The 43,010-nt window shown below is 37.7% G+C and carries 31 protein-coding genes and 1 pseudogene; 20 read left to right on the top strand and 12 right to left on the bottom strand.

From position 1 onward, the window contains the following. Window positions 1–156 precede the first annotated feature (156 nt). Window positions 157–1,809: an iron uptake porin gene (locus tag ACP6PL_RS12540; RefSeq protein WP_426545596.1), complete on the bottom strand. Its 1,653-nt coding sequence runs from the start codon at window positions 1,807–1,809 to the stop codon at window positions 157–159. Window positions 1,810–3,366: 1,557 nt separating this feature from the next. Between ACP6PL_RS12540 and ACP6PL_RS12535 the strand changes: the two genes are divergently transcribed. From ACP6PL_RS12535 to ACP6PL_RS12520, 4 genes are all read left to right on the top strand, one after another. Next, a complete protein-coding gene (locus ACP6PL_RS12535; protein ID WP_426545595.1) occupies window positions 3,367–3,978 on the top strand; it encodes a FeoA family protein in 612 nt (203 codons plus the stop codon). Window positions 3,979–4,358: 380 nt separating this feature from the next. Continuing rightward, on the top strand, window positions 4,359–6,689 hold the full coding sequence (gene feoB / locus ACP6PL_RS12530) for a Fe(2+) transporter permease subunit FeoB (protein ID WP_426545594.1): 2,331 nt from the start codon (window positions 4,359–4,361) through the stop codon (window positions 6,687–6,689). Between the two features lie 289 nt (window positions 6,690–6,978). Then, a complete protein-coding gene (locus ACP6PL_RS12525; protein ID WP_426545593.1) occupies window positions 6,979–7,212 on the top strand; it encodes a FeoC-like transcriptional regulator in 234 nt (77 codons plus the stop codon). A 151-nt stretch (window positions 7,213–7,363) separates the two neighbouring features. Then, window positions 7,364–8,194: a TrkA C-terminal domain-containing protein gene (locus ACP6PL_RS12520; protein ID WP_426545592.1), complete on the top strand. Its 831-nt coding sequence runs from the start codon at window positions 7,364–7,366 to the stop codon at window positions 8,192–8,194. A 123-nt stretch (window positions 8,195–8,317) separates the two neighbouring features. Here ACP6PL_RS12520 and ACP6PL_RS12515 read toward each other — a convergent pair whose 3' ends face one another. After that, window positions 8,318–9,715 (bottom strand): trypsin-like serine protease, encoded by a 1,398-nt coding sequence (locus tag ACP6PL_RS12515; RefSeq protein ID WP_426545591.1) that lies wholly within the window; start codon window positions 9,713–9,715, stop codon window positions 8,318–8,320. 339 nt (window positions 9,716–10,054) lie between these two features. On the opposite strand from ACP6PL_RS12515, the gene rbsK reads away from it, so the two are divergent. The 5 genes from rbsK (at window position 10,055) to ACP6PL_RS12490 (ending at window position 17,387) form a co-directional block, all read left to right on the top strand. Further along, a complete protein-coding gene (rbsK, locus tag ACP6PL_RS12510; protein ID WP_426545590.1) occupies window positions 10,055–10,972 on the top strand; it encodes a ribokinase in 918 nt (305 codons plus the stop codon). A 234-nt stretch (window positions 10,973–11,206) separates the two neighbouring features. After that, window positions 11,207–14,011 carry a phospholipid carrier-dependent glycosyltransferase gene (locus ACP6PL_RS12505; protein WP_426545589.1) on the top strand — a complete coding sequence of 935 codons (2,805 nt, stop codon included), beginning with the start codon at window positions 11,207–11,209 and terminating at the stop codon, window positions 14,009–14,011. A 506-nt stretch (window positions 14,012–14,517) separates the two neighbouring features. After that, entirely contained in the window at window positions 14,518–14,745 is a 228-nt protein-coding gene (locus tag ACP6PL_RS12500) for a photosystem II protein, Psb35-related (RefSeq protein ID WP_426545588.1), read from the top strand. A gap of 404 nt (window positions 14,746–15,149) precedes the next feature. After that, a complete protein-coding gene (locus ACP6PL_RS12495) occupies window positions 15,150–15,821 on the top strand; it encodes a response regulator transcription factor (protein ID WP_426545587.1) in 672 nt (223 codons plus the stop codon). A gap of 162 nt (window positions 15,822–15,983) precedes the next feature. Continuing rightward, complete coding sequence (locus tag ACP6PL_RS12490; RefSeq protein ID WP_426545586.1) at window positions 15,984–17,387, top strand: pentapeptide repeat-containing protein; 1,404 nt, start codon at window positions 15,984–15,986, stop codon at window positions 17,385–17,387. Between the two features lie 554 nt (window positions 17,388–17,941). Here the strand turns inward: ACP6PL_RS12490 and ACP6PL_RS12485 are convergent. Further along, window positions 17,942–18,664 carry a pentapeptide repeat-containing protein gene (locus ACP6PL_RS12485; RefSeq protein WP_426545585.1) on the bottom strand — a complete coding sequence of 241 codons (723 nt, stop codon included), beginning with the start codon at window positions 18,662–18,664 and terminating at the stop codon, window positions 17,942–17,944. Window positions 18,665–18,789: 125 nt separating this feature from the next. On the opposite strand from ACP6PL_RS12485, the gene ACP6PL_RS12480 reads away from it, so the two are divergent. The 4 genes from ACP6PL_RS12480 to ACP6PL_RS12465 all read left to right on the top strand — a co-directional run bounded on the left by ACP6PL_RS12480 (window position 18,790) and on the right by ACP6PL_RS12465 (window position 24,036). After that, window positions 18,790–19,728, top strand: coding sequence for a cobalamin-binding protein (locus ACP6PL_RS12480; protein WP_426545584.1), 939 nt, complete (start codon window positions 18,790–18,792; stop codon window positions 19,726–19,728). Between the two features lie 547 nt (window positions 19,729–20,275). Then, window positions 20,276–21,337, top strand: coding sequence for a glycoside hydrolase family 24 protein (locus ACP6PL_RS12475; RefSeq protein WP_426545583.1), 1,062 nt, complete (start codon window positions 20,276–20,278; stop codon window positions 21,335–21,337). A 450-nt stretch (window positions 21,338–21,787) separates the two neighbouring features. Beyond that, window positions 21,788–22,699, top strand: a complete 912-nt coding sequence (locus ACP6PL_RS12470; protein WP_426545582.1) for a GUN4 domain-containing protein — start codon at window positions 21,788–21,790, stop codon at window positions 22,697–22,699. A gap of 374 nt (window positions 22,700–23,073) precedes the next feature. Beyond that, window positions 23,074–24,036, top strand: a complete 963-nt coding sequence (locus ACP6PL_RS12465) for an RNA-guided endonuclease InsQ/TnpB family protein (protein WP_426545581.1) — start codon at window positions 23,074–23,076, stop codon at window positions 24,034–24,036. Window positions 24,037–24,683: 647 nt separating this feature from the next. Here the strand turns inward: ACP6PL_RS12465 and ACP6PL_RS12460 are convergent. The 4 genes and pseudogenes from ACP6PL_RS12460 to ACP6PL_RS12445 all read right to left on the bottom strand — a co-directional run bounded on the left by ACP6PL_RS12460 (window position 24,684) and on the right by ACP6PL_RS12445 (window position 26,377). After that, the gene (locus ACP6PL_RS12460; protein WP_426545580.1) at window positions 24,684–25,172 is read right to left on the bottom strand and encodes a DUF2141 domain-containing protein; all 489 of its coding nucleotides are present in this window, start codon (window positions 25,170–25,172) and stop codon (window positions 24,684–24,686) included. A 172-nt stretch (window positions 25,173–25,344) separates the two neighbouring features. Then, complete coding sequence (locus ACP6PL_RS12455; RefSeq protein WP_426545579.1) at window positions 25,345–25,473, bottom strand: hypothetical protein; 129 nt, start codon at window positions 25,471–25,473, stop codon at window positions 25,345–25,347. Between the two features lie 112 nt (window positions 25,474–25,585). After that, window positions 25,586–25,849, bottom strand: coding sequence for a Rossmann-fold NAD(P)-binding domain-containing protein (locus tag ACP6PL_RS12450; RefSeq protein WP_426545578.1), 264 nt, complete (start codon window positions 25,847–25,849; stop codon window positions 25,586–25,588). A 36-nt stretch (window positions 25,850–25,885) separates the two neighbouring features. Continuing rightward, window positions 25,886–26,377: pseudogene (locus ACP6PL_RS12445) on the bottom strand (NAD-dependent epimerase/dehydratase family protein). A 128-nt stretch (window positions 26,378–26,505) separates the two neighbouring features. Here ACP6PL_RS12445 and ACP6PL_RS12440 point away from each other — a divergent pair. The 3 genes from ACP6PL_RS12440 (at window position 26,506) to ACP6PL_RS12430 (ending at window position 31,555) form a co-directional block, all read left to right on the top strand. After that, complete coding sequence (locus ACP6PL_RS12440) at window positions 26,506–26,985, top strand: MarR family winged helix-turn-helix transcriptional regulator (RefSeq protein WP_426545577.1); 480 nt, start codon at window positions 26,506–26,508, stop codon at window positions 26,983–26,985. Between the two features lie 1,037 nt (window positions 26,986–28,022). Next, a complete protein-coding gene (locus ACP6PL_RS12435; protein WP_426545576.1) occupies window positions 28,023–30,485 on the top strand; it encodes a hypothetical protein in 2,463 nt (820 codons plus the stop codon). Window positions 30,486–30,856: 371 nt separating this feature from the next. Next, entirely contained in the window at window positions 30,857–31,555 is a 699-nt protein-coding gene (locus ACP6PL_RS12430) for a GNAT family N-acetyltransferase (RefSeq protein WP_426545575.1), read from the top strand. Window positions 31,556–31,606: 51 nt separating this feature from the next. Here ACP6PL_RS12430 and ACP6PL_RS12425 read toward each other — a convergent pair whose 3' ends face one another. Together ACP6PL_RS12425 and ACP6PL_RS12420 are read right to left on the bottom strand one after the other, a co-directional pair. After that, on the bottom strand, window positions 31,607–32,431 hold the full coding sequence (locus ACP6PL_RS12425; protein WP_426545574.1) for a sulfotransferase family protein: 825 nt from the start codon (window positions 32,429–32,431) through the stop codon (window positions 31,607–31,609). A gap of 338 nt (window positions 32,432–32,769) precedes the next feature. Then, the gene (locus ACP6PL_RS12420) at window positions 32,770–33,447 is read right to left on the bottom strand and encodes a glycoside hydrolase family 108 protein (protein ID WP_426545573.1); all 678 of its coding nucleotides are present in this window, start codon (window positions 33,445–33,447) and stop codon (window positions 32,770–32,772) included. Between the two features lie 240 nt (window positions 33,448–33,687). Here ACP6PL_RS12420 and ACP6PL_RS12415 point away from each other — a divergent pair, with 240 nt between their 5' ends. After that, entirely contained in the window at window positions 33,688–35,871 is a 2,184-nt protein-coding gene (locus ACP6PL_RS12415) for an O-linked N-acetylglucosamine transferase, SPINDLY family protein (protein WP_426545572.1), read from the top strand. An 819-nt stretch (window positions 35,872–36,690) separates the two neighbouring features. Next, a complete protein-coding gene (locus ACP6PL_RS12410; protein ID WP_426545571.1) occupies window positions 36,691–38,052 on the top strand; it encodes an ion transporter in 1,362 nt (453 codons plus the stop codon). 1,269 nt (window positions 38,053–39,321) lie between these two features. Here the strand turns inward: ACP6PL_RS12410 and ACP6PL_RS12405 are convergent. Further along, window positions 39,322–39,465 carry a chlorophyll a/b-binding protein gene (locus tag ACP6PL_RS12405; protein ID WP_426545570.1) on the bottom strand — a complete coding sequence of 48 codons (144 nt, stop codon included), beginning with the start codon at window positions 39,463–39,465 and terminating at the stop codon, window positions 39,322–39,324. Between the two features lie 158 nt (window positions 39,466–39,623). Between ACP6PL_RS12405 and ACP6PL_RS12400 the strand changes: the two genes are divergently transcribed. Next, window positions 39,624–40,388, top strand: coding sequence for an SDR family NAD(P)-dependent oxidoreductase (locus ACP6PL_RS12400; RefSeq protein WP_426545569.1), 765 nt, complete (start codon window positions 39,624–39,626; stop codon window positions 40,386–40,388). 410 nt (window positions 40,389–40,798) lie between these two features. On the opposite strand, the gene ACP6PL_RS12395 is transcribed toward ACP6PL_RS12400, so the two are convergent. Then, window positions 40,799–41,455 carry a HEAT repeat domain-containing protein gene (locus ACP6PL_RS12395; protein ID WP_426545568.1) on the bottom strand — a complete coding sequence of 219 codons (657 nt, stop codon included), beginning with the start codon at window positions 41,453–41,455 and terminating at the stop codon, window positions 40,799–40,801. Between the two features lie 556 nt (window positions 41,456–42,011). Here ACP6PL_RS12395 and ACP6PL_RS12390 point away from each other — a divergent pair. After that, window positions 42,012–42,611: a MiaE family protein gene (locus ACP6PL_RS12390; protein ID WP_426545567.1), complete on the top strand. Its 600-nt coding sequence runs from the start codon at window positions 42,012–42,014 to the stop codon at window positions 42,609–42,611. 147 nt (window positions 42,612–42,758) lie between these two features. On the opposite strand, the gene ACP6PL_RS12385 is transcribed toward ACP6PL_RS12390, so the two are convergent. Then, a complete protein-coding gene (locus ACP6PL_RS12385) occupies window positions 42,759–42,908 on the bottom strand; it encodes a hypothetical protein (protein WP_426545566.1) in 150 nt (49 codons plus the stop codon). Between the last annotated feature and the right edge of the window lie 102 nt (window positions 42,909–43,010).

The following is a 43,010-nucleotide window of genomic DNA, read 5'->3' as shown; positions in this document are numbered from 1 at the left end:
TAACCAGAGGTAATTATCAATTATCCATTATCAATTATCAATTAATGAACTATCTGTTTGATTTTAAATATCTTAAAGTAATCCTTTTTTTGAGATGATTATAATATCACAATTATCGGCGATCACACTAATTATGTGAGCGATCGCCGATTTTAGTTAAAACTTAAACTGAGTCCGGAATGTACTAACCCAAATAGTATCATTAACATCATCGTGATTAGGATTAGTAATCACAAACAAACCAGGAGTCAAAGAGATATTATCATTAACTTGAATACGATAAATTGCCTCTATATGTATAGATGTATCATCATCCTTCAATGAATCATCATCACCCCCATCAGTCACAATAGGAGGTACACCTACCATCAAACCACCAAGATTTCCTTCTCTCAATAAGTCTGGGAAAGCAAAATAGAACATTCCATTAATGATAGTAATATCATCATCATCACTATTCTCAGTTTCTGGTCGCGCCCAGGTGGAACCAAACCAACCTCCCACTTCCAACTTTTCATTCACTCTCCAATGAGCTTGCAACCCAACGTTATCAGCAGTCGTGGCAATACCATCAAAAGGATCTTGAGCTTTGAAACTACCAGTACCATTAGTAATATCTACCCCATCGTCACCCCAATACTTACGCACATAACCTAGAGTAAATGCCAAGCTATCGTTAGGTTCAATCACAAGCTGACCTAATGCACTGTAAGCACCATTGAATGCACCAGCACCTTCTTGAGGATTTGCCGGATCGTCTGCTAAATAAGCTACATTTACCTGAAACTTATCATTAAATGCGTAGCTAAAACCAACACCTGCATTAGCTGGACCGCGGAACATGGTAGGGTCGCGTCGTCCGAATCGAGAGATAGTGCCATCCCCTTCATCTGCAAAGGGTGTTAGAACTACAGAAACGTCATCTAGGTCAACTCCAATAGGACCGATGAGAGCTTGGGCACGTTCTCCAATGGGAAACTGATAGAACATTAGGTCAATACCAAAATCATCACTACCATCACCTTCATCAATAGAGGCAAGAGTCATTAAGGTATTGGTGAGTTCTGGTTCGCTCAACTCATTAAGATTATTAGCTTGTAGACGAGTAAAGAGCAAATCTTCTCCAGTAAAGCTAGACTCAAACTCTAGCCTGACACGATAAGAAAGAGAGGTCTCGGTTTTGTCATTGCCAGAAGATTCTCCACGGGCTGATGCTCTTTCTCCAAAGGTATCATTTAACCAAAACAGAACTTCTCCGTTAAGTTTAGTAGTAGTTGAAAATTGATTGCTTTCTAGTTCAGCGGTGCGTGCTTCCAAAGAATCTACACGACCGCGCAATGCAGCTAGTTCGGCTGCAAATTCTTCTTGTAGTCGTTGCAATACAGCTAAGTCTTCTCTAGTAACTAGGTTAGTGGTTGCTGCGGCGATTAATTCTGTAATTCTGTCTAGGCAAGCATTTAATCCGGCAGCAAATTCAAAGCGAGTCATGGCGCGGTTGCCTTTGTAGGTGCCGTCGGGATAACCTGCGATACAACCATAACGTTCTACTAATGATTGTAATGCTTGGAATGCCCAATCTGTGGGCTGTACGTCTGATAATTGGGAGACAGATGTCACCTGATCTATTGTCTCTTCTGCTTCTAGCTCAGATACGGTAGGCATTGCTAATGAGGGGTCATCCATAGGTAGGGGACGAAATGCCTGGGCAATTTGTATTGGGGGAGTGGCCTGAGCAGGATTGGCGATCAATAATGTGGTACTAAGAATACAGGGGCTATATTTTCTGACTTTATTAAAAATAATTTTCATTAATTTTTGCCTCACACCTATTAATTGTTCATGGTATCCCGTACTTAGTAAAGGATAAAAACCAAATAAAATCCTAACTGACTGCTTGGCAAGGCTTGTCAGAAGATAATGAATTATTGAGTTTTCATATTATTAACTCTTTATTTGGAAGTGTCAAGTCTAAAAAATTAATAGCCTCTTTCTTAGAAAAAATCTTTTTAACAGGACTTATACAAAAACACTATATAATATAGCGCATACTAATTTAGGCAATTGCTGACGCAAAGCTCTGCTCCTAAGGTCATGCTCCGCAAACATATTGCGTAGCGAAACGCTATAATTTTTTTTAGGTATCGCCCAGCATTAGTGATCCTATTATTTGAGTTGATTTATCATTTCAACAGCTTCTAAATGGATGGTATCAGCAACAGGTATTAAGCCAATAATTTATTGTAATTGTGTGATAAAAATAACTGTTTTTTCCTGTTTTTGGAGGCGGTTACTTTCATCTAAAAAGTAGGAAATAAAGTGATTTACTTCTGAGTTAATTAAATTTTCTTTGCCGACTATATCTCCAATTGCATAAGCTGTTACTAGAATTAATAGTGCTAAACCAACCCAATTAATTTGTAAATAAAACCAATTAAAACAAATAATTACAGCACAGGTTCTTGCAGCAAATATTTCTGGATAATATTGAGCAACTTGTAGGTATTAAGGCAGAGAAAAGTTTTTGTGATTCATAGGAGTTGAAGATGGTTTTTACGCAATTTTTTTCAACATAGTTCTGATGAACGGCACTTTAGTAAAAAAAACTGGTAGTCCTGCTCCCATAATGGTCAGAATATACATTTTATTCCTACACTCCCCACACTTCCTATACCATTACTATGCAACACCATCCTATTTTTTACTTCTGTTTTGTGTAAGTCCCATTAGCGAGATACGTTCATCTTCTCAAGCCTACTTCTTAATCATTTCTTAACTTAATCGGCAAAAATTTTCAATGGATTATGATAGTATGATTTATAGCTATTAATTAGAAAAAAAATCAATTAATTATTAAGAATTATTTTTAATTAATTCAAGTTCAAGTTAAATTAATTACCACAATTGCCCCTAGTTAATTGCTAATATACTTATCACTTTATACAGTGATAAAAATTGCTAAAACTTTTACCTTGTAAAGCTTGTAGCCATCAAAAAATAAAAAATACTATCAACCATTGCTATATCTAAAGTTATAGCAATTTTTCTATCCCACATTCTGCACCACTATGGGTAGTATTTATATTTAGCCTTTGACAGCTACTGCTAAGTTCAAAAATTAATAATTAATAATTACCTTTTCTGTAATAGAAGGATTGCCTAAAAAAAATTTTCTTTTTTCTCCATGAATGGAGAGGCTTTATACCTTAATTTTTCGGTAATTATAAAATACGAAACCTCTAAAATGTTGCTTCTATCTAAACTGATAACTTTTTTAATATATCAAATTTTTTAGTTAAATTTTGATTAAAAAATAAATCAAAATTAAGTTATTAGTTATTGCAAAATTTAGTATTTAAGGAGCTTGAGATGGATTGGAAAGTGAATCACACTGATGACAAAATTGTCTCTCCTAGTCGCATAGATTGGAAATTTGACTTTTTTAATGAGTTGAGTAATGCTCAAATTGATATGGATGAAGCTAGGCCAACAGTTAAGGATAATAACTCCTATCCCCTATCACAAACAACAGTTGGACAAAAGGTTTGGTTAGTTGGTTTTCAGGGACAAGGAGGAATTAATCGCCTCTTAGGAATGGGATTAACTCCAGGGGCTCAATTGCAAATTATCAGCGCTCAACCTAGTGGTTCGGTTCTAGTTGCCATAGAAGATAACCGGATTGGTGTGGGTTCGGGAATGGCCAACAAAATTTTAGTGAGTGACCAAGAAAACATGAAAAATCAAACAAAGACAATATTGTTGCGAGAAATGGCAGAAGGAACTGAAGGCAGAGTTGTCCGTTATAACGAAGTCAAACGAGGCTATAAGAAAAAACTGTTGTCGATGGGGATGACTCCTGGGGTAACATTTAAGGTAATTCGGGTAGCACCTTTCGGAGATCCAGTAGAGATTCTCGTCAGAGATTTTCATCTAAGCTTACGCAAAGAAGAGGCAGATGCTTTAGTAGTTGAGGCTGTCTAGGTAGATAGCTAAATTTTGGGATGGCGGAAGTAATACCGTTGCAGGGAAATTATGTACTCGATGCGTAATTCTGAAGTTTCCATTTCCTACGGAAACGCTTCACAAAGAGAATGTAAGACACACATCTGACAGTCAAAATCATATTTTATCGGCTCAACACTTTTTGCTGTACGACATGAAAGATGGGCAAAGTGAATTGGTATAAGGTATGAAATTTCTGAGTTAGTCAGATGAAAATCCAAGTTTGATGAGCTAAGTGGTATACGCCTTACTGCTCTGGTGAAACGAAAAAAACTACTGACTACTTAAATCATCAAGTCATTCAACAAAACCTAAATTTTTCTCTAAGAACAAGTTCTCAATTCTAATCTTCAAAACTAATGTTAAAACCCATTATTGCCCTCATTGGTAATCCCAATTGTGGGAAAACAACCCTTTTTAATGCCCTAACAGGAGCCAACCAACGTACAGGTAACTGGCCTGGCGTAACTGTAGATCGCAAAGAAGGTCAGTTTCGGCATCAAGGACGAGAAATTACCCTAGTAGACTTACCTGGAGTTTACTCTCTTGACGTAGAAGAAGAGGGAACAGGGATGGATGAACTGGTGGCGCGGGATTACCTCCTGTCTGGGGAAGCTGATTTAATCATTAATATCGTTGATAGCTCGAATTTGGAGCGTAATCTCTATTTAACAACACAAATCATGGAGATGAGGCTACCAATGATTGTTGCCCTCAATATGATGGATGTAGCCCAAGACCGAGGTATTTCTATCAATGCCGATCTTTTACGAGAACGGTTAGGATGTCCAGTTATCCCGATGAATGCTGCTAGAGAAGAAGGTATCAAACCCTTATTGGATACGGTGGGAGAACTGGTGAAAAATATCAGTCGTTCGCCGAGCTATGTTGCTTATCCAGCAGTGATTGAAGATGCCTTAGCAGAATTGGTTCCCTACATCATTGAACACAGTAGCAAACGCATTGTCGAACCTCGCTGGACAGCTTTAAATTTACTGCAATATGAAGACCAAGTTGCTCCAGAATTAGGGGGGAAAGACTTGGAAAAAATTGTCGTCACACATCGTCGTCAAATCCATCAGGTATTGGGGGAAGATATTGATATTATTATTGCTGACAGCCGTTATGGTTTTATTCGCCAATTAACCCAAGGAGCTACGGAACGCATTGGTGAAGCCAGTAGTACAATGTCCGATCGCTTAGATCGGATTGTCCTCGATCGTTGGCTAGGAGTTCCCATTTTCTTTTTAGTCATGTATCTCATGTTTCTGTTTACCATCAACGTCAGTGCTGCCTTTATTGATTTCTTTGATATTGCTGCAGGCACGATTTTTGTTGATGGTTTAGCTAATCTTCTGGAAGGAATGGGTATACCAGGGTGGTTAATTGCTCTCTTAGCTGATGGAGTTGGGGGAGGCATTCAAACTGTTGCCACTTTTATTCCTGTAATTGGGTTTATGTTCCTGTTCTTGTCAATTCTGGAAGATTCAGGCTACATGGCACGAGCTGCTTTTGTGATGGATAGGTTAATGCGGTTAGTAGGATTACCAGGAAAATCCTTTGTACCGATGTTAGTGGGATTTGGCTGTAATGTTCCAGCAATTATGGCTACACGGACTTTAGAAAATTCCCGCGATCGCCTAATGACTATTATGATGAATCCCTTCATGTCTTGTGGGGCGAGACTTCCCGTATATGCTCTGTTTGCTGCAGCTTTTTTTCCTATCGGTGGACAAAATATTGTGTTTGGACTCTATCTTTTAGGCATTGTTGCAGCAATTTTTACAGGGGTAGTGATGAAAAATACCCTTCTCAAAGGAGAAGTAAGTCATTTCGTCATGGAATTACCACCCTACCATCTACCCCGAATGAAAGGGGTATTAATCCGAACCTGGGAACGGTTAAAGGCATTTTTGTGGAAAGCTGGCAAAGTTATTGTCTTGATGGTGATAGTTTTGGGATTGTTAAACTCTATTGGCATGGACGGATCTTTTGGAAACCAAGACAGCGAAAAATCTGTTCTCAGTAGCACCAGTCGAGCTGTCACCCCCATTTTTAGTCCAATGGGAGTTACAGAGGAAAATTGGCCAGCAACAGTAGGAATTTTCACTGGAGTCTTTGCTAAAGAAGCTATGGTGGGAACCCTAGATTCGATTTACGGACAATTAGCCAAAGAAGATAATCCCGATGCAGAAACTGAGTCAGAAGGTTTTAGCTTCTGGGGAGGTATTGGGGAAGCATTTGCTAGCATTCCCGCTAATTTAGCCGATTTACCCAATCAACTACTAGATCCCCTGGGGTTAAATATTGGAGATACTCAAGACGTAGAAACGGCGGCTGAGGAACAGGAAGTACAGTTAGGAACATTTGGAGCTATGGTGAAGCGGTTTGATGGCAAAGTAGGGGCATTTTCTTATTTGTTATTTGTGCTGCTCTACTTCCCCTGCGTTTCAGCAACGGCGGCTGTTTATCGAGAAACTAATCTTGGATGGATGCTGTTTGTAGCCTTGTGGACAACTGGATTAGCATATATTGTAGCTACTGTTTTCTATCAAGTTTGTACCTTTGGACAACATCCGGCCTTTTCCTTGATGTGGATTGTAGGTTCATTGGTATTTACGGGTTGTACCTTGGTTATGATGAAATTAGCTCAACCCGTTCGGTTAAGAAGTCAGCAACAAATTACTTGAAGAAAGGAGCCAGGAGTCAGAATACAGGAGTCAGAATCAATTGGTTGTGGATTCCCAATAGAACTCTCCAAAAATCCCAAATCAAATCAATTTTTATCCATAAACTATCAATTACTTTCCCCCTATTCCCAGGGCAAACGCATCTTATTTTGAAGTTCTGAGAGGGCAAGGATGTTAAGGTTCTGAGTATTTATATTGCTCGCTCCTCTAAACCTTAATAGTATAATCCAGAATTTAGATGCGTTTGCCCTGCCTCTATTCCCTATTACCTCTTTTCTGGAGATGTCTGATGATTTTAACTGATATTCAAGGTTATTTAGAAAAATGTGGCAAGATATCCTTAGCTGAATTAGCTTTGCATTTTCATATGGATTCTGATGCTATGCGTCCTTTACTCAAACGACTAATTCACAAAGGAAGAATTCGTCTGATGGAAGGAGAAAAATGTGCTAGTTGCTCCCACTGTTCGTCAGAAATGATTGAATTTTATGAATGGGTTGGGTTAAGCCAGTCTCAGGTTTAAAATCTAACTATTAATTTTTAATTGCTCAAAGAAAGATTTATAGGGACATTTTATACAACGTCGCTATAATCTTTTTTTTTATTTAATCAGAAATAAAAAAGATTAGCGATAACATAGTTATGGTTTAGTTAAACTAATTAGAAGAGGTAAAATGGGAGCATTAATTTCTCTGTTCATTGCTGTTAGTATGTCTCTATTAATTACTCACATTGCTGCTACTGCTCTGACATTAACAGGTTTATCCCAAGCTTCGGCAAAGTTTCAAGCGCGTTCGGCATTTACGGGATCGGGTTTCACTACGAAGGAGTCAGAAAAAGTTGTTAACCACCCAGTGCGACGCCGGATTATTATGTTGTTGATGTTTACGGGCAATGCAGGAGTAATTACAGTAATTTCTTCTTTAGTTTTGACTTTCATTTCTGATGCGGGGCCTAATGATTGGTTGTGGCGGTCGCTAATTTTAATATTAGGGGTAGCATTATTATGGGCGATCGCGACGAATCGCACTTTTAATCGTTTTCTCACTCGTATAGTGAAATGGTCACTCCGTCGCTGGACAAAATTAGAAATTCGCGACTATGCAAGTTTGTTGCATTTGAGGGGAGAGTATCAAGTCATGGAACTATTAGTGTCTCCTGAAGACTGGTTGGCAAATAAGCGTCTTGATGAGGTACGTCTCCGGGATGAGGGGATAACGATATTAGGTATTGAGCGATCTGATGGCACTTTTGTTGGTATCCCCAAGGGTTCCACCTGTATTTTTGCTGAAGATATATTGATTTTGTATGGTCGCAGACCTGTACTGTCAGATTTAGATTCACGTTTGGCAGATATTTATGGGGAAGAAGCACACCAAAAAGCGGTCGCTGATCGGCAAAAAATTCAACACGAGCAAGATATTCAAGATGAGGTTTCTCAGGAGCAAAACCGCGAGAAGTTGACATATTATCTGCAGCATAAAGGTCAAATATTCTCAAAATAATAGGATTTCTGGTTCACCTTAGTCTAATATCTGCGTTTTCCTCCCAATTATTTCGGTTGACAATTAGATAAATCACAAAGAGTTTTAATCATCCACTAGAAAGACTAACATCTAGGTATTCAACTACACAAAACTATTACTTAGTTGCTCTGGTGAAATGTTATTGACAAAACCCAAGATAGTTTCAGATCCACTGATGCCGACAAATGTACCTGTAACACCTAGCAATGTCGAGCTTTCAAAGCTGAGGCTTGTCTGTGTTAGCCCCTCTGTCAATTCAATTAGATCGATCCCGACAGTAAAGTCTGTGATGATATCAGCTAAAATTCGATCTGTGGTAGCTGTTTGAGTTGAGAGGATAAATATATCATTACCAGGACTTCCAGTCAACTCATCAGGTCCTAAATCACCAGTAAGTGTATCGTTGCCATCCCCACCATCAAGAACATCTAAATTTTTACCTCCAGCTAGAAAATCATCACCGTCTCCACCAAATAGGAAATCATTACCAATATTCCCACTCATAAAATCGTTACCATCACCACCATTTATGGTGTCATCATCTTTTCCTCCAAACAAGAAGTCATCTCCTCCAAGACCACTGATAAAATCATTCCCACGATTACCAAAAAGGCTATCATCACTAAAATCAGAGCCAAAAATATCGTCATTTCCACTATTGTTGGGTTGTGCAATTGTTTGCGCTATCCAATCAGCGTAAGTTGAAACCCGAGTATCAAAAGAGAACTCACCGAAGCTATTATCCAGGAAACCAGTCACATTAACACCAGGGGTTAAGGGGCTTTTTCCATAGGAGGTAATGCCAGCAATCTTACCATCAATAAAAGATGGACCACCTGAATCTCTATCGCTAGCAATGACTTCAAAACTGCCTAACCCCAAATCATTGATTCCGAAATCTTGTCCGAAAGCATCGTTAGTTGTCAAACCACTATCGAAGTCGTAGACTAACTGTGTTCCTGGATCAATAAATAAATCGTAAGGAGAGTTATTGAAAATATCCCCCAAAGCATCATAGTGGTTAAAGCCAGTTCGTTTAGTTGGAATATCAATGAAATCTTGCCCTGCACTTCCAGTTCCTCCGATACCATATCCAACTACCTGAATTAGTTGACCCAGTTCATCTGAATCGGTATAAATATCGTATCTATCAGCAGTTTCTGGTGCTGTTTCTGATAGTTCCAAAATAGCAATATCGTTATTGTTATCAAAATCAGACGTCCAGTCGGGATGAATAAATACGTCTTTGACTGCTATCGGGATTTCACCGGAGGGTAGGTCAAAGTAGACGGTAAATTCTGAAGGGTCGAAAAAATCAGGAAATCCAAAGTCATCAGTGACACAGTGGGCAGCGGTGAGGATGTGTCGGCCTGTGTTTAATAGAGATCCTGTACAATCACTAGAACCAAAAAGTCCATATCTAACAACCCCATCAAAACCTGTACCGGGTTCAACAATATAGTTCGGATCGTTTGAGTTATTGGTAGGCACTGTAACCATATTTTGAATATTTCCTATTTTTAACGAATGCTCGATCTTTTACTATTTATAGCTTAGGTTTGGTTATGCAACTTTAGGCCAGTTTCAAAAAAACATTTCTACATACAGAGTTTTGTTGCACAAAAGATGAAAATAGGGTAAAAATACCTTAAGTATAGCAAAAAAAAACTGCACCAAGTAGATTATGAGTAAATCGAAGTCTAAGTCTAATTACCGGAGAATGACTCTTCTCTCCTTGCAGGAGAGGGGTTGGGGGAGAGGACTTCATTGACTCGCTCTTTACCCACATTTTTAAGCTAGACGCGCTAGTAGTTTATTTATTTTAAAATTGCTGTAAATATGAGTATCATTATTTTTGGTAGTATCAATATTGATCTAATCGCAACTACTCCCCGTTTACCAACTCCAGGAGAAACTATTAATGGCAACAACTTTTTGACAGCAGGTGGCGGTAAAGGAGCAAACCAAGCTGTTGCTGCTGCTCGCCTTGGCATTCCGACAAAAATAGTGGGACGAGTGGGAAATGATAGTTTTGGGCAACAACTTCTGACAAGTTTGCAAACTGCTAATGTTGAAACAACAGGTGTGATAGTTGATGAGAATGTTCATACTGGGGTGGCGGTTATTGCTGTGGATGCTAGCGGGGAAAATAGTATTATTGTAGTTCCGGGTGCTAACCATAATATTAATAATATAGATGTGGAACGCCTGCGAAATATCCTATCGGATGTTACAGTTTTACTTTTACAATTAGAAATTCCTGTGGAAGTTGCTATGAGTGCAGCAAAAGTAGCTCAAGAAATGGGAGTGAAAGTTATTCTCGATCCAGCACCAATGCCAGTAAATTTTCCCAATGATTTTTATAGTTTGATTGATATTATTACTCCTAATGAAATTGAAGCAAGTCAAATGCTTGGGTTTCCAGTAAATAATCAAGAAACTGCTACTCAGGCAGCTATTGAATTATGTCGGCGCGGTGTGAAAAATGCTGTGGTAAAAATAGGAGATCGGGGAGTTGTTTGTGCAACTGAAGAGGAAACATTTTTTCAACCTGCTTTTGCAGTAGAAGCGATCGATACCGTTGCTGCGGGTGATGCTTTTAATGGTGGTTTAGCAGCAGCATTAGATACAGGTTTGTCATTAAAAGAAGCTGTGAAATGGGGTGCTGCTAATGGTGCTTTATGTGTTACGAAATCAGGTGCTCAACCTGCAATGCCAGATATAAAAACATTTGAAAAGTTTCTTTTGGGAAGATAGTAGTGACATGGTACTAAAATAGTGGACTGGTATTAGCTGAGAGTATATTAAAGTTGACTGATATAGAATCCGGTTATATAGTATATGTTCATAATTCTATCTAGACTTCAATATTCAATCTCCCCATCTCCCCATATCCCCATCTCCCTATCCCCCCATCCCTCATCTCCCCTAAATATATAATAAGTATTCAACCGGATTTTATATGATGTCTCATGCAATAGTTGTAAAATTATGATTGCTCAAGAAAAAAAACAACACAAACTTAATCATATCCTGATCTTAACTATCTTATGGTTATTAGGAGCGGTGAGCGATCGCTTCTGGCTTACTTTTGATAAATCTGTTCCGGCTTGGGATCAGGCAGACTATCTTACGGGTTCTCTAACTTATTGGCGTGCTTTACAAAATGTACAATTATTTTCTGGAGAATGGTGGAGACATTTTTGGGAGCTTTCGCCGAAGGTACCGCCCTTAACTTATATTCTTACTGTTCCGTTTCAAAATATTTTTGGTAGGGGTGCTGACGAAGCTACATTAGTACATCTATTATTTAGTGCTATTTTACTTACTTCAGTTTACAGTTTAGGCAGCAAATTATTTAATCAAAAAGTTGGTTTTTGGGCAGCAGTATTATGTATATTATTTCCGGGATTATATAGATATCGTTTACAGTTTTTACTCGACTATCCCCTCACCGCAATGGTAACTTTAAGTTTTTGTTGTTTGACATTTTGGTATAGGAAGAAGGAAGAAGGAAGAAGGAAGAAGGAAGAAGGAAGAAAGAAAGTTTTATTGTTTTTAGATAGGGAAGAGGGAACAGGGAAGAGGGAACAGGGAGGAAAGAAAGTTCTATTGTTTTGGGAAAATTTTATAGGATTAATATCTGCTAAAATAGATAAATTATTTCCAGATCAATCTCTCAAAGATTGGCTTTGGGCAACTGCTTTTGGTTTAACTTTTGGCTTGGCAATTTTAGTTAAGCAAACTACAATATTTTTTCTGTTTGTGCCGTTGCTTTGGGTAGGGTTAAATATTCTCAAAAAACGGCAATGGTACAAACTAATTCAACTAATTTATTCTCTGTGCTTATCTGTCGCAATTTTTTATCCTTGGGCAAGAACAAATTGGCTGCTAATGTTAACTGCTGGTAAACGGGCAACAGTAGATTCTGCTATTGCTGAAGGAGACCCCAACCTCTTAAGTTTAGATGCTTGGATTTATTATGGAAAATTACTCCCTTATCATATTTCTTTACCTCTATTAATTATTCCCATTGGTGGATTAATTTTTTACTTTATCCGACTCAACAAAAAACAACAAAATTTTTCGACTCAACTTCATTCTTTTCAATGGCTAGCTATATTTTTAATCGGCGGATATCTAATTTGCTCTCTCAATATTAACAAAGATTTTCGTTACACTTTGCCATTATTGCCAATTTTATCAATTTTATTAGCCTTTGGTTTAATGCAGTTTCCTAGAAAACTAGGAAAACAAATTCGCTATTTTACTATTGGTTTAGCAATTCTTTTAATGCTCTTGAATCTGTGGCCTGTAGGTGGAATTTTCCTCAGACAAATTACTGCTTGGTTAAGTCCTGGTGCTGTTTATTATGCTCATTTAGGCAAAGAATGGCCTCATAGGAAAGTAATTGCTGAAATTATCAACACAGATCCCTATTTACGCTCAACTTTAGGAGTTTTACCTTCCACTCCAGAAATCAATCAACATAACTTAAATTATTACGGCGCTTTAAAAAATTTACAGGTTTATGGTCGTCAAGTCGGAACTAATTTAAAACAAGTAGAACAAGATGCCAGATCGCTTTCTTGGTTTGTGACAAAAACTGATGAACAAGGTTCTGTCAAAAGAATTAAAAAAGCTCAAGCTGCTATTGTTAATATCATCGAACAACATCCAAATTTTCAATTACAAAAAAGTTGGCAGTTGCCAGATAATAGCAACTTAAATCTCTATCATAATCAGTTTTTACCTGTAGAGGTTAATCCTCTGACTAAACCAAAGGAAAAAGTTCAACTAGACTATATAATTTTATCGCCAAAAATTCGACCAGGAACGACCATACCAATTACCTATAAATGGTCTGGTTCCTGGCAAGAATTACAGTCAGGTTTAGTCTTATTAACTTATCGCCGAGAAAATATAGCAATTCCCACAGTTACGAAGTACATTGACAATTCCCCTAAATCCCCCTTTGTAAGGGGGACTTTGAACGCTCCCCCGGGGGCTAGGGGGGGATCTAAAACTGACAATAATGTATCAGAAAAACCTATTACCAAATTCATTCACGACCACGGTATAGGGATGGGAAGTTTACACCCTGGTATGTTTCAAGCAAATCAGTCTGAGGTGGGGTTTGAAGTTATTGAACGAATAGGAATGTTACCCCCATCTAATATCGTACCCGGAACTTATATATTAGAGGCGACTTATCTTAACCGAGAAACTGGAGAAAGTTATCCTATTACTGTACAACCTCCCGTGCGAGTAGAGGTTGACCCCGAGGCACAAATATTACCAGCACCAGAATTAGATTTAGTCACCCAGTTGCGGATGTGGGGTCAAAAGTTACCCCTGGGAATAAAGGGGTTGGAAACTGTATTTGCGGAGGTGGGGCGAGTTAACCAATACGATCCAGTTCAAGATTATACTGAGCAAGCAGAACAAGCTTTAACCTATCGTTTGCAACAGGAACCAGATAATTTAGAGTTGCTCTATGGCTTGGCTTTATCCCAAGTTTTACAAAAAGATGCAGAAGGGGCGATCGCTACTTTAACTAGGGTAACTGAGTTAGATTCTCAAAACCCCTTTGCTTATGCTTATTTGGCTTTTGTCTATTTATACGATCTTAATCCTGGGGCCGCTGAAATGGCTTTAAAGTCTGCTTTGGAAATTGACCCTCATCAACCAGAGATTAGGTCATTAAATGGTATTGCTGCTTTAATGCAAGGAAATTTAGTCCAAGCATGGCAGGACTTTAGAAGTCAGAAGTCAGAAGTCAGAAGTCAGAAGTAATTTTACAACTGCGAAACTTGTAGTGGTGTGACACAGCTAAAATACTGCAATGGTAGGGGCGGGTTCCGCGTTAAGTTAATGCTGTTATAAATTATTCAGATGAACCCGCCCCCACCCCGATAATCTAATGCACTATTTTAGGTGAAACGGTCCAGTAGTAGCGTGACACGTCTAAAACTGTGCAATAGATTTTTGTTTCTAGGTGTATTTATCTCCCCATCTCCGCGTCTCCGAATCTCCGAATCTCCGAATCTCCGAATCTCCCCATCCCCGCGTCCCCGCGTCTCCCCATCTAACGCACCATTAAATATGTGTCAGTCCACTACTAAGTTTATGTTCAGACTTTTATACATATCATAGTTTGCAATTTATGTCCATTCCAAACAGGTGTGGATTTCCATGGCTTTTTATTCAGCTTGCCGAATTTACATTAACTTGACACTTCCAGCAATAAATTGTTACATTTATTTACAGTAAGGTTAAAAAATGTAAAGGAAAAACAAATTATGGTTATCTTAATTTCACTATTCGTAATCGCTTGGGTAGCTGCTGCAGTAATCGGAAGTCAAGCTTACTTCTTGGGCGAGCAAAGTAAGCCTATCCACGACCGTAACTGGAATTCTAAGTCTTTTGAAAATTTATCTGAATCTTTGACTGGCAATAGATTGGACTACAACAAGCGAGTTCCGTCGTATAGTATGGATGCCTATGCTAGTCAGTCTATTAATGGTTGAAATGCTTAAGTAATAGTCAAAGGTAGTATCTCGTATTGCGAAAAAATGTAGTAGAAGGAAGAAATCTTATTAGCTCCAAGCTACTAGAAAAAAATCAACCTATAAGAATAAGTCTTAGTTGAATTTTTTTCTTCCTCTTGATTTCTGAAAGCTTGAATTATTTTGTTTTAGCTCTAACAGATATATTTTGTTAGGGCGATTTTTTTGGATTCAATTTGCCTAGGATAAATATAATTTTGGGTAGCGATCGTTTGAGTTATTAAACCAATTCCCATGCATTAATGCTATACTTACAGGAAACTTCAACTATTCATGGGGGTTGGGTAGAATTAGAAAGCCAACTTGGTGTAGGATCTACTTTTACTATTGTAATTCCCCTATAATTTGTTGGAGGCGACCTGAGAGTGAAACGAATTATCATTGCTGAAGATGAACCCGCCATCGCTGCATTTCTGGATAAAAAACTGCGGGAGAATGGCTTGAAAACCTCAATAGCAAAGGACGGCTACCAAGCCTTACATCTGGCTTTTAGTCACCAATATGACCTCCTAATTCTCGATCTTGGTCTCCCTGGTATAGACGGAACAGAAGTTATGGAAGAGTTACGCGGTCAGGGGGAACAAATACCGATTATTATTCTGACAGCGCGGGATGAGGTAAAGGATAAAGTAAGTGGGTTAGAAGGGGGAGCAAACGACTATGTAACCAAACCCTTTAGCTTTGAAGAATTGCTGGCACGCATACGTTTGCAACTACGACAACTTACTAAAAATGAACATAAGTCTCCAAGACCTCTGAGAGTGGGTAATATTATCCTTGACGTGCGATCGCGTACTGTAAAAGTGGGCGATCGCTCGATTGAGTTATCCAACCAAGAATTTATTCTCCTGGATACCTTGATGCGGCATCCCAATCAAGCTCTGAGTCGAGACCAACTTCTCAATTATGTCTGGGGGTACGACTATGAGTCCAGCTCTAATATTGTGGATGTTTATATTGGATATCTCCGCAAAAAGCTTGGCAGGGATTTGATTGAGACTGTTAGAGGTGTGGGTTATAAGCTACGAAAATTATGAGAAAATTCTTAGAAAACTCTTACTTTTCTCTCATGCAGATTAAAACAATAAGTAATTATACTTAATTAGTATTAATTTCGGTATAATAAAAGCTTTTTTTTAAAAAAAAGTATATTGAACCGGATTTAGTATGAAATTTTTTAATAATTGGAGCTTTCTATAATGGCAGTTCAAAATTTTAACGAACAGAATTTAGTTGGAAATGTTTTTGATGGTCAGAATCTAAATGGTTCTACCTTTTTTAAGGCTAGTTTGAACGACATCTCATTTGTTGGCACAAAGCTCAGAGAAACTGACTTTCGGGAATCTAATTGGCTGAATGTTGATGCCTCCAATGCTATCTTTGCCCCAAATAGCAACTTTGGTCCATCTGATTTATCTCTGGCAACCTTAGAAAATGTCGATTTCAGTGGAGCTAACCTCAAACAGACTAATCTATTTAAGATCAGCACCAGTGGCATTAACTTTTCCAACGCCAACTTAACTGATGCTGATTTAAGAGAAGCTAATCTAAGTGGCGAACAGTCGGAACGCCCCAACTTTCAGGGAGCAAATTTAACCCGCGCTGACCTTTCTCTTGCTAACCTAAAAGCTGCTGACTTCAGTGGAGTCACGCTAACAGATGCTCAGTTAAATGGAGCCACCTTAGAAGCAGTCATTCTACAAGATGTAAATGCCAAAGGAGCAGACTTCAGAGGTACAAACTTTACGGATATATTCGTATTTGATGTTAATTTTAATCTGGCTAATCTTGAAGGTGTCTCCATAAGCGATGTCAATACATTTGTTCCTGAAGGCTTAGTGCTTCCTGCTGGTACACCTGTAGATGAGAATGGCATCCCCACAGATTTTAACCTCAGATTTCGTGGTGCAGACTTGAGTAACTTCATTGCAGATGATACTAATTTTACTGCTGCAGATTTTCGTTCATTTGTTGATGCTAATGGTGTTGAAACTGCTACACAATTAGATGGTGCTAGTTTTGCAGGTGCTAATCTCAGTGAGTCTAATTTTAAAGATGTATTCGCGGAGAATATCTTCCTTGAAGGAGCTAATTTAAGTGGCGCTGACTTAAGAGGTGCTGATTTGAGTGGATCTCAACTCAAAGGAGCAGACCTCACTGGAGCAGACCTCACTGGAGCAGAATTAGATGGTGCAGACTTAACAGGAGCTATCTTAGATGGAGCACAATTTGATAACGCCATCCTAACAGGAGCTATCCTTAAGGAATCAAGTGGAGATATCCTGACTGATTTTCAAGGAGCAGACCTGAGTGGAGCTAGTCTGGAGGTAGCAAGCTTTATTGGTACTAACTTTACAGGTGCTGATTTCTTTACAGCAGGTACACCTACTGCAAATCTAGATAAAGCAGACCTCTCAAATGCGATATTGACTGGTGTTGATGCACAAAGCATTTCATTTGTAGACGGTATAGCAATTGGAGCAACTGTAACTAATGCAGACTTTAGTAACTCTACATTGATTAAGTCTAACTTCACTAATGCTGTAGATTTAAACACAGCTATCTTCGCGGGAGCTGATACTACAGACGCGATTGGTATTTAGTGTGTAAAGCGGGGGCTACTAAACCACGGGATGAATCTTTGCAGAAAAGGTAAATCCCGTCTTTTACTTCTTCTTTCTCTAACACTACAATTCATCCCCCAGGCGTTGCTGATTCTGGGTATGAGATCAAATCCGGATAATTACTATATCCAAGTCTGCAGCGACGGTCACTCCGTGGAAGGAAGCAATCTCAAGGGCGCAGGTCGATTGCTTCCGCTTCGTCGCTGCGGACGACTTTTCATCGGAATTATACATGATTTGATAATTTTGTATTTGGCATTTTGGATTGTTTGAACTACTTGTTAATATTAACTTTTCCCTGTTCCCTGTTCCCTGTTCCCTGTTCCCTGTTCCCTGTTCCCTATAAACCTACTTTCATACCTTAATTCAGCAATGCCTTCATCCCCCAAATATCCAACGCTGCAAAGCGTTTAGAGTGGCAGAGGCATAGTATAAGTTATCCTATTTAATGGAATGCACCCTGTATTCAAAAATATAATAGAGAGCAAAATAATCTTTGCCCTTAAACAGCATTTATAAAGCGGGATAATTTTTTAACTTTTACAAAGTGTTTGGTAATTAATACCATCAGGTAGAATCGCATCAACTAACTTAGCACTACTCAAATCAACCAGACTTAAATTAGCATCAACTAACTTAGCACTACTCAAATCAGCACCATCAAAATTTGCTTTAGTCAGGTTAGCACCAGAAAGATTAGAACTATTGAGATCGACCAGACTCAAATTGGCATGAGAAAGATTAGCACTACTCAAATCAGTCACAATTAAATACGAACCAGTTAAGTCAGCATGACTCAAATCAGCACCAACCAGATTAGCACCAATCAAACTCACATACTTCATACTCGCCTGCATCAAACAAGCATAGCTGAGACTAGCACTAAAAAGAAAAGCCTGATTTAGATTAGCTTGGGAAAGATTAGCTCCAAAAATAAAAGCCCGATTTGCATCAATTTGAGAGAGATTAGCACCACTTAAATTAGCATTACTCAGGTTAGCTTCACACAGTTTAGCACCTGTTAAGTTAGCTTCACTTAAATTCGCCCCTACCAAATTTGCCCCACTCAAGTTAGCATTACTCAGATTAACACCACAGAGATTAGTATTCATCAGATCAGCATCACTAAAATCGGAATTACTAAAGTCAGCACCACTGAGATTAATACCTTTAAGCCTAACTTCTTGCAGTTTTGTTGCAATAAAATTTCTGTTACCATTAGTATAATCTTCTAGTAATTGCTTGGTATTATTCATTGTGGGTATGTATACTATATTTTTTACTCTAGTTACTATTTTCCTAAAATACTAATACTAATACATACTCATAAAGCTTAAATTTTTATTAAGAAAAACATGGGCTATATACTTAGGAAAAGATAATGATAAATTACTCACTAAAAATTGTTTCTCTCATTCCCAGTGCTACAGAAATTATTGCAGCATTGGGGTTAACGAAAGCTATTGTGGGCAGAAGTCACGAATGCGACTATCCTCCAGAAATTCAAAATTTGCCTGTTTGTACTCAACCTAAATTTAATCCTGATGGTAGTAGTCGGGAAATTCACGACCGCGCGACGGAGTTATTAGAGTCTGCTTTGAGTGTCTATCGTGTGGAATTAGAAACATTAGAAAAATTACAGCCTACTCATATTATTACTCAAGCTCAATGTGATGTTTGTGCTGTTAGTTTGGCAGATGTAGAAACAGCAGTCAAAAGTTTAACAAAAAGTCATCCTCAAGTTATATCTTTAGAGCCTAATTTATTGACAGAAGTTTGGGCAGATATGGAACGAGTAGCAAATAGTTTAGGAGTAGATGGGAATGAGGTGATTTCTGAGTTAAAAAAAAGGGTTGCAGCTTGTGCGGAAAAAACGCAAAATTTAGCAATTAATAACATTCCTAAAGTAGCTTGTATTGAGTGGAGTAATCCACTAATGGCTGCTGGAAATTGGATACCAGAATTAGTTAAACTTGCTGGTGGAAATTCATTATTTGGAGAGATAGGAAAGCATTCTCCTTGGTTAAAATGGGATGAGTTATTAAATGCTAATCCAGATGTAATAATTTTTATGCCTTGTGGTTTTGATTTAGAACGTACTCGCCAAGATACTTTGGAGTTAATTAAAAGCTCAGAATGGCAAGATTTACCTGTAGTTAAATCGGGAAAAGTTTATATTACTGATGGTAACTCTTATTTCAATCGTCCGGGACCAAGATTAGTAGATTCATTGGAAATTTTAGCGGAAATTTTACATCCTGAATTATTTAATTTTGGTTATCAAGGAATAGGTTGGGTGCAGTTACTAATTAACAATTAATAATTACCGAAAAAGAAAGGTATAAAGCCTCTCCATTAATGGAGAAAAAGCGGTTATTTTCGGCTGTCGCTGACATGAACCGCTGCGCGACATGAAAAGTGTTTCGGCTAAGAGCCGACATGAATGTGGAGCATGACCTAGGATGGGATGTCGTTTAGCGCTCCGCACAACGCGCGTTTTGCTAGCGCAAAGCTCCGCTTTTTCCTGACGGAATGCTCCGCAAACAGCATTTAGCTGGAGCGCTAAAAATTCAAGGGTAACGGTCTCCCACTATAGAGCGAAAAAATTAGTGGTGGGCTTTTTATGGGAGTTTGTAGACGCGGAGTGGCTTCTATTGAGTATGCCTGATTATACACGTGACTGCTGAATGCTACTTCAATTATGACTGTTGACTGAAAAACTGAAGCTAAGTAGCAAAAAAAAACTTGCTAAAAACAAAGAGATATATTAAGTTAAATCTCAAATAATACTGTTTATAGTAGAAATAACCTATACTCCCTATAATTTACTCTGATGTTCTTAATCTAAAACATTTAGGTGGTGTGTTATGTATAACCAAGAAGCACAACAAAGAAGTCAACCAAACAAAAATTCAGATATTGAGTTAATAAATATCTGGTTACAACAAATTCCTCCTATACAGCAATCTTCTCATTTATATATAGCTCAAATGTTTCTGAAATTTATCAGAAAACCACTAAAAAAAGTAACTTCAGCAGATGTTATAAAATTTGCAAATGTGCGGAGTGTTAATTCTCAAAATCGGGAATCTCATCAACACAAACGAGTAGAAACTATTAATTCTCTACTAAAATTTGGTCAGCAAACTGGCAGACTCTCTACCACTCAAAAAAAACCTACTATTCAAAAAAATATATTGTCTCCTAATACTTCAAACTTCAAAAAAGTAGCTTCCTCTGAAGAAAAAATTAAAAATTATCGCACTACTCGGAAAGTGCAGAAAAAAACCTTAAACTGGTCTAAATTATTTAACCTACAATTAGCTTCCTCCCTATTAATCATTGTAGGATTATTCATTGCAATCTCACAACTATTTCGGGCAGTGGGTGGGGGTGCAAATGCTGATAAAAAAGGGTCAGCAATATCAGTAGTTATGCCTAAGATTGATCCAACTCAAAATTGGGCTTATCCAGTAAATGTTCCCAGAATCAGAGCTTTTCTAGATACAATCTCTGTTACAGAAGGTACAACAGGGCCTCAAGGTTATTATCGTCAATATACTGGTAGTCATTTCTCTAGCTTTAAAGACCATCCGAGAGAACTGAAATGTGCCCCCAGTAATGGCAAGGAACTTTGTTCTGATGCTGCTGGTAGATATCAGTTTTTGAGTACATCCTGGGATAGGTTTGCTCCTATGGTTAAGGCTAACAATTTTAGTCCTACTTATCAAGACCGTGTAGCTATAGAGTTAATTCGAGAAAAAAATGCTCTGGAAGATATTGAACAGGGGAGAATTGAAGAAGCTTTTAGAAAGTTATATATGGTGTGGCCATCATTTGGGGAAACTGCAGCAGATGTAGAACGACTTATGCCTAAACTTGTAGGAACTTATGAACAGAAATTGGCTCTCTATCAACCTCAGCAATAGGAGTAGGATAGGGCTGTTTCATTCTCTTGAAAGACAGATGGGGAGATGGGGAGATGGGGAGATAGGGAGATTTTCGTTCCTAGTTCGTCTCAAAATTATCAAATTTATCCCACAATCATTTGATTCCTACTTATGAGAATAATTAGTTAGGTTTTAGTCAGCTAATTCCTTCAAGAAGCGAGTTATTGAGTTGTATTTGGCAATTTTTCTAGCTCTAAATCTCTCCTGCACCGAAAAAAGCTAACTTCTGGCTTTTTGAAACAGCCCTAGGGGAGTTGGTGAGTGTGGGGAGTGTAGATGAAATAAGACTCCTCCAAAAATTAAAAATCAAATCAATTATTTATCGTGCAGAAATCATCAACTTTTTCCCCCTACTCCCTGACTCCCTCTTTTCTGGAAAAGCCTAATATAATATTAGTTTTCACTGATTTTAATTAAGAAAAAAAATATATGTTATGTCCTATTTGTGGTGCAGAATATGTTGAAACAGTACCAGAGTATTGCTCTATTTGTGACTGGAATTTAAAATCAGATACTGCTTTCTTTGCTACAGCAGAAATTTACCAACAGAAAGAACAGGCAAAGTTGAACTGGGCTAGAAACATGTGGCAAATTGTAAAAGCTACGGAAAATCCTAGTCATCATAATAGCAATTCTGGTTTACCAACTGCACTAGCAGATGGAGTAAATGACAACCAAAATTATAGGGATATAAAAAAGCAATTAGATCAAATACAAGCTCAGTTAAATCAGGCTGCTATAGAACGCTTTCAACTTAATTCTCAGTTAGAGTGGGTGCTTTATCATCTCGAACAACTTAACTCAGAGACTTTGGTAGAAACCCTATATAGTATTGATGAAAAGTTGAATGCCATGCCAACTCCAGAACCACCAATGTCTGAAGTGGGGATAGACTATAACCCACTAATAAATCTTTTGGCTACTGGAAAATGGCGAAAAGCAGATGAACTTACCTGGGAATTGTTGCTGCAAGTCACTTTGAGGGAAGAAGAAGGTTGGCTACGGTTGGGAGATATTGAGAATTTTCCTTGTACAGACCTTTGCACTATTGACTGGCTTTGGGAATATTATAGTAACGGGTTGTTTGGATTAAATGTACAACAACGTATATGGGAAACTGTGAGTGGCCAATATGGAGATTTTTGCGATCGCTTGGGATGGCGAGATGGAGAAAATTGGAAATATTATGATGAACTCTCGTTTAACCAGCAAGCTCCAGAAGGTCACTTACCTATAATTATATGGCGCCGACGTGCTTGTTATGGAGTTGGCCAAATGATGGCTCCTGAAACTTTTGTTGCTTTAATATCGCGACTAATAAGTTGTGGTGGTAGTAGATAATTGAAACTTTTACTGTTAAGTCAAAGATTATAATGGAACATTCTTGTTTTAAACAGGGTTGTGCCATTCCCAAATTCTATCTATGACAAAGGCTGCAACTTATAAAAATATCCTCTAAGAGACTGTTTATAAAGTTTTGTGATGTAGAATAATAGCCCTTTGAACTGTAACAACTTGGTTATTTATGCTAGACTTTATAGGCTAAAATACCCAATTTGCGGGCGGTAAAAACACTTCATAAGTCTTTACAAACAACCTCTAAGTAAGGTGTTTGAGAAATGCTGCATGGACTAATGAATCAAAGCCTAACCTATTCACCCCCTTTCGCTAGAAAGTAATGGAAAGAAAGTCTGTATCGGTTTGAACAAATACGAATGCCTAGATACCTCAAAAAAGAGGGATACTTTCCTTTAATCATACCTCGAATTAGGGTAAAAGACGGATATTTTAATATTCCAATGTCTCAGAAATTCAAGGCTGAATATGGTGCAGTAAAAATCCCTTTCCCGGAAAGATTGGCAGATAAGAATCTCAAGGAAGTTAGAATAATTCCTAGATTTGATGCCCAGTTTTTTGAAGTAGAATTTATTACGGAGGAAGAACCACAACCAGCAGTCAAAACAGATAATTCAGTAGCAATCGACCTTGGTTTAGAGAATCTAGCCACTTGTGTATCAAATACTGGGTCATCGTTTATTCTAGACGGTAGAAAATTTAAATCAATTAACCAGTGGTACAACAAAGAAAATTCTAGATTGCAATCTATAAAAGATAAACAGGGTATTAAAGGTTTGACAAAAAAACAAATTAGTATCACTGTAAATCGGAATAATAAAGTTAGAGATCACCTAAATAAAGTAGCTAGGTATTTAATCAACTGGTGTAGTAAAAATCAAATATTTACTATTGTTGTAGGAGTAAATTCTGGCATGAAACAAAATATTAATTTAGGCAAGAAAACCAACCAAAAGTTTGTACAAATACCACACCATAACTTTAGAATGAAACTAAAATCTATGTGTTATAGATACGGGTTGACTTACAAAGAACAGGAAGAATCTTATACTTCTAAAGCTAGCTTTTTAGACGGTGATTTAATACCTGTTTATAATTCTGATAACCCTACTGAATATAATTTTAGTGGTAAACGAATCAAACGCGGTTTGTACAAAACTAGGGAAGGAAAATTGATAAATGCTGACTGTAATGGTGCAGTAAATATTGGAGTTAAAAGCAACCTGAATGGGTTCACCCCGGACAGATTAGAGGCATCTTTGGCTATGCCATTAAGGGTAAAATTTGATGTGACTTCAGTCCATCAAATTTGTTCCGCTTAAGAATCCACGGGACTTTCAGTCCGTGGAGTGTCAAATGGAACTTCTCTAGCATGAGAACAGATTTTTGCTACCTCTCCTGATTACATTAGACTAATGCACCGAGAGAAATATTTGTTAAATATGAAACCTGAGTCTTGAAATCAGCCTGAGCCCTGAGCGAGAGAAATTTAACCTATATGTTAAGGAGAAAACCCAAGCTGTAGGATTATAACTGATTATCCAAACTTGATATAATTTCCTACTTTTTAATTAGTCATATTTAACCATGCTCCCACAGTATGTAAACTTATTTCCTATATAGTTGTTAATTTTATAAGCAAAACAAATATTTTTGAAGGGATAATTTTAAAATTTCCATGTTAAGCAAATTATGAACAAACGTAAATATAGGAGTTTATTGACACTATTCTCAATTATTTTACGAATTTACTTAATTTGGAGTTTATGATATGATTTTTAAAGTCACAGGCTTGTTCTAATTAATTTATATAAAAAACCCTATAAACTATATTTAATTCGTATAATATTAAGTAATTTTAAATTTAATCTCTTGATGGAAAAAACAAATTTTCTGGAGACAACTTAACAATAAAAGCACAAAAATTGACAAAAATGTATATTTGTGCATATATAAAATTCCTGATTTCCTAAAGATATTGCAATTCAATCCGAATATTGTTTGTTGAACCTACAATAATCACAACTACATCCCTAAATTTGGGAGGACCTGTGAAAATCTTTGGGTTTTTGGAAAAGCCAAAGCCTTCTTTTGGAATGCCAATACCATTCAGATTGAAGATACCATCGTCATTAAAATCATGGAAAGCAGCAACAGCATAACTTCCTGGTTTCAAATTCTCAAATGTAATTGCAGGAGTTCCTTCCTCTAAATCAACACACCTGGCTTGTAAAGCCCGATCGCCGTCACTAGGAAATCCTTGACTACCGGAAAAAAGACTTAGGCAAACTTGTCCAGTTTGATTTTTTAGACCATCGATATTAACTGTTAAGCTACTGTTTACTATCAAACTATTTTTTACTGTTAAGTTACTGTTTAAGGCGGCTCTAGCCTTCTCTGAAACAACTAGATTTCCTAGAAAAGTTAGCACTAGAAAACTAACAAAAAATCGTTGCATTATTACTTCTCCTAAATAATGGGGTTCATTAATGGATAATGGATAATGAATAATGGATAATTACCTCTGGTTGAAACCGAGACTATTAAACCAAGTGCAGAAATCTTATTTCTTTTTCTCCTTGAAAGGAGAGGCTTTAAACCTCTAGGGATTAATTATCAATTGTCAATTATCAATTATCCATTGGTAAAACTAAGGTTGTGTGAAGAATTCGAGGGGAATCTGATATAGCTGATTGGAGCCATTTAGCTTCCTGATCGAATTCTGATTTGTCGGAGTCCTTCGCTAATGCTAATAGCATTGCGGTACTCCAGTTCAGTCCGAGCCTTTGTATCATTGACTGAAAACTCAGTACCCATCAGATATACCGTCACAGGTGCTATGGGTGGTCGTTTCTTTAACCCCAAAAGCTTTCATAGGAATTCCACAATGTAAGCAATTAAAAGTGCTAGACCTCTTGGCATATGACGATTACCTACTTCAATTCCTTCTGCCCTAAGAATTTCTGTAAAAAAGGTTTTGAGTGGGCGTTGTTCACCATGAGTCAAATAGTATATCTGTCCACCCCTAAAATTCTGAATTGCTGCTATAACTGCTGCTGCTAAATTGTCTACATGAATGGTAGATAGGGTATGCTTTCCACCACCAATCCACACCCACTTACCTTCTTTAGACATTTTCAGAAGATCATCGTAGTGAGGATTATTAGGTCCTCAAATTGCAGGTGGTCTCAGAGCGATCGCTTTAAAGTTAGGTTCATTAGCTTCTAAGACCAGTTTTTCTGCTAAGGCTTTGATTTTTGAGCAATAATCTTGTGCCACTCGTTTTGGTTGATATAGTTCATCTAAATTTTTAATAGGTCTTCCATTAATGACAGAAGCAGCACCTATATAGATGAATTTCTTCACCCCAGCAGTTTTTGCCACAGCTACTAAGTGCTTGGTTCCTTCAACGTTAATTTTGTAGAATTTTTCATAGTCGTAGGTAAAATCCATCTAGGCTGCACAATGGACTACAATCTGACATTTCTCTAGAGCTTGTTGAGCATTCTGTAAATCTGAAAGGTTGCCTAAAACACCTATAGCTCCTGCCGTTTCTACTTTCTCTAGAGAATTACCTGACCGAGCTAGTGCATAAACCTTATAGCCAGTATTCAAAAGTTTGGGAACCATGTTCTGACCAACAAAGCCAGAACCCCTTGTCATAAATACACTATTTGTCATTACGAGTAATTTTTTCTCAATAATTTAATTGACATATCATATAATGTCATGTCAAGTATTTTCTTATGATACTATTAACGAAAGTTCTATGCTGTGTCAAGTATTTTTCCTTGGAATCCTTTGAAGAAATTTCCCTGTTAATCAAAGCCGTGTACCGAGAATCTGAACGACAACTCACGGAGGCTTTTCATTCTCTTGGTATTAGTCCAGCTCAGGCCGAAGTTTTGCTAATCCTCCAACAAGCTGAACCTTTGTCTGTAGGAGAGCTAGGTGATTTGCTAATTGCCGAAGGAGGACATCCTTCACGATTAGTAGATCGTTTGTTTCAAGCTGGCTATGTGCTACGTCAGTCAGATTTAGAAGATCGTAGACGGGTGGAAATTTCTCTGACAGAGAAAGGGAGAGTTATAGCACAGCAAGTGAATGAAGTTAAGCAAAGGATGTTAACTGCTGCTCGACCTCTAATGGAACAATATGACATTGAGCCAATCAAGAATTTGTTGAAAGCTTATTTGGAAGGAAGTCGATGGGCGAAAACCGTTGAAATGAGGCGTCAGTTGGCACAGCAATTATCTCAGGAAATTGAGTAATTTATTATACCAATTCCCCAAAATAATGCAAGACCTTGCTCAAGACTTCAGTTATGAAGTAATAAGTAACTAAGAGAATCTTGATTCAAGGAATATTAAACCCTGTTGTAGGGTGGGTTTTGCTGGCGCAAAACTTTCCTAGGTCATGCTCCGCATTCATGTCGCGCAGAGTTTTATGAGTCGCGAACCAAACTCTTAACTGTCCGGCATAACCCACTGAACATACCGAAGATTCAGTACTCTAGTTACCTTAATCTTTAGTAAGATTTGAATGGCTTAAAATTGTAATTATACAGTAATTTTGGCTTATTATTTTACATTATCAGTTGCTAATTATTTGTGACATTTTTAAAGTCAATTGGTATAACACTACCACCTGCTGCTTCATAGCTTTTCAGCTTTATTTAAAAAGTTTAGTGAAGATAAAGCCTATATAGCTGAACCTGCAATCACAACTCAAAAAAAAAGCATTATTCAACAGCTAAATCTAGTTAACTAAAGATGCTATTGTTGATATAGTTTTTGAGAGAAAATATTTAAATTTCTGATTTATAGAGGTTTCCACTACAGTAGACTACAGCAAGAAGAGAAGTAGGTTTTAACTTTGATAATTTACAGACCTGATATAGCAATCATACTTCAGTTCCTGATAATTAGTTATTGTAGGTTAGGTTTAATTACACCTACTAAGCAGGTAGATGTTTGACTATTTTCGGACAGCTTTAGTAATTTTAAATTTAATCTTCAGAGAAAATAAATTTTTCCAAAGATAATTTAACAGAGGCTTGATACCTTATTTATTTGGTTAATAAACAGTATTTATAAATATAAAATTCAACTATCGCATAGTATTGGAGGATTAGTATAATTGTGTATTTTTTTGCACGTTGAGAACAGCAACAGAATTGTTTGTGACAACTTATGCACAAATCAGCTATTCATCCAAAAATTTACTGATAATCAAAATATCTTGAGTAGATAAAAATTAAATACTCAACAAACGAATTTCAACATTTACTTTTTGAGGAGAAATCAAAATGACTCTGATAGTGGAAGACCCTGGTAATAATCTCACCCCCGAAAAGTTAAATTATATCAGTGTTTCCACGGAGGCAGAGCTGATCGATGCCCTAAATGAGGTAAATGATGCCTCCTCATCTGATACTTTCAACATCTTGCTGGAAAATAACATTACCCTGACCTCTGACTCGACGCGGACTTGGACACTTCCCCTGATTGAGACCAGTGCCAATGTCACCATTGCAGGGGACACCAATGGGAATGGGGAGCTGGATGATGACGATGCCAATGGTGTCCCTCTTACCCTCAGTGGAAATGGGACTAATGGCATCTTTTTCCAGAAGTCCGGCACCCTAAACCTGAAGAACCTAACCCTAGCGAATGGTCTGGCTCAGGGAGAAGATGGTGGGGGTGGGGGTGCCGGTATGGGGGGTGCCCTGTTTATGTATGACGGAACCACCACCGTAGATAATGTCATCTTTCAGAACAACCGGGCAATAGGTGGAACAGGCACCTACCCGGGCAACGATGGGCGTGTTGGCGGTGGCATCGGACTGAATATTGATGGTGCAGATGGTGCTGAGGGTTTAGCTGCAGAAGGTTCTGCTTCCGCTAGCCCTGGAGAGGACGGCAACTTCGGCGGGGATGGCGGCCAGGGAGGTGATGGTGGAAGCAAGAATGATGGTGGGTATGGCGGCGATGGGGGTTTCGGTGGGGGTGGTGGCTCCGGAGGTACCTCAAAGGATTTTAGCCACGGCGGTGATGGCGGTTTTGGTGGGGGTGGTGGTAACGACAGGTCAAAGAAAGTTGGGTATGGTGGCGACGGTGGCTTTGGCGGTGGCTCTGGTGGGTCCTTCAGCTATGCCGGTTTTGGTGGTGGAATGCCCTCAAATAGTGCACAAGATATTGCTGGTGGTGGTGCAGGGATGGGGGGGGCTATTTTTGTCCGCAGCGGTAATCTAACCATTGACAACAGCACCTTTAGTAACAACATGGCCCAGAACGGTCAAGGGTCGAATTCCGGTGCGGACTCGGATGACGGTGATAGCTTTGGTGCGGCTATCTTCGCCATGACTCAAGAAGCCCTTGATCAGCATGAAGGCAGTGACCAGGGGTTACCGACCGACTTGCCGAGTGTCGAAATTTCTAACACTGAGTTTTCTGGCAACTTTGTCAGGGTAATCAAGGGGGAGCTTGGGTTAGATATTGACAATGATATTTTTGGCAACCCGACCCTAACCAATACCACAAATAATGCTGAATCCCTTACAGTTACTCAAGAGAAAATTGCGGATGCTCCTACAACAAGGTTGATAGACCAGTCAGTCATAAATGAGATTGCTCGGCCTCAAGTGATAGCTCAAGGGGAAATAGCTGAGGAATTGGGCATAGTTGGCGAGCAATCCGTAGAACAGGACAACACAGACACCAACCTGATAGAGCAGATTCCAGATGGTGTGCTACCTGTTGAAGGCTCAACGAATTTGCCAGATAGTGGGATTCTAGTCGAGGACATTACCGTGAATGACCTGGCCTCTGTCACCCTCTCTGAGGAACAGCAGGATGTCATCAAAGCGGCTTTTGGCCTACCGACAAACCTTGACCTCAACAACTTTGATCCTATAGCAGAGGCTAATGAGGGGAACCAGGTTGGAATTGAGCTCCTAGCGGACTTGACTACTGCCCAAACGGTTGTTTCTCAATTGGGTGCTGCTTTGAGTGGAGCTATTCCCGATGAGGAACCCAGTGCCCTGGAAACCGTCGCAGCAGGAGAATTGATTGATTTTGTCGGGAACCGGGTAGATAATGGTATGACGGTCGATCTGGGTAACCCAAACCAGTTGGAAACTTTGCTGACAAATGTGGTTGATGCCGTTCCTACCTTTGATGATAACTTAGATGCTCAGGTTGTCTTGGATAATCAAGCTGCGGTGCTTGAGGTGATAAGTACAAGCGCTCAAAGCATTCAGGAAATCCCTGAGGCTGGTGCAACTGCGGAAAGTATCAGAAATCTATTGACCCTTCAAGATTTTACCCAGCTTGAGGTGACTAACGAGTTACAAGCTGCTGTAGCTGGGGAGATACCGATAGATGAGGTGGTTGCTAATACAATAGAAACAAGTTTAGACCCTTTGACTGGTGAAATATTTAATCCTAGAGAAAACATATTACTAGGAGAGACTCAAGGTCAACTTCTACCAGAAATTCCAGGTCAACTTCTACCAGAAATTCCAGGTCAAGGTCTAACAGAAATTCCAGGTCAACTTCTACCAGAAATTCCAGGTCAAGGTCTAACAGAAATTCCAGGTCTACCTCTAGGTCAAGAAATTAATTTTGATAACCAAGGAATTAATTCAGGAACACTAATTTTGGATAGTCCTATCTATCCCTCTGTCATTCCTACTAGCTTACCTGGAGAATTGTTCAGTAATTCGATCAACAATCTTGGTATTGATTCTTCTTTTGCTAGTCTCGATTGACATCCTGCCGACTTTACTCTGCAAGACAAGGCGGGATTCCCATCTATTCAAACAACCGAAGTTGATCAAACTCAAGGTGGGTAGACGACTCATTGCCGTTTGCATCCTTTTTAGGGGATGGCTGACGACGGCTCCTCCTCTGGTTTAATGTCTCGGACTGCCCGCCCGCGACTGCACCAAAAAGTGCTAATTGTAATAGCAGTTGAAGCAAAGGTTAGGACGCATCAAAAGTCTAAAACCCAGACAAAGCAAGATTTTTTTTTCTGCCTGTCAGATGTGCGTCTTACATTCTAAGGAGACCTCAGAATTACGCACTCGCTTCTGCCCTCAGCATAAATGCTTTTTGCTATAACTGATAACTGATAACTGAAATGACTGCTTCTACTCCACTGGTTTTGCATCAAGGCCGTTCCCTCATCCTGCGGCGGACTCTGCCGGAGGATGCCCCATTGTTATTTGAACAAATGTATAACAATCCAGAGTTTATGCGACTGTTCCGACTCAATGATCGAGTCGAGACTCAAGCACAGCTAACCGAAAGACTAACCAGAGATCTCAAGATAGACCCGGCCAAGAGTCGCTATTTGGAGCTATTAATGATTCATCAAACCCAAGGCCCAATCGGTATGGTATCCCTAGTGGCTTATTCATCGTTGCACCGTAGAGCCGAGTTATTGCTAGGACTATTTAACGATGTTCATCGCGGTCATATTTATGGCCCGGAGGGGTCTCTCCTCGTTACCGATCTAGCCTTCAACCAATATAATCTGCATCGCCTGTATGCCTATGTCTATCAATATAATCAGGCTCCGCAGAAGATCCTACCTGCTGTTGGGTTTACCTTAGAAGGGGTCTTGCGGGAACATATCTTCGATCTGACCAGCCAAACCTTTGTGGATTTGCATCTTTATGGTATGACCCTCACCGAGTTTCGAGAGAATAAACTAATTGCGAGATTGTCTAAGCGTTTTGTCGGGCGGGATATTACTCAGCCCCCGCCCATTGCAACTCAAGCAAAATCTGAGAAACCTGTATTTGTCCAATCTGGACAAATTAAATTAAGGAATTAGAATCTTAACTCTGAAACTTTTGTACCTTATTTTATTCTCATTTCTCATCCTTTATTTTTTACCAGGGTAGAAGGTTTCATAGAACCAGGGAAAGGTCTGTCGCAGCATAGCTTCAAAACGTTGGGGAATAACATAAGGTTGTGGTAACCGGATCTCCGAATAGGTTTGGTGAGGATACTTAAACCGATAGTAGCTATCGCTTTCACGAGGCATAATGTGAATATCTTTCGGATCGAAGGAGATCGGTGTTAAGCCTAACCATTGCCAGATGCCTTGCATGACTTCAAGAGGATCGCTGACAAGATGCTCAAAGACTACATAGTACAAATGTTGTTGCAAGGAATCATCCAAGTCCTGTACCGCCTCAATTGCCCGCAGGGAACTGCCAACCACTCCCTTCTCAGCAAATAGCTGTTTGGCTCGATCAGCTTTGGATAAGGCAGCAAGATGATCGGGAAAATCCAGAAGGAGAGTTTTCTGGTGCTGGGCTTCGATCGAGCCATAGATTTGCCCCAACTCCCGCACACACACCAGCATACGACATTGGGGATCGAGGAGATGTAGCGTGTCCAACTGGCCGATCCAGCCTTGGTTTTTGTCCACCACCCAACTCTTCTCGGTTTCGATAAACCACCCCGCCATCAACCCCCGAAATGCCTGGAGTAGACGTTGATAGGTGCGGTCAAAATCTGTGTCTAATTGGGCTAGTAAAAGGTTACTGTCGCTAAGATTTTGTCGCAACCCGACAAGGATTTGACAAAGTGGAGAACTGTAGCCCGTACTATAAATTTCGGGATGGTGTCCCAGAAGTTGACAGAGTAGGGTGGAGCCTGCTCGTGGTAACCCTGTTACATAAATAACTTGTTTATCTAGCATGGAAAATCAATAAGTCCTGTTACTGCATTTAACCAATAGATGATATGTCAAGTATTTTCTTCTGGTATTATGCAAATCCTAAAAATTTCTCTTTTTTATCAAATATATTTAAGTATTTAGTTAGCTTGTAGTCAACTTTTAGCATTAAGGGAATAGATATAATTTTTTAGATAGGGATTTATATTTTCATAATTCTTGCTCATTACAACTCTAAAAACAATTAGTTAATTGCTGATCACCCAGTTCCTCTCTAAAAACAATTAGCTAATTGCCGATCACCCAGTTCCTCTGTAAGAGTCTGGCTGACTGCTGTTTGCGTAGAATTTCCCAGGAAATACTTACTTATCTTTTAGCTTTTCCACATAACCCCACAAACTATAATCACGAGCTAACCAACCATGAAAAAAAGCCATCTGACTTGCATCTTCTTGTACCCTTTTATAACGATAAATAATCCTTTCATTAATCATTTGCAGTGCAGTATTTCGATTATTACCTTCTGCTAATGCTTCTTTGGTTTTAGTATCAAATATACCTGTTTGTGGTAGTCCTAAAGCTTGTTGCAGAAAAGTTACCGAGTTATTAATACCAAAATTAACAGCAGTATCAAACATAACTACGGCAAGAGCGGGGTGCATAGTAGCTGACCTACTATTATCCCAATAACCTTGATAGATTTCCATCAATTCAGCATCAGACATTTGCGTAACATCTAATGGTGGTAAACCCCTTCGCCGTCGATAAGCATTATATACACTTTGTAAAATTCCTTTATAAGTTCTACCACCTTTATCTGCTGGATGATTACTAAATCCACCTTCAAAATATAGAGTAAAAGATAGAGCAGTTTCAAATAATTTTTCTTCGTAGTTTTTTTCAGTTCTTGCTTGGGCAGGAATTTTATTACTAATACTAATAGATATCCCCATTGCCAAAATTAATGAAATAATTGTCAGAATTATTTGGGGTTTAAATTTTGTTTTTGGTTGGAGTAGATTCAATTTTTGCCAAATCATTGAAATATTCGTTATTTGTAAGCATTTAGCCGTTAACTATCAGCTAATAAATGATAAAAAAGTTTTGGTTTATAGTATTGCTCTAGCAACATGAAATATCTATCTTAGGACTAGAGCAAAACTACGCAGCTCTAATTATAACTATTCAAATGGACATCATATAACATATATCCTGTAAATTCTACTGAGCTACCAAATATGATAAATTTTAAACTTTAATTACCACAAAAAGTCGTTCAAATGAATACTCACTCAAGTTTTTCCAGCTCACAAACTCCAAATTTTGAGGCTTTGACACAACAGGCTGAACTTTACTATGCTCAAGGACAATTATCAGAAGCGATCGCTTGTTGTCGTCAGGCTTTAAGTTTACAACCTAATTGGGCTCCTACTTACGTCACCCTGGCAAATATTCTTCAGGCCCAGGGTCAAATCTCTGAAGCAATTAGTCTATATTATCAAGCCATAGAGTTTAATCCTGATTTATCCCAGGCTCATGTTAATTTGGGCAGTATGTTTTATCGCCAGGGAAAACTAGAAGAGGCGATCGGTTGTTACCGGAAGGCTATTCAATTACAACCAGAGATGGCCGCTGCTTATTGGAATTTGGCCAAAGTTTGGCAGCGGTTGGGCAAGTCAGATGAAGCAATCGCCTCCCAGCAAAAAGCATTAGAATTAAATCCTAGTTTGGGTGGAGTAGAGTTTAATTTAAGCCAAGGATATAGATTAGCTGAAGAGGGTAAATTAGAGGAAGCTATTGTTTTTTGGCAAGCAGCTATTAAACTTAAGCCTGATTTAGCAGAAGCCTATGGTCAAATTGGAATTAGTTTGAGAAATAAAGGTAAGTTTTCTGAAGCTATTCAAAATCTGAAAAAAGCCATTGAAATTAAACCTGAATATGCCACAGCTCATCAACATTTATGTGGCATTCTTAGAGATGGTAATAATTATAAAGTTGCTAGAGAAGCAGTCAATAAATATAGTCAAGAATGTAGGGAAGCAGATCCGATTATGACTGCCATATATATGATTAGTACATATCAAGTATCTGGCTTAAATGAAATTGCTAAAGATAGATTTTTTGAGCTGGAGACTAAACTTAGAGAAGATATAAATATTGTCAAAAAATTAGTGGAACTAAAATCTTTATATGGTAATTTTTTATTCAGCGTTCCTTACTTAAGAGATAATATTGAAGCTAACTCTTATCTCTATAAATTAGTATCTGAAACTTATACTCAACTTGCTCTCAAACCTAAGTCTAATCATCATCAAAAATTGGGAAATTTTGAGTTTAGTCAAAGTCGAAAATTAAAAGTTGGATTTATATCCAGTCACTTTTGCAGACATTCTGTAGGTTGGTGCAGTCTTGATCTAATTCGGGAGTTAGGAAATCTCAACACAGAAACATATTTATATTCAACTGAACGTTTAAAAGTAGACGACCAAACTCATAAATTTAGTCAAGCTACTACTAAACTATATTCACCAAAAAAATATCCTCAAGGAATAGCGGATGTCAGAGAAATTATTAGTGAAATTCAGCAAGACAAAATAGATATATTAATAGATTTAGATTCTCTAAGTTTACCAATTAATACAGATATTCTCTATCATCAACCAGCACCTATTTCTATATCTTGGTTAGGGTTTGATGCTCCTTACATATCTTCAGATAATTATTTTCTCTGTGACTCCCACACTCACCCCCAAGATAGAGATAAATACTATGTAGAAAAATTGGTGAGAATGCCAGATTCATTTGTGGCAATTTCTGGTTTTCAAAGAATAGAAAAAAGTCAAGCTAATTTAAGAAGATCCCAGAGAATAGATTTAGATCAAATAGTTTATCTGTGTTTAGCACCAGGTAGGAAATTTAACCGAGATTTAGTTAATGCGCAAGTTGCTATTTTGAAACAAGTACCTAATAGTATCTTAGTTCATAAAGGATTAGGAGATGTAGCAGTATTTCAAGCTGCTTATCATCAAGCTTGTAAAGCTGAGGATGTGAGTATTCATCGGATTAAATTTATAAATAGGTTTTCTACAGAAGAAGAACATAGAACTATTTACTCTTTAGCAGATATTTTACTTGATTCTTATCCTTATAATGGTGGTACTCATACTTTAGAAGCTTTATGGTTTAACTTGCCAGTTGTTACCCATACTGGAGAACAATTTTTATCTAGAATGGGTTATTCTTTTTTACAAAGTTTAGATATTAAGTTAGGCGTATCATGGTCATGGCAAGAATATATTGATTGGGGTGTAAAATTAGGTCAAAATCTTAACTTACGGCAGGAATATATTAATAGGTTAGTTAAGTCTAAGGATTCAGAAAGTTTAGCACCTTTGTGGAACCCAAAAAAATTGGCTCAAGATATGTATACTATGATCGAAAAATTATTAATTAATCACCAATAAATAAGTTTTTAACTTTCCTTTTTCAAGGAAATAAAAAAGCATATTTATGATTTTAACCTACTCTATTATATCAGTAAATTTTACCTGAATAAACCATTAGTTTTTATAATTGGTATTACAAGAGGTACTGAGAACTATATACGGTTTAGTTAAGGATTTTTTTTGCAGTTTTAATAAGTATTAACAGAGATTGGGAGTAACTAAAATAGAAGAGCATTAATACTTCAAGGGATTAAAATCTGGTAGATAGATAGGTGAAAATGTATATATGTTCCTAGATTTTTAACTAACATAAGTTAGTCTTAATTTCTTCCTCCCTATTACCTATCTATTTTTGATTTTATATTTCCTGATAAATTCAATCTCTAATCTGAAGAGCTACTCTAATTGTTCAATAGCATAGGAGTTTTGGTCTTATAGCAATTTTATAAAATATTGCTACAGTCACGACATGAGTAACAGGCAAAGAAAAACATCATAAAAAAATAGGAAAAAAGTTTTATTTTTATAATTTATGGAATTTATATTTTTTTGATTGTAGCAATAGATCACAAATTAAGATGTAACTGCATAAGAATTAATTTCTTATTATACCAAGCATGATAAATGTTTGTTATAAATAGTAAAAATAAGCAAGGAAGAAGAAGTAAATAAAAAAAAAGAGGGGTAAATGATAGAGAAAAATTTCTAGAATGAATTAGATATGCTATTTTTAAACATCTCTGATAGAGATACAGCTTTTTGTAGCATTCTTTTTGAAAAGTGGTATTATCTGAACTGTATTGACTGATAACTGATAACTGATAACTAATAACTGAAGTGAAAATACCTATATTTTATCCCGATAGCAGAGTAGTTAGATTATGGGAAGTATTAATTGTATCTATTACTATTTATAATGCTTTTCTTGTACCATTCAGAATTGCTTTTCTAGAAAGATTTAATGGCATCTGGATTGTATTAGATTTAATCGGAGACAGTATTCTAATTACTGATATATTTCTTCGATTTCGTCTTGGTTACTTTGAGCATGGAGAATATGTTGAAGACCCAAAAAGGATAGCCCAAAATTATCGAACTGGACTTTTCAGGAGACATTTAATAGTGAGTTTTCCTGGAGATTTAATTACACGAATTTTATTTCCAAATTCATTATTTATTATTGCCTTTTTGAGATTAACTCGTTTATTACGCTTACCTCAATTTTATCGAATTTTTAACAAGTGGGAAACTAATATTCATATTAATCCCACCTTGATTAGAATGTTTAAATTAGTAATAGTAATTATTTTAATTACTCATTGGGTAGCTTGTGTCTGGTTTATGATTGGTAGTTGGGAATCTACTACCGGAAATTCTTGGTTAAATTCTAATTCATTGGAATCAGCGAACAGAAGAACTCAATATATAAACTCTCTGTATTGGGCTATTACAACTCTTACTACTGTTGGATATGGAGATATTACCCCCACTACTGAAATTGAAATAATATTTACTCTAATAGTTATGTTTTTAGGGATATCTATGTATGCTTATATTATTGGTAATGTATCTTCATTAATTTCTAACTTAGATGCTGTAAAAGCTAGATATCGAGAAAAGTTAGGGCAAATTCAAACCTATATGCGAGAAAATAAAATAACTCCTAAACTACAAGAAAAAATTAGAGACTACTATCAATATAGATGGCTAGAAAATCGAGATATTAGAGATTATCATATACTAGATGAATTACCAGCTCCTTTAAGGATGAGATTAGCACTAGAACTGCACAAAGAAGTAATTGAAAAAGTTCCAATTTTTCAAAGTGCAACTCCCAATTTTGTAGGGGAAATAGTAATGGCATTAAAACCAGAAATACTACCGCCTCAAGAATATATAATTCGTGAAGGTAAATGGGGTCATGAAATGTATTTTATTAGGCGTGGCTCGGTGAAAGCTTTTTCAGAAAAAACTGGTATTACATATAGAATTATGGAAGCAGGTACATTCTTTGGAGAAATTGCTCTTTTATATGAAAAACGACGTACTGCATCTGTTCAAACATTAAGTTACTGTGAGTTATTTGTCCTAGAGAAAGATGACTTTAAAAAAGTATTAGACCATTATCCAGATTTTGCAGATCATGTTCAGAAAATAGCACAAGAACGTTATGAGGGTGAAAATAATGAAAAAAAATAATGCCCATAAAAATCTAGTAGGGTGGTTGAATAGCTAAAATCTAAGTTGTCAAAGGTATAGCAATCCTAGTTTAGGTTTTGAGCAATTAACAATTAACAATTACCACCTCTAAAAAAAAGGGGATTTACACTTAAGAATTTTTTTTTGATTTTATCCCCTTAAAAGGCTATCCCTTATAAGGAACTCCTAAAACTATTTTCTGATAGGGAGATGGGGGGATGGGGAGATGGGTGGAGAAAAACCTCTAATTAAATAGGTTTACTCTCCTGAAATCTGCATTAAATAGCAAATACATAACTTCTCTATGCGTGTCAAATTTTATGTTAAGAAAGATATTTATAAAGCATAGCTTAAAAGGGGAGGCTTTAAACCTGAATTGTTTAATTATTAATTATCAACTATTAATTATTCGGTAATATTTTGGTGGCAGTTAGGAGTCATGAGTGATAATTTTCAAGGTTTTCAGCTCAAATTAACTATTATTAAAACTGTGACGACCAATGTACGGATTGCTATATTTAAAAATCTGTCTTAACGCACTATATTAGATATTTGTATCCAATCTGCTCCTATATTTAGATAGTAATACCAGAAACTCTTGGAGAAATATCTAAAATAGAAGCAGCATTAAACAACTGAATCAACTTAAAAAATCAAGAGTTAGAGGAGTTAGATAAATGAGAAGTATTTATAGATAACATCAAAGGAGAAATTATTTTAGCCGAACAAGAAGGTCGAGAATAAGGATTGAAAAATGATAAAAAAAAGACAAAAAGATGAGTGATAACAAGGAAAATTTTAGCAATTATTCAAATAAATATTGCATCTTATTCAGGAAATATTTGAAGAAATTTTACGATAAATACAAACACAAATTAAACAGTTATCTTTAGCAAAATTATGCATTTTAGTCGAAGAAATATTTGGAATGAAAACTATTGATAATTGATTAGTGGGACTTACAAAACTTTTAACCCCAAATATAACCTAAAGTCTTTCTGTAAGAGGCAAATACGTCACGATTAAAATACGTCACGATTATTAGTTTCTCTCATCTTCAGAAAGCTTTGACGTAAAATCCTTATTGAACAAGCATTATAGTCTAATTTTACTCATTAACTTGTGTAAGTCCCACTAAGAACTTTGACCTCAAAAATCGACACGCGCAGTGGTGAAAACTATGACTCAGGTCAATGTGGTTCTTCACGCCGGTTTTTGTAAGCCAACCCTGCCAGACAGAGATTGGTGGCAGGGTTGGCTACTGTCTAACTACATCAAACCCAACTGAGACAGAATTCCCTGGCCAGTCAGCAATTCGGTCGCGAGACCAATGACGAAGCCGAGCATAGCTAGGCGACCGTTCCAGGTTTCTGCAAATTGGGTGAAGCCGAGCTTGGTGTCTTGGTTGTCCATGATCTTAAGTCCTCTACTGATAATCAGTTCTCTGGCACCTCTCGGTGCTAAATGTTAATATTTGTTACTACTATTATAAACAATTATTACAATAACTTGACTTAGAGACAAAAATTTTTTGAACCTGCCCAAGGTTCTGCTGGAGGAAAAACAAAAAGATGAAATCTACGATCAATCAAGGTAATGCCTTAATTGTTGGGGCAAATAGAGGTATTGGGCTCGGTTTTGTGAGGAAACTGGCACAAGAACCTAAATTTACTCAGATTTACGCCACCTACCGCTGCCGGGAGTCGGCGACTGAGTTATTGGCCAAGGCCGGCGAAGCTCCAGAGAGAATCTGCTGTCTGGAAGTGGACGTGACGGATGAAGGGCAGATAGCCCAAACTGCTGCCTACATCAAGCAAAAAGTAGGCAAATTGCATCTGGTTGTCAACTGCGCCGGCGTTCTCCACGAAGGGAGTCTACAACCGGAAAAAAGCTTGAAACACATCAATCCAGAGCTTTTGCTGCGCTACTTTCAGGTCAACAGTATTAGTTCCCTCCTACTAGCCAAACATCTCTTACCCTTATTTCGCCACGGCGAGAAAAGCATTCTAGCGGCTATTTCTGCCAAGCTCGGCAGCATTGGCGATAACCAACTCGGAGGATGGTACGGCTATCGCGCCTCAAAAGCCGCACTGAATATGTTGATGCGGAATGTCGCCATTGAGTATCATCGCACTAGCCCTCGAACGATTGTGGTCATGTTACACCCAGGCACGACTGATACGCGTCTCTCCGAACCTTTTCAAAAAAACGTACCGGCGGAAAAATTGTTTTCGGTAGAGCACACTGTCACCCAATTGCTGGAAGTAATAGAAAATCTTGAACAAGCTGATAGCGGGCAGTTTTTCTCCTGGGATGGAAGCCATTTACCTTGGTAAGCAAAAGTCAAGTCGCTTCCCTCCAATTCCAAATAATCCAATTCAAATCTCCCAACCTGCTTCATGCTATATCTCTAGTGACTTGGAGTGCAGTGGCACTAACCTTTACTTTGTTTTTGGCGCTTTTCTAAGCTGACAGAAAAGTCGTTAAAATTAGCGCAACTACGGGCTAAGTGCTCCTTAATGCTTTTTTTACGAGTGTCCGGTGTTATGGGTGGAGTCAGTGGAGTTATTGCAGTTGCTGAGGCTTCAGGTTGGAAACCAGGAAAACGACCCTAGAAATTCAGATTGCTTGTTAGGGTTAAGTGTTCCATAATGCGCTTTTTGCGCTCGTTAGTTGCCATGATTTGCCCTTAGAATTTCAAGTTTTCTGATTAATATGGGTGAAAAATTACTTTAATATACGGTGATCAAATCATTCCTTCTAGAGTTGCGCCTACAACTCTATGATCTGTATCTTGTCGTAATTCTGCTAATATCGCTTTAGCTTTATCATCCTCAAAAGATCCTAAAACTCTGGCAACTTGCACTCTAATTGCTACTGTTTCAGCAGTCGATAGCTCAAAAAGTAGATCTACTGCTTCTGGCTCATAGGGCGTTTTCCTTAATTTTCCTAAACAACTAATAGCTGCCAATTTGACCACTAAGTCCTCTCCTTGCAATCCCCACTTAGAAAGCTGTAGGAGAAGATCAGGAGAACCGATTTCATAAAAAACGGCAAAGATGCTCTGTCTTACTAACCAATGAGGTTCACTTCTAAAAAGTTCTACCAGATGGGGAGTTGCTTTTTCTCCATAATTAGCCAGAGAATTAGCAGCTTCAGCTTTAACATTGGGATCTCCATCGTTCTCAATCAAATCGAGCAGGCTTTGGAAACCTTCATTAGTACGCTTATAACCTAAACCCATTGCCACAAAGGAACGAATCACAAACTCTTTGTCATACATTCTCTGCTTGAGTAAAGGGACAACCACAGAGGGAGTGTGATTTCTTAACTCAACGATCGCTTTCATGCGATTTTGAGGGTTGGGACTATCAAGAAACGCTTTGATCTGACTCAGTTCCATAATTTGGGCTCATAACTTTACATTTCTTAACTATAGTTTATATCTATTTACAAAATTCTGGTTGTAGTAATTTTACTACCCACATTCGGCAGATTGTAAGCCATCCCTGTTTCCTGTTCCCTGTTCTGTGAATTTATCCCCTAAGCAGTGCGTTAACCATGAACCTATCCCACTATTCTTAAAACCCTTATATGTAGCAGCCAGCAATAATAAAGTCCCGGACTAGCAATAAGAAACTTTTTCGGCCAGGATCAATTGCAACTAGATTAACGTTTGACCCATAATTAATTGCAACTGAGCAATGATTGTTATTGCTGGTCCCTACAAATAACTCTTGCGGACAAATTTTACTTTCGGTAAAAGTTAGTCTGATATGATATTAAATCCCCTAGCTATCGGGAACTGATTAAAAAATTTAGAACTTGCTCAATGCGAACAAGTAATTGATCTTCACAAAAGATTACTTTAAAAAAGTATTAGAAAATTATTTATACCTGACATTTCATGCTAGAAAAATAGCAACATCAACTTATGAAAAGTAAAATTAGGAATAACTATGCAATTATCAAAAACACCAACAATTAAATATATAAAAGAACCTACCTCCCAAGCTTGGGTTGAACAAGCGATCGCCAATCTAGACATTATATTATTAGACCATTCCCACTGCGAAAGGAAAGCAGCAGGGGTAGCTTTAAATCTAATGTTTCGCTATCCTTCTAATGCTAAAATGATCAAAATGTTAACAGCTATTGCCCGTGAAGAACTAGAACATTTTGAACAAGTAAATCAGTGGTTAGAACGTCGTAATATTCCTTTAGCTCCCCTAAATGCTCCTCCTTATGGAGGAGCTTTAAATAGTCAAGTTAGGCGAAATGAACCAGAAAGAATGTTGGATTTATTATTAGTTTACTGTTTAATTGAAGCTCGCAGTCACGAACGTTTAGGTTTGCTAGCTGATTATTGTCCCGAACCAGAGTTAGCAAAATTTTATCGTAGTTTAATGGCATCTGAAGCCAGACATTATGGAGTATATTGGATTTTATCTACAACTTATTTTGAACAAAAAATTGTGGATAAAAGATTAGAAGAATTAGCAATATTTGAGAGTGAGATACTGAGTAATTTACATCCAGAACCTCGGATTCATAGTTAATTAATAATGGATAATTAATAATGGATAATTGATAACTGTATTCCCTATTTCCTGAAAATGAAAAAATATTAGCTAGTCCTGTATATGTAGTGATATTTATAAGTAGGGTTTGCTAATGAAATATCAAAGCATTGACAGATAAAAGTTTTAGGCTTTTTCACCACTTAAAAAGTACCAGATTTTAGCCTGATAAGGCCAAAAAAGTGAGTATCTTGGGTTTGGTAGGGACACCCAAGTTAAGAGATAATTTTTCCTTTGTAACTCTTCTACAACCCCTAATTTGTCTTGAGTTTTCACTACTCCTTACTCCCTGTCTTAGCAAAAATACTTTTGAGCGCAAGCCCTAATTCATTAATTGATAATTGATAATGGATAATTGATAATTACCTCTGGTTAAAA

Source organism: Dapis purpurea BLCC-M126, assembly GCF_050015975.1.
Taxonomy (GTDB): Bacteria; Cyanobacteriota; Cyanobacteriia; order Cyanobacteriales; family Microcoleaceae; genus Trichodesmium.
The sequence above is the reverse complement of the archived record's forward strand: the minus strand, read 5'-3'. Positions and strand labels throughout refer to the sequence as shown.

What these genes read in the sequence shown, in the direction of transcription:
- ACP6PL_RS12540 (WP_426545596.1), bottom strand. Translation starts at nt 1,809, where the DNA reads ATGAAAATTATTTTTAATAAAGTCAGAAAATATAGCCCCTGTATTCTT.
- ACP6PL_RS12535 (WP_426545595.1), top strand. Translation starts at nt 3,367, where the DNA reads ATGGATTGGAAAGTGAATCACACTGATGACAAAATTGTCTCTCCTAGT.
- feoB (WP_426545594.1), top strand. Translation starts at nt 4,359, where the DNA reads ATGTTAAAACCCATTATTGCCCTCATTGGTAATCCCAATTGTGGGAAA.
- ACP6PL_RS12525 (WP_426545593.1), top strand. Translation starts at nt 6,979, where the DNA reads ATGATTTTAACTGATATTCAAGGTTATTTAGAAAAATGTGGCAAGATA.
- ACP6PL_RS12520 (WP_426545592.1), top strand. Translation starts at nt 7,364, where the DNA reads ATGGGAGCATTAATTTCTCTGTTCATTGCTGTTAGTATGTCTCTATTA.
- ACP6PL_RS12515 (WP_426545591.1), bottom strand. Translation starts at nt 9,715, where the DNA reads ATGGTTACAGTGCCTACCAATAACTCAAACGATCCGAACTATATTGTT.
- rbsK (WP_426545590.1), top strand. Translation starts at nt 10,055, where the DNA reads ATGAGTATCATTATTTTTGGTAGTATCAATATTGATCTAATCGCAACT.
- ACP6PL_RS12505 (WP_426545589.1), top strand. Translation starts at nt 11,207, where the DNA reads ATGATTGCTCAAGAAAAAAAACAACACAAACTTAATCATATCCTGATC.
- ACP6PL_RS12500 (WP_426545588.1), top strand. Translation starts at nt 14,518, where the DNA reads ATGGTTATCTTAATTTCACTATTCGTAATCGCTTGGGTAGCTGCTGCA.
- ACP6PL_RS12490 (WP_426545586.1), top strand. Translation starts at nt 15,984, where the DNA reads ATGGCAGTTCAAAATTTTAACGAACAGAATTTAGTTGGAAATGTTTTT.
- ACP6PL_RS12485 (WP_426545585.1), bottom strand. Translation starts at nt 18,664, where the DNA reads ATGAATAATACCAAGCAATTACTAGAAGATTATACTAATGGTAACAGA.
- ACP6PL_RS12480 (WP_426545584.1), top strand. Translation starts at nt 18,790, where the DNA reads ATGATAAATTACTCACTAAAAATTGTTTCTCTCATTCCCAGTGCTACA.
- ACP6PL_RS12475 (WP_426545583.1), top strand. Translation starts at nt 20,276, where the DNA reads ATGTATAACCAAGAAGCACAACAAAGAAGTCAACCAAACAAAAATTCA.
- ACP6PL_RS12470 (WP_426545582.1), top strand. Translation starts at nt 21,788, where the DNA reads ATGTTATGTCCTATTTGTGGTGCAGAATATGTTGAAACAGTACCAGAG.
- ACP6PL_RS12465 (WP_426545581.1), top strand. Translation starts at nt 23,074, where the DNA reads ATGCCTAGATACCTCAAAAAAGAGGGATACTTTCCTTTAATCATACCT.
- ACP6PL_RS12460 (WP_426545580.1), bottom strand. Translation starts at nt 25,172, where the DNA reads ATGCAACGATTTTTTGTTAGTTTTCTAGTGCTAACTTTTCTAGGAAAT.
- ACP6PL_RS12455 (WP_426545579.1), bottom strand. Translation starts at nt 25,473, where the DNA reads ATGCTATTAGCATTAGCGAAGGACTCCGACAAATCAGAATTCGATCAG.
- ACP6PL_RS12450 (WP_426545578.1), bottom strand. Translation starts at nt 25,849, where the DNA reads ATGTCTAAAGAAGGTAAGTGGGTGTGGATTGGTGGTGGAAAGCATACC.
- ACP6PL_RS12435 (WP_426545576.1), top strand. Translation starts at nt 28,023, where the DNA reads ATGACTCTGATAGTGGAAGACCCTGGTAATAATCTCACCCCCGAAAAG.
- ACP6PL_RS12430 (WP_426545575.1), top strand. Translation starts at nt 30,857, where the DNA reads ATGACTGCTTCTACTCCACTGGTTTTGCATCAAGGCCGTTCCCTCATC.
- ACP6PL_RS12425 (WP_426545574.1), bottom strand. Translation starts at nt 32,431, where the DNA reads ATGCTAGATAAACAAGTTATTTATGTAACAGGGTTACCACGAGCAGGC.
- ACP6PL_RS12420 (WP_426545573.1), bottom strand. Translation starts at nt 33,447, where the DNA reads ATGATTTGGCAAAAATTGAATCTACTCCAACCAAAAACAAAATTTAAA.
- ACP6PL_RS12415 (WP_426545572.1), top strand. Translation starts at nt 33,688, where the DNA reads ATGAATACTCACTCAAGTTTTTCCAGCTCACAAACTCCAAATTTTGAG.
- ACP6PL_RS12405 (WP_426545570.1), bottom strand. Translation starts at nt 39,465, where the DNA reads ATGGACAACCAAGACACCAAGCTCGGCTTCACCCAATTTGCAGAAACC.
- ACP6PL_RS12400 (WP_426545569.1), top strand. Translation starts at nt 39,624, where the DNA reads ATGAAATCTACGATCAATCAAGGTAATGCCTTAATTGTTGGGGCAAAT.
- ACP6PL_RS12395 (WP_426545568.1), bottom strand. Translation starts at nt 41,455, where the DNA reads ATGGAACTGAGTCAGATCAAAGCGTTTCTTGATAGTCCCAACCCTCAA.
- ACP6PL_RS12390 (WP_426545567.1), top strand. Translation starts at nt 42,012, where the DNA reads ATGCAATTATCAAAAACACCAACAATTAAATATATAAAAGAACCTACC.